Below are 57,671 nucleotides of genomic sequence, written 5' to 3'. Positions count from 1 at the left end.
ATGTTGCACATCCGCGAGGCAATGCCCGCCGACGTTTCCGCGTTGATCGCGCTCGACAGCGTTGCGGTCCACGATCCGCAACGCGCACGGCAGATCAGCGACTGGCAGGCCCGTGGTGGCATGCACGTGGCCGAATGGGCCGGTCAGCTGGCCGGTTACCTGGTCATCCACCATCACTTCTTCGGCGAAGCCTTCGTCGAGATGCTGATGGTGGCGCGCGAACAACGCAGCCAGGGCGTCGGCGCCGCCCTGCTGCGCCATGCCATCGCGCTGCACGGCCACGGCAGGCTGTTCACTTCGACCAATGCTTCCAATACCGGCATGCAACGCCTGCTCGCCGCTTCGGGTTTCATCGACAGCGGCATCGTGCACGGATTGGACGAAGGCGATCCGGAGCTGCTCTACCGCTTTGCCGGCAGCTGATCGAGATACGTGGCCACCTTGGCGTCCAGCAGGTCCATCAACAGCGGATCCATGCAGCGATAGTCGTCGGGGATATCCAGGCAATGCAGGCGCTTGTATTCCAGCAGGCGCGCATACGCGGCCTGCAGGCGATGCTGGTGCTTGGCCTCCATCACGAAAATGACATCGGCCCAGCGGATATCCGCCGGGCCGATGAGGCGTCGTGCATGCGGGCTGGTGCCGGCCGACAGCGCAGCGAAGCCGGGTCGCCGTCGCCACATGGCTTCGGCGGTCGGGCTGCGCAGCTGGTTGCGGCTGCAGACGAACAGCAGGTTGATCATTCCTGTTCCTGCAGTTGGCGGGCGCTGAGGACCGGATAGGTGAAGCCCAGCTGGCGTGCGCGCGCGAGCTTGGCATCGCGCGTATACAGCAGCTTCCAGTTCTTCTCGGGCTTGTAGCTGTAGGCGGTCGTGGCGCGGTCGCCACCACGGTTGCGAGCCTGGCTGCGACGCCAGGCACGGTTTCTTGCAGAATCCATGATGTGTTCTCGTGAGTACCGGGTTCAGCAGCCGCGGTAGTACGAGTGGCGCGCAGCATACACCGCACGCACAAAAAAGCCCACGCATCGCTGCGCGGGCTTCTTGATTCATCACAGTGGTCGGGACGGCCGGATTCGAACCGACGACCCTCTGCCCCCCAGGCAGATGCGCTACCAGGCTGCGCTACGCCCCGACTGATGCTGCGATGTGCCCGCCACTGCGGCGGGCCGTGAAGTATAGCGGATTACGATGGAAATGGGATCAGCGGCGCAGCAACTGCAGCACTTCTTCCAGCTCCATGCGCACCTGCTTGATGATCTGGTTGCTCAGCGCCGATTCCTCGCGGGCATCGGGGCCGTCCAGACGCAGGCGTGCACCACCGATCGTGTAGCCCTGTTCGTACAGCAGGCTGCGGATCTGCCGCACCATCAGCACGTCGTGGCGCTGGTAGTAGCGGCGGTTGCCTCGGCGCTTGGCCGGCTCAAGGCTGGGAAACTCGGTTTCCCAGTAGCGCAGGACATGCGGCTTGACGTCGCACAGCTCGCTGACTTCACCGATGGTGAAGTAGCGCTTGGCCGGGATCGGCGGTAGTTCGCGGTTACTGCCCGGATCCAGCATAAGCTTCCACCCTCTCCTTGAGCTTCTGGCCCGGACGGAAGGTGACCACCGTACGGGCGGAAATCGGAATTTCCTCGCCGGTCTTGGGGTTGCGACCCGGGCGCTGGTTCTTGCGCCGCAGATCGAAATTGCCGAAGCCCGACAGCTTCACCTGACGTCCCTGTTCCAATGCTTCACGCAGCACATCGAAAAACGCGTCGACGAATTCCTTGGCTTCCCGCTTGTTCAGACCGACTTCGTCGAACAGCTTTTCCGCCATCTCCGCCTTGGTCAATGCCATTGCCTGCTACCCCCGAGTGCTGCCCGCTCAGCCGCGGATCCGGGCGTGGTGTTCACGCTCGATGGCAGTGACCGCCTCGGCCACCACCGCATCCACGTCGCGGTCCGTCAGAGTGCGCGACTTGTCCTGCAAAATCAAGCCCATAGCGAGACTCTTGAATCCCGGCTCGACGCCCTGGCCGACGTAACGGTCGAACAGGTTCAGGTCGCGCAGCAGCGGGCCGGCGGCCTGGCGGACGGTGGCCGCCAGATCGGCCCAGGCCACCTGTTCAGGCACCAGGAATGCCAGGTCGCGACGCACCGCCGGGAAGCGCGACAGTTCGCCGGCGCGCGGCAGTCGGCGGGCGGTCAGCGGCTCCAGGTCCAGCTCGAAGGCGTAGACGTCGGCTTCGATATCCATCGCCCGGGTCAGGCGCGGGTGGATCTGGCCGATCCAGCCGATCGCCACGCCATCGCGGAACACCTCGGCCGAACGCGCCGGGTGGCCGTAGGCGCGGACGGACGGGCGGAACTCCAGTTGCGCGCCACTGGCGGCCGCCAGCGATTCCAGGTCGCCCTTCAGGTCATGGAAGTCGACCTTGCGGGTCGGCAGGCCCCACTGCACCGCCTGCGCCTCACCGCAGACCGCAGCGGCCACGCGCGGGGTTTCCAGCGGTGCCGGCTGGCCGTCTCCGGCCTGCTGGGCGAACACGCGGCCGAGCTCGAACAGACGCACGCGGCCCAACTGGCGGGCGGCGTTGCGGCCCAACGTGGCGACCAGGCCCGGCAGCAGCGACGGGCGCATCACCGCCAGTTCGGCCGACAGCGGGTTGGCCAGCGGCACCAGGCCGTCGCGCAGCTGCCACTGGGTCAGCAGCGCGTCGTCGACGAAGGCGAAATTGACGGTTTCCTGCTGGTCACGGGCGATCAGCTGGCGGCGCACGCTCAGCGCGTCCAGCTGGGTCTCGCTCGGCATCGCCACGCGCGAGGCACCGCCCGGCAGCGTGGTCGGGATCTGCTCGTAACCGTGGATGCGGGCCAGCTCTTCGATCAGGTCTTCTTCGATGGCGATGTCGAAGCGGCGGCTCGGCGCGACCACCTGCCAGCCGTCGGCGGCGGCGACCACGTCCATGCCCAGCGCGCGCAGGATGCGCTCGACTTCCGCATCGTCGATGGTGATGCCGAGCACGCGGGTGATGCGGGCGCGGCGCAGCACGATGGTCGCCGGGTGCGGCAGATCGGCTTCACGCACGGCCTCGGTGACCGGTGCCGGGGTACCGCCGGCCAGGTCCAGCACCAGGCGGGTGGCGTACTCGATCGCGGTGCGCGGCAGCGCCGGATCGACGCCGCGCTCGAAGCGATGACCGGCATCGGTGTGCAGGCCAAGCTTGCGGCCACGACCCATGATCGCGGCCGGCGCGAAGTGCGCGGCTTCCAGGAACACGGCGGTGGTCGCGTCGGTGACGCGGGTGTCGAAGCCGCCCATCAGGCCGGCCAGGCCGACCGCGCGGTCAGCGTCGGTGACCACCAGGAAGCTGTCGTCCAGCGCAGCATCGCGGCCGTCCAGCAGCTTCAGCGTCTCGCCCGCGCGCGAACGCCGCACGGCGATGCTGCCCTGCAGGGTGCCCAGGTCGTAGGCGTGCATCGGCTGGCCCAGCTCCAGCATCACATACTGGGTGATGTCGACCAGCAGCGAGACCGGACGCACGCCACTGCGGCGCAGGCGCTCGGCCATCCACAACGGGGTCCTGGCGGCAGCATTGACGCCTTCGATGACACGGCCCAGGTAACGCGGCGCTTCGGCGCCGGCGTCGAGCTGGATGCCCAGCTCACGGCTGCCGACTGCCGGAATGGCGTCGGCAGCGAAGTCCAGCACTTCACTGCGGGTGGCGGCGGCGACGTCGTAGGCGATGCCGCGCAGGCTGAAGCAGTCGGCGCGGTTCGGGGTCAGCTTGATCTCGATGCTGGCATCCGGCAGGCCCAGGTACGCGACCAGGGTCTGGCCGACCGGTGCGTCGTCGGGCAGTTCCAGCAGGCCGGAAGCATCGTTGTCCAGGCCCAGTTCCTTGGCCGAGCACAGCATGCCGTTGGACTCGACGCCACGCAGCTTGGCCGGCTTGATCTTCAGCTCGCCGATCTGCGCACCGACCATCGCCAGCGGCGCGACCAGGCCCGGGCGCGCGTTCGGGGCGCCGCACACGATCTGCAGCAGTTCGCCCTGCCCGGCATCAACCCTGCACACCTGCAGGCGATCTGCTTCCGGATGGCGCACCGCATCGACGATGCGTGCCACGACCACGTGGTCGAGGCCTTCGCCCAGCGCGGTCACGTCTTCCACTTCCAGGCCGATGGCGGTCAGCACTGCACTCAGTTCATCGCGCGAAGCGCTGGTCGGGACGTGGCTGCGCAGCCAGTTTTCGGAGAATTTCATGGTGTCATCCTGGTGGGCCCGGCGCATGCGCCTGGGCCTGCGAATTTGGGAGCAGCCGAGCATGGCTCGGCCCTACACGGTTGCGGCTTACGCGAACTGTTTCAGGAACCGCACATCGTTCTCGAAGAACGCACGCAGGTCGTTGACGCCGTAGCGCAGCATTGCAAAGCGCTCCACGCCCATGCCGAAGGCGAAGCCGGTGTAGCGCTCCGGATCGATGCCGACGTTGCGCAGCACGTTCGGATGGACCATGCCGCAGCCCAGCACTTCCAGCCAGCGGGTGCTGCCATCGGGCTGCTGCCAGGCGATGTCCACTTCCGCGCCCGGCTCAACGAACGGGAAATAGCTGGGGCGGAAGCGCATTTCGAAATCGCGCTCGAAGAAGGCGCGCACGAACTCCGCCAGCGTGCCCTTCAGGTCGGCGAAGGTCGAATGCTCGTCCACCAGCAGGCCTTCCACCTGATGGAACATCGGCGAATGGGTCTGGTCGCTGTCGCTGCGGTACACCTTGCCGGCGGCGATCATGCGCAGCGGCGGCGCGTGGTCACCCATGTAGCGCACCTGCACGCCGGAGGTGTGCGTGCGCAGCAGGCGGCCGTCGCCGAAGTAGAAGGTGTCGTGCATGGCGCGCGCCGGATGGTGCGGCGGGAAGTTCAGCGCCTCGAAGTTGTGCCAGTCGTCCTCGATCTCCGGCCCTTCCGACAGCTCGTAGCCCAGCCGGCCGAAGATGCCGGTGATGCGCTCCAGGGTGCGGGTGATCGGATGCAGGCCGGCGCGGTCGCCGTTGCGACCCGGCAGGGTGATGTCGATGGCTTCGGCGGCCAGGCGTGCATCCAGTGCCGCGTCCTCCAGCAGCGCCTTGCGCTCGCCGAGCGCGCGGGTCAGCGCGTCGCGGGCCTGGTTGATCGCTTCACCGGCGGCCTTGCGCTCGTCGGCCGGCAGGGCGCCGAGCTGCTTGAGCTGCGAGGTGATGCTGCCACTCTTGCCAAGCAGGGCCACGCGCAGCTGTTCCAGCACGTCGGGGCTCTGTGCGGCGGCCACATCGGCCAGCGCCTGGGTGGTGAGGGATTGGATGTCGCTCATGGGGGGCCGGAACTCCAGTCGATCTGCCATCGCGATGCGCGAAGGGCCGACCCCTGTCGCCACCGCCGTCCCCGCGCTGCCGCCATGGCCTCGCCGGGACCCAAAAAAGAATGGGGAAGGACTTGCGCCCTTCCCCATGCATTGCCTTGACCTGACACCGTTCCGGATGAACGGTTACGGCATCGGGAAGGACTTATGCCGCCAGCGCGCCCTTGGCCTTTTCGGCCAGCGCAGCAAAACCGGCTGCGTCGTGCACGGCGATGTCAGCCAGGACCTTGCGGTCCAGGGTGATGCCGGCCTTCAGCAGACCGTTCATGAAGCGGCTGTAGCTCAGGCCGTTGATGCGGGCAGCCGCATTGATACGGGTGATCCACAGCGAACGGAAGTTGCGCTTCTTCTGCTTACGGCCGATGTAGGCGTACTGCTGTGCCTTGATGACCGCCTGCTTGGCGACGCGGAAGACCTTGCGGCGGGCGTTGTAATAGCCCTTGGCGAGATCCAGAATCTTCTTGTGGCGGCGACGCGCCTGTACGCCACGCTTAACTCGTGCCATTTTTCAGTTCCTCAGAGGTAAGGGAGCATGCGGTCCAGACGGCCTGCGTCTTCTGCACGGACATGGCCCGTCTGACGCAGATTACGCTTACGCTTGGTCGCTTTCTTCGTGAGGATGTGGCTACGGTTGGCGTGGCCGCACTTGTACTTGCCCGAGGCGGTCTTGCGGAAACGCTTGGCCGCTGCCCGGTTGGTCTTGATCTTGGGCATTGCAATGTCCTTGATGGGATTTGACCCTGGTTTCTGACTGATCTGGCGGCGGCCTGGGCCGCTCTTTCCGTCCTGCCATGATCGGCGTACGACCCGTCCTGGGTGGGTCGAGCCGGGCATGATACAGGCAAAACCGCCCTGCCACCAGCCCCAGCCCCCCCTTGCGCCGGCATTTCACCGGCATCCTGCAAAAGCAAAGGGACGCCAGTGGCGTCCCCTTACCCTGAACCATTCAGCCAGGCGCCCCGGAAGGCGGCCCGTCAGGCCTCAGGTCTTCTTCTTCGGCGCGATCATCATGACCATCTGACGCCCTTCCAGGCGCGGACGGGATTCAATGACGATGTCCTCGCCCAGATCGGTCTCGATCCGGTTGGCCATTTCGCGACCCAGTTCCTGGTGGCTCATTTCACGGCCACGGAAACGGATGTTGACCTTGATCTTGTCGCCTTCTTCAAGGAACCCGCGCATCTTGCGCAGCTTGATCTGGTAGTCGCCCTCGTCCGTGACCGGACGGAACTTCACTTCCTTGATCTCGACCTGCTTGGTCTTCTTCTTGGCCTCGCTGGCCTTCTTCTGCGCTTCGAACTTGAACTTGCCGAAGTCCATGATCTTGCAGACCGGCGGATCGGCCTGCGGCTGGATTTCGACCAGGTCCAGGCCTTCATCTTCGGCCATGGACAGCGCTTCGTCGCGCGACAACACGCCGATCATTTCTCCGTCACTGCCGATCACGCGGACGCGCGGCACACGGATTTCCTGATTCTTGCGGTTCTGTTTGTTGTCAGGGGTGCTGATATTACGTTCTCCCAAGGGTATCGAACCGGTCCGGGTGCCTGTGCCCCCGGACCGGACCTTTGCTTACGCGCCCTCGGCCTGGAGCCGCTCGATGAAGGCCTGCAGGCTCATGCTGCCCAGGTCTTCGCCAGAACGCGTACGCACCGCCACAGCCCCATTTTCCTTCTCGCGGTCACCAATGACCAGCAGGTAGGGCACGCGCTGCAACGTATGCTCGCGGATTTTATAGCCGATCTTCTCGTTACGCAAATCCGAGCTGACGCGGAAGCCTTGCTCCGCAAGGGTTTTGGTCACGCCCGAGACGTAGTCGGCCTGGGCGTCGGTGATGTTGGCCACCACCACCTGGGTCGGCGCCAGCCAGGCCGGGAACTGGCCGGCATGGTGCTCGATCAGGATGCCCAGGAAGCGCTCCATCGAGCCGACGATGGCGCGGTGCAGCATGACCGGATGCTTCTTCTGGCTGTTCTCATCCACGTACTCGGCGCCCAGGCGGCCCGGCATCATGAAGTCGACCTGCATGGTGCCCAGCTGCCAGGTACGGCCGATGGCGTCCTTCAGGTGGTACTCGATCTTCGGGCCGTAGAAGGCGCCCTCGCCCGGCAGCTCCTGCCATTCCACGCCACAGGCGGACAGCGCCGAACGCAGTGCGCCCTCGGCCTTGTCCCAGGTCGCGTCGTCGCCCAGGCGCGATTCCGGACGCAGCGCGATCTTGATCTGGATCTCGTCGAAGCCGAAGTGCTGGTAGACCGCCAGCGCCTGCTGGTGGAACGCGGTCACTTCCGATTCGATCTGGCTCTCGGTGCAGAACACGTGGCCGTCGTCCTGGGTGAAACCACGCACGCGCAGGATGCCGTGCAGCGCGCCGGACGGCTCGTTGCGGTGGCAGGAACCGAACTCACCGTAGCGGATCGGCAGGTCGCGGTAGCTGTGCAGGCCCTGGTTGAACACCTGGATGTGGCCCGGGCAGTTCATCGGCTTGACCGCGTAGGTGCGCTTCTCCGACTCGGTGAAGAACATGTTGTCCTGGTAGTTGTCCCAGTGGCCGGACTTCTTCCACAGGCTCACGTCCAGGATCTGCGGGCAGCGCACTTCGCCGTAGCCGCTGCTGCGGTAGACCTTGCGCATGTACTGCTCGACCACCTGCCACAACGCCCAGCCCTTCGGGTGCCAGAACACCAGGCCCGGCGCCTCTTCCTGCAGGTGGAACAGGTCCTGCTGCTTGCCGATGCGGCGGTGGTCGCGCATCTCGGCTTCCTCGATGCGCTTGATGTACGCCTCGAGCTGCTTCTTGTCGGCCCAGGCGGTGCCGTAGATGCGCTGCAGCTGTTCGTTCTGCGCATCGCCGCGCCAGTAGGCGCCGGAGATGCGGGTCAGCTTGAAGGCCTTCAGGAAGCGCGTGTTCGGCACGTGCGGGCCGCGGCACATGTCCACGTATTCCTGGTGGTAGTACATGCCCATCGCCTGGATGTCGTCGGACATGTCCTCGATCAGGCGCAGCTTGTAGTCCTCGCCACGGGCCTTGAAGATCTCGATCACTTCGGCGCGCGGCGTCATCTTCTTGATGACGTCGTAATCCTGGGCGATCAGCTCACCCATGCGCTTCTCGATCGCGGCCATGTCGTCCGGGGTGAACGGGCGCTCGGAATAGATGTCGTAGTAGAAGCCCTCGGCGATCACCGGGCCGATCACCATCTTCACGTCCGGGTACAGCTGCTTGACGGCGTGGCCGACCAGATGGGCGCAGGAGTGGCGGATGATCTCCACGCCCTCCTCGTCCTTGGCGGTGATGATGCGCAGGCTGGCATCGTGGTCGATGACGTCACTGGCATCGACCAGCACGCCATCGACCGAGCCGGCGATGGTGGCCTTGGCCAGGCCGGCACCGATCGACTGGGCGACGTCCATGACGCTGACGGGGTTTTCGAACTCGCGGCGGCTGCCGTCGGGAAGGGTAATGTTGATCATCGCATTGGCTTCGTGCGGGGCCCGCTGGGCGGGCTGGAAAGCGTTCCCGGGCCATTGCCCGGGCAATAAAAAAGCGCCGCGAGGGCGCCTGGAACACAGGGCCTTCGGGGGCAGGTCAACAGTGGGCGGTGGTAGTGCTCATGTCGCACGCTCGGCCGGCGCTGGGCGCGGGCCACCTTGTTCCAGTCAGGGTTCTGCGACGATCTTAAACCAGCACACCGGAAAGCCCAAGGCCTACCGTACGGTCCGCTGAATGGTCCTCGCTGGCGGCGTGAAAACGCAATGATTACCATGTCCGCGCAGCCCGCCCCGTGCCAGCCTGCCCGCTTCCCCCCAGGACCTCGTGATGCGCCACCCGCTCCGACCGGCTCCCGCCGGCCCCGCCCGTGCCCCGCGTTCGCTGGCCCGCTGCCATGGCGGCCGCCCGCAATGATCACCGTCGGCCTTTCCACGCTGGGCTTCTGCAGCCTGGGCATGCTGGCAGCGATGTTCTCGGCACTGGCCTTCTATGCCGCCTCGCCGCACTGCCGCTGGCCCCGCCTGCGCCGCGCCGGCCGCCTCGGCCGCCAGATCGGCCTGGTCGCCGCGGCTGCCGCATTGTGGCTGTGGATGGCCGAACTCGGCTTTGCCGCTGGCCTGGTGGCGATGCTGTGCACCTGGATGCTGGCGGCGATGCTGCTGCCGGCACTGGCCGCCTGGCATCGCCCGGGCACGGAGTCGCCCTGATGTGGCCGCGCGCCTTCGCCGGCATCGTGGCCGGCTTCTTGCTGGCCGCGGCCGCGACCGGGCTGGTGACGTGGTTGCCGCCGGGCCCCTGGCAGAACGCGCTGGTGCCCAGCCTGATCACGTTCATCCCGCTGTGGATGCTGGCTGCCCTGTGGGCGTTCAGCTTCCGCAGCGCGCTGCGCGCCTGGGTGACACTGGCCGGCAGCGCTGCGGCCGGCTTCGCCGTGCTGACGCTGCTGCGCCTGACCGGCGCGGTGCAATGAGACTCCGCCCATGAAGTTCAGCTCGCAGACCCTGCGTACGTTCACCACCCTGCACACCTGGGTCGGCCTGGTTGCCGGCTTCGGCCTGTTCGTGGCCTTCTACGCGGGTGCGCTGACCCTGTTCCACCACGACCTGCCGCTGTGGCAGACGCCCGGTGCAGCCACCGCGTTGCCGGCGGGCCTGGACGATGCGCAGTACCTGCTGGAAGACGTGCTGGCGGCACACCCGGAAGCCCGCCGCCACGTCGGCATGACGTTCCCCGGCGCCGAACATCCGCAACCCCTGGCCTACTGGCAGGCCGACGACGGCAGCTGGCGCTATGCCTGGCCGGGCCAGATCGCCGGCAGCCCGACGCCGCCACAGACCGGGCTGGCCGAACTGGTCAACGAACTGCATTACAGCCTCGGACTGCCGGTGGCCGGCATCTACGTGATGGGCATCGTCAGCCTGCTGTATGGCATGGCGCTGCTGAGCGGCCTGGTGATCCACCTGCCGAAGCTGTTCGGCGACCTGTTCGCGCTGCGGCCGGGCCGCAACCTGAAGCAGCTGTGGCAGGACGCGCACAACGTGATCGGCGTGCTCAGCCTGCCCTTCCACCTGATGTTCGCGGTCACGGGCGCCCTGCTCTGCCTGGTGTTCGTGCAGATGGCCCTGCTCAATCCACTGATCTACGACGGCAAGGCCCTGCAGGCGGTACCGACTGCAATGGACACCGCGCCGGTGCGCGACGCCAGTGGCATCCCGGCACCGCCGGGCAGCCTGCGCCTGCTGCATGCGCGCGCGCTTGAAGTAGCACGCGCACAGGGCGTGGCCAACTTCGAGCCGGCCTACCTGAAGCTGGCCAACGCCGGCGATGCCAACGCCACGATCGAGATCACGGGCGAATCCACCGGCACACTCGGGCCGCTCGGTTCGGTGGCCCTGGACGTGGCCACCGGCAACGTCCTGGCCTCCCAGCTGCCGGGCCAGCGCGATGCCAACCACGCCACGCTCAGCGCCGCCTATGCCCTGCACTTCGGCGAGTTCGGCAACGGCGTGGTGGTCTGGCTGTACTTCCTGCTCGGCCTCGGCGGTGCGTTCCTGTTCTACTCCGGCAACCTGTTGTGGATCGAATCGCGGCGCAAGCGTCGCCAGCCGCAACAGCCGCGTGCCGGGGTGAACATGGCACGGGCCACGGTTGGCGTGTGCATCGGCCTGTGCGTGGCGATCTCGGTCGCTTTCATCACCGCGCTGGTGCTGGAGCGGTTGGCACCGTCGGCGGTCGACCACGGCATCCGCTGGGCCTGCTTCGGCAGCTGGGCAGCCTGTGCGCTGTGGGCTGCACTGCGCCGACCCGCGCAGGCGGCGCGCGAGCTGCTGTGGACCGCAGCGCTCAGCACTGCACTGGTGCCGGTCCTGCACGGCGCACTCAATGGTGACTGGCTGTGGCGCGCCGCCGCGCGTGGCCATTGGCCGCTGTTCTGGGTCGATGCCATCGCGCTGGCCATGGCCTTCGGCTTCGCTCGCCTGGCCGTCGCCAGCCAGCGCCGCGCCCGCAACGGCGACCCCAACAGCGTCTGGGCCAACTAAGCCTTCACCCGGCATGGCCCGGCGCTACCGCTGCGGGTGTTCTTCGCCCGGGTAACGACTCACTTCGATCAGGTTGCCATCCGGGTCGCGGAAGTACACCGATTCGATCGGTCCCAGCGCACCGGTACGTGTGGCCGGCCCCTCCTCCACCACGATGGCCTGCGCCTGCAGGTGCGCCAGCACATCGACCATTGCCGTATGCGTGACCAGGCACAGATCGGCACTGCCCGGCGTGGGTCGCAGCGCATGCGGCTGCAGTGGCGCGCTGGCCGGATGCAGGTTGATCTTCTGCTGGCCGAACTGCAGCGCGGTACGGCCAGCGCCGAAGCGCACGACCTGCATGCCGAGCACGCGCTGGTAGAAGTCACAGCTGCGTTCGATGTCGGCGACGGTGAGGACCAGGTGGTCCAGGCGTTCGAGATGGATCATGCCCAAAGCGTAGCGCCGCCGGCGTCGTCGCAATGTGCGGTGTCGGGCCGATGGCGTTGCCGCCTGGCGCCGGGCATGGCCCGGCGCCACCAGTGACTCAATCGCCGATGCGCGCCTTCTGCCACGGGCCGAGCATCGCGTTGAGCAGGCTGGCCTGCTCGTCGTCGCCGGTCAGCTCCCACATGAACACCCCGGCCAGGCCCTGCTCGCGGGCGAACCGGGCACGCAGGCCGATCGAGCGCGGGTCTTCATAGCTGATGAAGATCTTCTGCACGGCGTTGTACAGCCACGGGCTCTGCGCCTGCGGCTGCCAGTGCTTCACCCAACCCGGCTGGTCGAGATAGCGCGCCTTGATCACCCGCCAGTCGCCGGCGTCGGCCGGTGCGCTGTAGGGCTGATACAGGCCATCCGGCGCATCGCCGGTGACCTTGAAGCCGCGCCCATAGAACGGCACGCCCAGCACCAGCTTGTCGGCCGGCACACCGTGCTCGCGGTAGTACTGCACCGCGCCGGCCACGTTGTTCCAGCGCCGCAGCTCCGGCGCCAGCGGATCGGCCGGCACTTCATGCAGGGGCGCATTGAAGGTCGACACCGATGAGAAGCCGGTGCCCATGTCATAGCTCATCAGGTTGATGAAATCGAACACCTTGGCCAGCGCCGGCAGGTCGTAGCTCGCCGCCGGATCATAGGGGCCATCGGTCTGCAGGCGACCGGCGGCCAGCGCGGCGCTCAGCAGCATTGGCTGCCCCACCTTGCGCCCGTGCGCGTCGAGTGCCACGCGGAACGCCTGCGCGAGCCTGGTCAGGTTGGCGCGATCCTGCGGGCGATGCGCCAGCTCCTTCGGCCCGCCACTGACCGGGAACTCCCAGTCGATATCCACGCCATCGAAGCTGCCGGCATGGTGATCGAAGAACAGTGCCATGCATGAGTCCACCAGGCGCTTGCGGCTGGCCTCGGTCAACGCTGCATCGGAGAACCCACCCGCACCCCAGCCACCGATCGAAATCAGCGTGCGCAGGTGCGGATGCGCCTTCTTGAGCTCGGCCAGCGCGGCGAAGTTCTTCGGCGCTTCCGCGCCGACCGCGCAGCGGCCGTCCTCGATGGTGGAGAACGCATAGAACAGATGGGTCAGGCGCTCGGCGGGAATGCTCGACACCGGATAGCGCTCGGCCGAGCCGCCGGGGTAGTAGGCACCGAAGATCGGCGGCGGCGCCGGCGCGGCGCGCGCAGCGATGGGCACGGCACCGGCAATCAGCACGGCAAGGACGGCCACGGTCTGGCGGAACATGGGATCTCCCGGTTCGAAGGCGCCGCCACGTTAGCAAACCGATGTGGCTGCGGGACGGTTGTCGCGGCATGTCGTCCCGTGGACAGGCGTGATCCGCGCAACCGTGACAGAACGATGGCCACGTGGCGGCGCTCACGCACTGCAGCAGGACATGCAGCGACCTGGGTGCGCGGTTCTTCATAACAGCGAGGCAAAGAAAAAGCGGGCCGAAGCCCGCTTTTTCAATTCAGCGATTCCAGAAGCGTGTCAACCAAGGTTGACACCTACCGTAATCGACCGGAGGTCGATTACTCGGCGCTGACGGCGTCGCCTTCTTCCACGGCCTTCATCGACAGGCGGATACGGCCCTGCTTGTCGACTTCCAGCACCTTGACCTTGACCACATCGCCTTCCTTCAGCACGTCGCCGACCTTCTCGACGCGATCGCTGGAGATCTGCGACACGTGGACCAGACCGTCCTTGCCCGGCAGGATCGTGACGAACGCACCGAAGTCCATGATCTTGGCGACCTTGCCTTCGTAGATGCGGCCCGGCTCGACGTCCGAGGTGATCTGCTCGATGCGGGCCTTGGCGGCCTGGGCGGCGATGGCATTGACCGAAGCGATGACGATGGTGCCGTCATCCTGGATGTCGATCTGGGTGCCGGTTTCCTTGGTGATGGCCTGGATGGTCGAGCCACCCTTGCCGATCACTTCGCGGATCTTGTCCGGGTGGATCTTGATGGTCAGCAGGCGCGGCGCGTAGTCGGACAGCTCTTCACGCGGAGCGGTCAGGCCGTGGGCCATTTCGCCCAGGATGTGCAGACGACCAGCCTTGGCCTGCTGCAGAGCCTGCTTCATGATCTCTTCGGTGATGCCTTCGATCTTGATGTCCATCTGCAGGGCGGAAATGCCCTCAGCGGTACCGGCCACCTTGAAGTCCATGTCGCCCAGGTGATCTTCGTCACCCAGGATGTCGGACAGGACGACGAAGCGCTCGCCTTCCTTGACCAGGCCCATGGCGATACCGGCCACCGGCGCCTTCACCGGCACGCCGGCGTCCATCAGGGCCAGCGACGAGCCGCAGACCGATGCCATCGACGAGGAACCGTTCGACTCGGTGATTTCCGAGACGACGCGGATGGTGTACGGGAAGGATTCCAGCGACGGCATGACAGCCAGCACGCCGCGCTTGGCCAGGCGACCGTGGCCGATTTCGCGGCGCTTCGGGCCCATCATGCGGCCGCACTCACCCACCGAGAACGGAGGGAAGTTGTAGTGGAACAGGAAGTTTTCCTTGTACTCACCGGCAACGGCGTCAATGACCTGGCCGTCACGGGCGGTGCCCAGGGTGATGGTCACGATGGCCTGGGTTTCGCCACGGGTGAACAGCGAGGAACCGTGGGTACGCGGCAGCACGCCGGTCTTCACGGTGATCGGGCGGACGGTGTCCAGCGCACGGCCGTCGATACGGACCTTGGTGTCCAGCACCGAGTCACGCATGGTGCGGTATTCCAGCTCGCCGAATTCCTTCGACAGCTCGGCCGGGTTCCAGCCTTCAGCGGCCACGCGACCAGCCAGGGCTTCGAACACGTCCTTCTTGATCGCCGAGATGGCGTCGCGGCGCTGCAGCTTGTCACGCACCTGGAAGGCTTCGCCCAGGCGCGGGCCGATGGCTTCCTTCAGGGCGGAGATCAGCGCTTCGTTCTTGGCCGGGGCTTCCCAGGTCGACGGCTTGGTGCCGGCTTCGACGGTCAGCTCGTTGATCGCGTTGATGACCTTCTGCATTTCGCGGTGACCGAAGGTCACGGCGCCCAGCATCACTTCTTCGGACAGCAGCGCGGCTTCGGATTCAACCATCAGCACGGCGTTGGAGGTACCGGCGACGACCAGCTCCAGCTGCGAGTCAGCCAGTTCGCTGACGGTCGGGTTCAGGATGTACTCGCCGTTCTTGTAACCGACCTTGGCCGCGCCGATCGGACCCATGAACGGGGTGCCAGCCAGGGCCAGGGCAGCCGAAGCACCGATCAGGGCCGGGATGTCACCGTCCACGTCCGGGTTCAGCGACATCACCGTGGCGATGATCTGCACTTCGTTCTTGTAGTCTTCCGGGAACAGCGGGCGGATCGGACGGTCGATCAGACGCGAGATCAGGGTTTCCTTCTCGGTCGCACGGCCTTCGCGCTTGAAGAAACCACCCGGGATACGGCCGCCGGCGTAGAACTTTTCCTGATAATCGACGGTCAGCGGGAAGAAGTCCTGGCCTTCGCGCGCGCTCTTGGCGGCGACGGCGGTGACCAGCAGTACGGTGTCGTCCATCTTGACGATGACGGCGCCGCTGGCCTGACGGGCGACTTCGCCGGTCTCAAGCGTGACGGTGTGCTTGCCGTACTGGAAGGTTTTGGTGATTTTTGCCACGGAGGGTGTCCTTGGGGATGCTGTCTGCGAATTTGGACCGTCGGCGACCCTTGCCGCCAGCGGGTGGCCGGATCGTTCCGGCCTGAATCGGGGATTGCGGTACTACAAAACAAAACCGCGGCGCATCGCTGCGCCGCGGGGGATTCGTTGCTTAGCGACGCAGGCCAAGCTTCTCGATCAGGGCCTTGTAGCGCTCGACGTCCTTCTTCTTCAGGTAGTCGAGCAGGCTGCGACGGCGGTTGACCATCTGCAGCAGGCCGCGGCGGCTGTGGTGGTCCTTCTTGTGGGTCTTGAAGTGGCCGGTCAGCAGTTCGATGCGGGCGGTCAGCAGTGCAACCTGGACTTCCGGGGAGCCGGTGTCAGCCGCGCTGCGCTTGTTGTCTTCAATGACCTTCTGGGTGTCGATCGACATTTCTTTTTTCTCTGTGATGCGTGGCCGGCAGGAACGCGCTTCGCGCACCGCCAGGCTCGCCGTGGACTACGAGGATGAAACCTGCGCGAGGCAGGTTGCCGGAAAACGGCCGCGAAATTGTAACGGCCGGGGGCGTCCGGGACAAGGACCGGGGCTGAACCGGCAGGCCCCGGTCAGAGGTTGAAACGGCGCTGCGGGGCCAGCAGGCCACTCTCGTCGACCTGGCCCAGGCCCTGGACGGCATCGTCCGGACCGAACACGGCCACCAGGCCGCGCGGCCAGGACAGGTCGCGCTGGCGCTGGCCCACGCAGAACCGGTGGGCCTGGTCGGCGTCCAGGTCGACCCTCGGGTATTCAGCCAGGCCGGCCGCCAGCGGCAGCAGCAACGCGTCCATGCCAGCCTCGTCACCGGCCTCGACCATCGCCCGCAGCTGGTCCAGGGTGACCATGGCAGGCTCGCGGAACGGCTCGACCCAGAGCCGGCGCAGCGCGCTGATGTGGGCGCCACAGCCCAGGCGTTCGCCGAGGTCGCGGGCCAGGCTGCGGATATAGGTGCCGGAACCACAGGTCACGCGCAGCCGCAGCCGTTCCGGCTGCTGCTCCAGCACCTCGATGGCGTGTACCTGCACCTCGCGTTCGGGCGCTTCGATGACGTCACCGCGGCGGGCCTTCACATACAGCGGTTCACCGCCCTGCTTCAGCGCCGAATAGATCGGGGCACGCTGGCGGATGGTGCCGGTCAGCGGCGCCAGCGCAGCCTGCAGGGCCTGGGCACTGATCGCCGGCACCGGGCGCTGCAGCAGCACCTGGCCTTCGGCATCGTCGGTATCGGTGGTCTGGCCGAGCACGATCTCGGCGTCGTAGGCCTTGGCCGAACCCAGCAGCAGGCCAGCGATCTTGGTCGCCTCGCCGAAACACAGCGGCAGCAGGCCGGTGGCCAGCGGGTCGAGGCTGCCGGTATGCCCCCCCTTCTCGGCGCGGAACAGGCGGCGCGCCACCTGCAGGGCGGCGTTGGAGCTCATGCCGGTCGACTTGTCGAGCAGCAGGATGCCATCCAGGCGACGGAACTGAATTCGGGTCATGACAGGAAAGTGTTGGGACGGGCCATGCTCGGCTGCCGCAGCGCGGCCTGCATCAGACATCGCGCAGCCGGAATGCAGCAACGCCGGGCATGCCCGGCGTCGCGCGGTTATTCTTCGTCGCTCTCGCGACGCTTCTCGGCGGCCAGCGTATCGGGCAGGTCGCGCAGGATGTTGTCGATGTGCTCACCACGGTCGACCGAGTCGTCGTAGTGGAAATGCAGCTCCGGCACGTGGCGCAGCTTCATCGCGCGGGCCAGGTCCATGCGCAGGCGGTAGCCCAGTTCCTTCAGGCCGGCCACGGCTTCAGCCGAACGTTCCGGCATCAGCGCGGTGACGAACACCTTGGCATGGGCCATGTCGCGGGTGATTTCCACGTCGGACACGCTCACCGAGGGCAACCCGTGCTCGCGCACGGCGTTGTGCACCAGGGTGCCGAGTTCACGGCGCAGCTGGGCGGAGACACGGTCGGTTCGATGGAAAGTCTTGGGCACGAGGAGCTCTTGGTTCAGTTGTCGCCCGACCAACGGTCGGGCACTACCTTTGATTCGATTGTCGCCCGACCAACGGTCGGGCGCTACAGGTACATGGTGGGGCCCGACCGTTGGCCGGGCCACCTTGCAGCATTACAGGGTGCGCGGCACTTCGATACGTTCGAAGCACTCGATCTGGTCACCCGGCTTGACGTCGTTGTAGGCCTTCACCGCGATACCGCATTCGGTACCGTTGCGGACTTCCTCGACGTTCTCCTTGAAGCGACGCAGCGATTCCAGCTCGCCCTCGAAGATCACCACGCTGTCGCGCAGCACGCGGATCGGCTTGTTGCGCTTGACCACACCCTCGATGACCATGCAGCCGGCGACGGCACCCAGCTTCGAGCTGCGGAAGACGTCGCGGACCTCGGCGATACCGATGATCTCTTCGCGGATCTCCACGCCCAGCAGACCGGAGGCCACCTGCTTCACCTGGTCGATCACGTCATAGATGATCGAGAAGTAACGCAGGTCGACACCATTGGATTCGATGATGCGACGGGCCGAAGCGTCCGCACGCACGTTGAAGCCGATGACGGTGGCCTTCGAAGCGGCGGCCGAGTTGGCGTCCGACTCGGTGATGCCACCCACGCCGGAGTGGATCACGTTGATGCGGATGTCTTCGTTGGACAGCGCGACCAGTGCCTGGCTCAGCGCCTGCACCGAACCCTGCACGTCGGCCTTGATGACCAGGTTGAGGACCTGCTGGCCCTCGCCCTTGCCCAGGGTCGCCATGATGTCTTCCATGCGGCTGCCAGCGGTGGCCACCAGGCGCGATTCACGGCGCTTGGTCTCGCGCTGCTGGGCAACGTCCTTGGCCAGGCGCTCGTCCTCGACGACCACGAAGTCGTCACCAGCTTCCGGCACGCCGGACAGGCCCAGGACCTGCACCGGGATGGACGGGCCGGCGAACTCCGGCTGCTTGCCGGTTTCGTCGAACAGCGCACGCACGCGGCCGTACTGGATGCCGCACACCAGGTAGTCGCCCTTCTTCAGGCGGCCCTGCTGCACCAGCACCGTCGCGACCGGGCCGCGGCCCTTGTCCAGCGACGATTCGATCACCACGCCCGAGGCGCGGCCTTCATCGACCGCCTTCAGTTCCAGCAGTTCGGCCTGGATCGAGATGGCGTCCAGCAGGTCGTCGATGCCCAGGCCGGTCTTGGCCGAGATCTCCACCATCTGGGTGTCACCACCGAAGTCTTCGGCCACGACCTGCTCGGACAGCAGTTCGTTCTTGACCCGCATCGGATCCGCGTCGGACTTGTCGATCTTGTTGATCGCCACGATCAGCGGCACACCCGCCGAACGGGCGTGCTGGATCGCTTCCTTGGTCTGCGGCATGACACCGTCGTCGGCGGCCACGACCAGCACCACGATGTCGGTCAGCTTGGCGCCGCGCGCACGCATCGAGGTGAAGGCGGCGTGGCCCGGGGTGTCCAGGAAGCTGATCACGCCCTTCGGCGTATCGACGTGGTAAGCGCCGATGTGCTGGGTGATGCCACCCGCTTCGCCGGTGGCGACCTTGGTGCGGCGGATGTAATCCAGCAGCGAGGTCTTGCCGTGGTCGACGTGGCCCATGATGGTGACCACCGGCGGACGCTGGGTGGCTTCGCCCTGGTTTTCACCGGTCGAGGCCAGCAGTGCGTCTTCGGCGTCGTTGTCGTTGGCACGGATCGCCTTGTGGCCGAGTTCTTCGGTCACCAGTGCGGCGGTGTCGTGGTCGATGGACTGGGTGATGGTCGCCATCACGCCCATCTTGAACAGCGCCTTGACCACCTCGCCGCCCTTCAGCGCCAGCTTCTGCGCCAGGTCGGCCACGGTGATGGTGTCGCCGATCGCCACTTCACGCACCACCGGTGCGGTCGGACGCTCGAAGGCGTGCGGGCCGGCATTGTTGCCACCGCGCGACATGTCGCGACGGCCACCGGCCTGGTTGCGCCCGCCCGGACGACCCCGGGTGTTGCTGTTGTTGCTGTTGCCACGACGCGCACGGTCGGCGGCCGACAGGTGCATCTGGCCGGCGAAACGGTCACCCGGGCCACGCTCGTTGCGCGGCGCGCTGCGGTTGTTGCGGTCGTCGTTGCGCGGCGGCGGCGGTGCACCACGCGGCGCAGCCGGGGCTGCGGCCGGGGTGCGCGGCGGGCGCGGCGCGGTTTCGTCGATCGGAGCACGCTTGGGCTTGCTGGCAGCCAGCGTCTCGGCCGCCTTGGCGGCAGCCGCAGCTTCCTCGGCGGCCTTCTTTTCGGCCTCGGCGCGTTCCTTGGCGGCGGCCTCTTCCTCACGGGCACGGACGATGGCTTCGTCGCGCAGACGATCCTTCTCGGCCAGGGCCTGCTGTTCGGCAAGGTTGCGGGCACGCGACTCTTCCAGCTTGCGCAGGATGTCGGCGCGCTCTTCGTCCGGGGTCATGGCGCGAGCACCATCCTTGACGTAGGTACGCTTCTGGCGCACCTCGACATTCACGGTCGTCTTGTTGCGACCGGAATTGACCGTCACTTCCTGCTGCTTCCGGCGGTTGAGCGTGATCTTCTTCGCAGACTGATCGGTCTCTTCCGGGGCCTGCTCGGGCTTGCCGTGCGAACGACGAAGGAAGCCCAGGAGCTTCACCTTCTCGGAGCTGGTCACGACCTGGTCGGGACCGCTGAACTTCATGCCGGCACCGGCCAGCTGTTCCAGCAGTTTTTCGACCGGCGTGTTGACCAGTTCGGCAAGCTTGCGGATGGTGGTTTGCTGCGACATTCGGATCCTATGATCTTGTGGGCGCCCCCCCGCATGTGGAGGTGGCGCGGATTCTACGCCCTGAGCGGCTCAGGGCCCTGTTCATTGCCGGCTCATTCGCCGCGTTCCAGTCGGGCGATCTCCTCGGCACGGGCGGCCAGGATCAGCGCAGCGGCGCGCGCCTGATCCAGTCCTTCGATGCCGAAGTCCATGACCTCGTCGGCGGCCAGGTCGGACAGATCCTCGCTGGTACGCACGCCGTGGCCGGCCAGCGCGTATGCGGTGGCTTCGTCCATGCCCTTCAGGGACAGCAGGTCCTGCGCCGGCTGGCCGTCTTCAAGGCCTTCCTCGACTGCCAGGGCCTCATTGAGCAGCGCATCGCGGGCACGAGCGCGCAGCTCTTCGACGATGTCCTCGTCGAAACCTTCCACGGCCAGCAGTTCGCCGACCGGGACATATGCGATTTCCTCGACGGTGCCGAAGCCTTCGCTGACCAGGATGCCGGCGATTTCCTCGTCCACTTCCAGCTTGTCCATGAACAGCTGGCGGGCCGCAGCCTGCTCGGCTTCCGACTTGGCGGTGACCTGGTCCTGGGTCATCACGTTGAGCTGCCAGCCGGTCAGGCGGCTGGCCAGGCGCACGTTCTGGCCGCCCTTGCCGATCGCCTGGGCCAGGCGGTCTTCGGCAACGGCCAGGTCCATCGAGTGCTTGTCTTCATCGACGATGATCGACTGCACTTCGGCCGGCGCCATCGCGTTGATGACGAAGTTGGCGGGGTTGTCGTTCCACAGCACGATGTCCACGCGCTCGCCATTGAGCTCGTTGGACACGGCCTGCACGCGCGAACCGCGCATGCCGATGCAGGCGCCGATCGGATCGGTGCGCTGGTCGTGGGCCAGCACGGCGATCTTGGCGCGGTCGCCCGGGTCACGTGCACAGGCCTTGATTTCCACCAGGCCCTGGCCGACTTCCGGCACTTCCAGCTTGAACAGCTCGATCATGAATTCCGGGGCGGCACGGCTGATGAACAGCTGCGGGCCACGCGGCTCCGAGCGCACTTCGGCCAGGTAGCCGCGCACGCGGTCACCGGCGCGCAGCACGTCGCGCGGGATGCCCTTGTCCTTCGGGATGAAGCCTTCGGCGTTGCCACCGAGGTCGACATAGATGTTGCCGCGCTCGGCGCGCTTGACCACGCCGGTGATCAGCTCACCCACGCGATCCTTCCACGCATCCACGACCTGCTGGCGCTCGGCTTCGCGCACGCGCTGGACGATGACCTGCTTGGCGGCCTGGGCAGCGATGCGGCCGAAATCCGGGTTCTCGATCTGCTCTTCGATGTAGTCGCCGACCTCGACGCCTTCGGCTTCATCGACGGCATCCATCAGGCGGATCTGGCGGTCCGGCGATTCCATGACCACGTCATCGGCCACCACTTCCCAGCGGCGGAAGGTTTCGTAGCTGCCGTCCTTGTGGTCGATGACCACGCGGGTCAGCACTTCCTCGTCGGGATAGCGCTTCTTCGCTGCCGAGGCCAGGGCGGCCTCGATGGCATCGAAGATCACTTCACGCGGCACGCCCTTCTCGTTGGCGACTGCGTCGACTACCAGCAACAGTTCCTTGCTCATTGGCTCACTCCGCGCGCGGCTTCTTTGCCGCCGGCTCGTTGGAAGAAGAATTCGTGTTCGGCTTCGGACGCTTCGGTGCCGGACCGGTCGGCTTGCTCGGGGCCAGCCCCAGCGCCACCCAGTCGGGCATGATCCGTGCCTTGTCGATGTTGTCGGCCGACACGACCACTTCGGCCTTGTCGACGATGAAAGTGATGGTCCCCGCCGCCTCGTCGGTCGCCTCGATACGACCCTGCAGGCGACGACGGTTGTCCTGCGGCAGCTTCAGCGTGACCTTGGCCGATTCGCCGAGGTGACGGCCGAACTGCTCCAGGCTGAACAGAGGACGGTCGACGCCCGGCGAGGACACTTCCAGCGTGTAATTGCCGCTGATCGGGTCCTCGACGTCCAGCTGCGCCGACACTTCGCGGCTGACCCGCTCGCAGTCGTCGACATTGATGATGCGCTCGGGCTGTTCAGCCAGCGGCACGTCGATGTAAAGGCGCAGGGTCGCACCGCCGGGGGCCGGCAGATACTCAACGCCCAGCAGCTCCAGGCCCAGCGACACAACGGTCGGGGCGAGCAGATTCGCGATGTCGGTTGCCTTGTCGCTCACAGCCTGCCTTGATCTCTATGGTTGGGTGCCGGCCTTGGCCGGCGTGGAAACGTGACGCCCCGGAAACGACAAAGGGCCCGTTGGGCCCCTTTTCCGGAAAGACTCCGGTGACTGGATTCCGGTTGCAACCTGCATTGCCTGCCGGTTGCGGCCCTCCTTCCGGGTCCGGACTCCCGCTGGGAGGCCGCCTTCAGGGGTACTGCTAGGCCGCTGATGATAGCGACTGCACCGCGCTGGTGCAAGGTGCGGACCCGGGTCAGATCCCTTTTCCCGTGGATAAGGGATCTGACCCCGATCACGCAGAAACAACGCAGACCCCAAAGAAAAACGCCCTCGAAGCAGGACTTCGAAGGCGATCTCTTTACTTGGTAGCGGGGGCAGGATTTGAACCTGCGACCTTCGGGTTATGAGCCCGACGAGCTGCCAGACTGCTCCACCCCGCATCAGAAGCGGAATCATGAGGCATTGCTGCGAAAAATGCAAGCTTTCCCTCATTCATCGAACCGGTTGGCGCCGGTCCGACGTTGGTAGCGGGGGCAGGATTTGAACCTGCGACCTTCGGGTTATGAGCCCGACGAGCTGCCAGACTGCTCCACCCCGCACCGGAAGTGTTTGAACTGCTGCCCTGCTCTTTCGAGGAAGGCTACCGCAACGATGTTCTGGCTGAACCGCTGCAGTGACAACTCAGGCTGCGCATATTACACGAATCGCGCAGCTTTGTGTCAACTTTTATGCAAGATGCGCAAATGCCTGCTGGCACCAGACCATGATCGGGTTCCAGGCCAGGCCCAGCGCGAGCAGCGCCAGGGCATTCACGCCCAGCACCACGCCCAGCACGCGGTCGTTGCTGCGCGGCATGGCCTCGCCCACCGGCTCATCGAAGTACATGACCTTGATGAGGCGCAGGTAGTAGAAGCAGCCGACCACGGCGCACAGCACGCCGAGGATGGCCAGCCACAGCAGGCCGCCGTTGACGGCCGCGCCCAGCACCGCCAGCTTGGTCCAGAAGCCCAGGAACGGCGGGATGCCGGCCAGCGACGCCATGATGCACAGCACCAGGCCGGCCATCCACGGGTTGCGGGCGTTCAGGCCCTTGAAGTCCTCGATGTTCTCGGCTTCAAAGCCGGCACGCGACAGCGCGATGATCGCGCCGAAGGCGGCGGTGGACATGATCGCGTAGGCCAGTGCGTAGAACAGCGCGGCGGCGTAGCCCTGCGAACCGCCACCGGCGATGCCCATCAGCAGGAAGCCGATGTGCGAGACGGTGGAGAACGCCAGCATGCGCTTGAGGTTGCTCTGCGCGATGGCCATCAGGTTGCCGATGACCAGCGATACCGCGGCCAGGCCGGCAATCAGCAGCTGCAGTTCGGTCGACAGCGGGCCCACGCCCATTTCCAGCAGGCGGTAGGCCATGCCGAACGCGGCCAGCTTCGGCGCCGAGCTGATGAACAGTGCGATCGGTGCCGGGGCACCCTGGTACACGTCCGGCAGCCACATGTGGAACGGCGCGGCGCCCAGCTTGAAGGCGACGCCGGCGATCATGAACACCGCACCGGTGATCAGCAGCACGCGCTCTTCCGAGTGCGGGATGGCCTCGCGGATCACATCCAGGTGCAGGCTGCCGGTGGCGCCGTAGATCAGCGACATGCCGTAGAGCAGCAGGCCCGAGGCCAGCGAACCCAGCACGATGTACTTCATCGCCGCTTCCGACGCCAGGCCGCTTTCGCGGTTGCTGGCGACCAGGGCGTAGGAGCACAGCGCCAGCAGTTCCAGGCCCAGGTAGACCATCAGCAGGCTGCCGGCCGAGACCAGGATCATCATGCCGGCGGTGCCGAACAGGATCAGCACCGGGATCTCGCCCTGGAACAGGTCGCGATCACGCAGGTAGCGCCAGCCGTAGACCAGGGTCAGGCCGCTGAGCAGCACGATCCCGGTCTTCATCACGTCCGCGGCGGTATCGCGCACGAACATGCCATGGAAGACCTCCCCCTGCCCGCCCACGCCGGTGGCCAGCATGAACAGCACCACGGCCAGCGCAGCGAGCGAGAACAGGTGGGTGACGATCTTGTTCCGGTTGCTGACGAACAGGTCGAGGATCATCAGGGCGAAGGCGCTGCCGATCAGCACCAGCTCGGGAGCGAGCGGTGGCAGGTCAGCGGCGGTCAATGGCAGCAGCGGCGAGGTGGTCATCATCAAATCCTGGAATTACAGCAGCTTGCTGGATGCGATCTGCATCGCCAGCTTCGCGATCGAGGGCTCCATCAGGTCGGTCAGCGGCTTGGGGTAGATGCCCAGGGCCAGCACGCCGATGGCGAACACGCCCAGCACCAGCCATTCGCGGCCGTTGATGTCCTTCAGTTCGGCAACATGGCTGTTGGCCACTTCACCGAAGAAGATGCGCTTGTACAGCCACAGGGTGTAGGCGGCGCCGATGATCAGGGTGGTGGCCGCGCCCAGGGCGATCCACGGATTACGCTGGAAGGCCGAGAGGATGACCATGAACTCGCCAACGAAACCGCTGGTACCCGGCAGGCCCGCGTTGGCCATGAAGAACAGCATCGCGAAGGTGGCGAACCACGGCATCACGTTGACCACGCCGCCGTAATCGGCGATGCGGCGGCTGTGCATGCGGTCGTACAGCACGCCGACGCAGGAGAACATCGCGCCGGACACGAAGCCGTGCGAGATCATCTGCACCATGGCGCCCTGCAGGCCCAGGCGCGCGGCGTCGGCGTTGCCGGCTTCGCGCACCAGCCACAGGGCGATGAAGGTGCCCAGGGTGACAAAGCCCATGTGCGCGATCGACGAATAGGCGATCAGCTTCTTCATGTCGTCCTGCACCAGGGCGACCAGGCCGACGTAGATCACCGCGATCAGCGACAGCGCGATCACCAGCCAGGCCCATTCCTGCGATGCGTCCGGGACGATCGGCAGGTTGAAGCGCAGGAAGCCGTAGCCACCGATCTTCAGGGCGATCGCGGCCAGGATCACCGAACCGGCGGTCGGCGCTTCCACGTGGGCGTCCGGCAGCCAGGTGTGGACCGGGAACATCGGCACCTTGACCGCGAAGGCGATCAGGAAGGCGAAGAAGATCCAGGTCTGCTCCTTGGCCGACAGCGGCAGCGCGTACAGGTCGGCCAACTGGAAGCTGCCGCCCTTCATGTACAGGTAGATCAGCGCCACCAGCATCAGCACCGAGCCGAGGAAGGTGTACAGGAAGAACTTCAGCGCGGCGTAGATGCGGCGCGGACCGCCCCAGACACCGATGATCAGGAACATCGGGATCAGCATCGCTTCGAAGAACACGTAGAACAGCATCGCGTCCGTCGCGGCGAAGATGCCGACGGTGACACCTTCCAGGATCAGGAAGGCCGCCACGTACTGGTTCACGCGCTTGTCGATGGCGCTCCAGGCGCCGATCAGGGCAAGCACGCTGACCAGGGTGGTCAGCAGGATCAGCGCCACGGCAATGCCGTCCACGCCCAGGTTGTAGCCGATCTTGTACGCCGGGATCCAGGCATGGGTCTCGACGAACTGCAGACCATCGACGCCTGCGTTGTAGCCGCTCAGCAGCGAGAGGCTCGCCACGAAGGTCAGCACCGCTACGCCCAGCGACGCCCAGCGGGCGGTCTGCGCATCACGGATCGCAAGGATCAGGGCACCACCGATGATCGGCAGCCAGATGAGGACACTGAGTAGAGGCCAGTTCGACACGTCTTCTTATTCCGTACAGGTCATCAACGCAGGTAATGCATCAGCACGCCCAGCAGGGCAATCAGGCCGATGATCATCGCGAAGGCGTAGTGATAGAGGAAACCGGATTGGGTACGACGCAGCACGCCGGCTGCGACGTCCACAACACGTGCCGAGAGATTGACCACGCCGTCGACGATGTTGCTGTCGATCCAGCGCGAGACCTTGCCCAGCTTGACGCTGCCACCGGCAAAGCCATCGATCCACAGCTTGTCGAAGCCGTACTTGTTTTCAAGCACCGACACCAGCGGAGCAAAGGTCTTGCGGGCCTTGCCCGACAGGTCCGGCTTCCACAGGTAGAACAGTGCGGCCAGCAGGAAGCCCGCAACGGTCAGCATGAACGCCGGAGCCATCATGCCATGCAGCGCGAAGGCGACCGGGCCATGGAACTCCTCACCCAGGAAGCCGATGGTGTTCTTGGCCGGATCGTAGAAGTCGACGATGCCGGTGAAGAACGTGTGCGCCTGGCCCTTGATGGCATCGTGCGCGTGGTTGCCGGCCCAGTCGGTGCCGTACAGCATCGGGCCGATGCTGAAGAAACCGATGGCGATCGACGGGATGGCCAGCAGGATCAGCGGCAGGGTCACCACCCACGGGGTTTCGTGCGGCTCGTGCGGACCGTGGCCATGGCCGTGGTCGTCGTGGCCATCACCATGGTGTGCATCGCCGTGGTGGGCGTCGGCGGCGTGGTGATCGTCATGGCCATGGCCGTGATCGTCATGCGCGTCGCGGAAACGCTCCTTGCCGTGGAAGGTCAGGAACAGCAGGCGGAAGCTGTAGAAGCTGGTGACGATCACGCCACCCAGCACCGCCCAGTAGCCATAGGTGGCCACCCAGCTGTTGGACAGGTGCGCGTGCAGCTCGGCCGCCTCGATGATGGTGTCCTTCGAGTAGAAGCCGGAGAAGAACGGCGTGCCGACCAGCGCCAGGGTACCGATCCACATGGTGATGAAGGTGATCGGCATGTACTTGCGCAGGCCGCCCATCTTGCGCATGTCCTGCTCGTGGTGCATCGCGATGATGACCGAGCCGGCGCCCAGGAACAGCAGGGCCTTGAAGAAGGCGTGGGTCATCAGGTGGAACACGGCAGCCGAATAGGCCGACACGCCCAGTGCAACCGTCATGTAGCCCAGCTGCGACAGGGTCGAGTACGCGACCACGCGCTTGATGTCGTTCTGCACGATGCCGATCAGGCCAGTGAAGAACGCGGTGGTGGCACCGATGAACAGCACGAAGTTCAGCGCGGTCTGCGACAGCTCGAACAGCGGCGACATGCGGGTGACCATGAAGATACCGGCGGTCACCATCGTCGCGGCGTGGATCAGTGCCGAGATCGGGGTCGGGCCTTCCATCGAGTCCGGCAGCCACACGTGCAGCGGGACCTGGGCCGACTTGCCCATGGCACCGATGAATAGGCAGATGCAGATGACGGTGGCGATCGACCAGATCACCGGCTCGTTCAGCAGCTGCATGCCCAGCAGCGTGCCGTCCCAGATCTGCAGCTGGGCGCGCGGGTCGGCCAGCATGCCGGCCTGCGAGAACACCTGCGAGTAGTCCAGGGTGCCGAACACCCACAGCACGCCGGCGATGCCCAGCAGGAAGCCGAAGTCACCGACGCGGTTGACCAGGAACGCCTTCATGTTGGCGAAGATCGCGGTCGGGCGCTTGAACCAGAAGCCGATCAGCAGGTACGACACCAGGCCCACCGCTTCCCAGCCGAAGAACAGCTGCAGGAAGTTGTTGCTCATCACCAGGGTGAGCATCGAGAAGGTGAACAGCGAGATGTAGCTGAAGAACCGCTGGTAGCCCGGATCGTCCTGCATGTAGCCGATCGTGTAGATGTGGACCAGCAGCGACACGAAGGTCACCACCACCATCATCATCGCGGTCAGCTTGTCGACCATGAAACCGACGTGGGCCGAGTACTGGCCGACTTCGAAGAACGTGTAGATGTTCTGGTTGAACGGCTGCGCCCCGCCCCACAGCAGCTGGTAGAGCGTGTACATCGACAGGCCGCAGGCCACCGCGACGCCGAGGATGGTGATGGTCTGCGCGCCAAAGCGCTTGACCTGGCGACCGAACAGGCCGGCGATGATGCTGCCGAACAGCGGTGCGAGCACCACTGCGATCAACAGACTCTTGGAGAGAGTGATTTCCATCTGTGGATCAGCCCTTCAACGAATCGACTTCGCCGACATTGATCGTGCGGCGTGTACGGAACAGGGTCACCAGGATCGCCAGGCCGATGGCGGCTTCCGCGGCGGCGACGGTCAGGATGAAGAACACGAACAGCTGGCCGGACGGATCGCCCAGCTGACGCGAGAAGCCGACGAAATTGATGTTCACCGACAGCAGCATCAGCTCGATCGACATCAGCAGGACGATGACGTTCTTCCGGTTGAGGAAGATACCGGCCAGGCTGATGGCGAACAGCACCGCGCCCAGCGCGAGGATATGGCCAAGGGTGATCACGGCTGGGTCTCCTCGCCGGCGACCGGCTTGCTGTTGCTGTGCACGACCGGTGCTTCGGCACCCATCTTGACCATGCGCAGGCGCTGGCCGGCCTTGACCATGGTCTGCTGGCCCGGGTTCTGGCTCTTCACGCCGGTACGGCGACGCAGGGTCAGCATCACGGCGGCAACCACGGCCACGGTCAGGATGACGGCGGCGAACTCGAACGGCAGCAGGTACTCGGTGAACAGCGTGCGTGCCAGCCAGGTGATGTTGGAGCTGTCGGCGGCGACCGCAGCGGCGTTGTCGGCCGGGAACGGCGTGACCGAACGCGCCTTGACCCCGATCAGGATCAGCATCTGCGCCAGCATCGCGACCGCGACAATCAGGCCGACCGGCAGGTAGCGCACCCAGCCCTCACGCAGCTTGGTGGGGTCGATGTCCAGCATCATCACCACGAACAGGAACAGCACCATCACCGCACCGACGTAGACCAGCACCAGCGCCACACCGAGGAACTCGGCGCCCACCAGCAGCCACACGCAGGCGATGGAGAAGAAGGTCAGCACCAGGCAGAGCACGGCGTGAACCGGGTTGCGCACGCTGATCACCGCACCGGCCGAAACCGTTGCCGCGATGGCGAACACCCAGAAAGCGATATTTACCCAATCCATCTCTCGACCTCAGCGGTAAGCGGCATCGGCGGCGCGACGCTCGGCGATCTCGTTTTCGAGACGGTCGCCCAGGGCCAGCAGCTGCGGCTTGGTAACGATGTTTTCGCCACGATTCTCGAAGTGGTACTCGAGGATGTGGGTTTCGACGATCGAGTCCACCGGGCAGCTTTCCTCACAGAAGCCACAGAAGATGCACTTGAACAGGTCGATGTCATAACGCGTGGTGCGGCGGGTGCCGTCCTCGCGCTTGGCCGAGTCGATGGTGATGGCCAGCGCCGGGCACACCGCTTCGCACAGCTTGCAGGCGATGCAGCGCTCTTCGCCGTTGGGATAACGGCGCAGCGCATGCAGGCCACGGAAGCGCGGCGACTGCGGGAACTTCTCCATCGGGTACATCATCGTGTACTTCGGCTTGAAGCTGTACTTCAGCGTCAGCCAGAGGCCCGCCAGCAGTTCGAGCAGCAGCAGGCTCTTGAAGTAATGGGTAATCCTGTTCATCACTTTAGACGCCCTTTTGAATCACGCCGAAGAACACCATGACGGCGGTAACCGCGATCCACAGAATGGCCAGCGGGATGAAGACCTTCCAGCCCAGGCGCATGATCTGGTCGTAGCGGAAGCGCGGGAAGCTGGCACGGAACCAGATGTAGGCACTGGCGAAGAAGAACACCTTGACGAACAGCCACGGCGCGCCCCCCTTCCAGATCCAGTCGACCAGCGGCGAGACATCGCCGAAGTTGACCCAGCCCTGGACCGGGCTCAGCCAGCCGCCGAGGAAGAAGATCGAGATCAGGAAGCTGATCAGGATCATGTTCGCGTATTCGGCCAGGAAGAACAGGGCGAAGGCACCGCCGGAGTATTCGACCATGTGGCCGGCGACGATTTCCGATTCGCCTTCCACCACGTCGAACGGCGCGCGGTTGGTTTCAGCCACGCCCGAGACCCAGTAGATGACGAACAGCGGGAACAGCGGCAGCAGGAACCAGTCGAAGAAGCCGGAACTGCCGGCCTGCGCCATCACGATGTTGCTCAGGTTCAGGCTGCCCGAGGCGATCATCACGCCGACCAGGGCGAAGCCCATGGCGATTTCGTAGCTGATCATCTGCGCCGAGGCGCGCATCGCACCCAGGAACGCATACTTCGAGTTGGACGCCCAACCGGCCAGGATGATGCCGTAGATGCCCAGCGAGGTCATCGCCAGCAGGTACAGCAGGCCGGCATTGGCATTGGACAGCACGATCTGCGAATCGAAGGGCACCACCGACCAGGCCGCGAAGGCCGGGGCCAGGGTGATCAGCGGGGCCAGCAGGTAGATCGCCTTGTTGGCGCTGCTCGGCTGGACCACTTCCTTGAACAGCAGCTTGAAGACGTCGGCGAAGGCCTGGAAGATGCCCATGCCCACGTACATCGGGCCGTGGCGGACATGCATCCAACCGATCAGCTTGCGTTCCCAGACCACGTAGAAGGCCACCGAGATGATCACCGGAACGGTGATCACCAGGATCTTCAGGATGATCCAGATCAGCGCGCCGATGTCACCGAGGCCAAGCAGCCACTGGTGCAGCGGGTCGACCGCGTTCAACAGCAATTCGTTCATGCAGCCACCACCGTTACGCGAGCGGCACCCAGCGGCGCGGTCGCGCCGTGGCCCGATTCAATCCAGACCGAACCCGCAGCGACGCGGGCGTCGACCACCACTGGCAGGGTGGCCTTGCCGGCATCGGTGCCGACCTTGGCCATCTGCCCTTCCTGCAGCTGCAGGCGAGCGGCATCTTCAGCGTTCAGCACGATGCGCGGGGCGTTGTTGAGCGGATGCGACTGCAGTGCCGGCGCGCGACGGACCACCGCATCGGTGCGGTAGATCGCGGCGGTCAAAGCCACTTCCAGGCCTTCGCCAGCAACCGCCGGCTGTGCCGAGGCGGCAACGGTGACCGGTACCGGGGCCAGGCTGGCGCGCAGGCCGGCCAGGTCGATGAACTCGAATCCGGCCAAGGCCAGGTCGCCGCCCAGGGCGCGCAGCACGCGCCAGCCCTCACGGGCCTCGCCCGGAAGCTTGCCGCCGGCACGTGCCGACTGCTCGCGACCATCAAGGTTGGTCAGGGTGGCGTCGATTTCCGGCAGCGCACCGATCGGCAGGATCACGTCGGCGACGTCGCGGGTCGAGGCACAGGCGAACTGGCTGAAAGCCACCACCTGGGCACCGGCCAGCGCCTTGCGCGCGGCAGGTGCATCGGCGAAGTCCAGGCCCGGCTCAAGGCCGTACACCACATAGGCCTGGCGCGGCTGCGCCAGCATCGCGGCGACGTCCTTGCCAGCCGGCAGCACACCGGCGCGGGTCAGGCCAACGGCGTTGGCGCCCTGCGGGATGCGGCACAGCTTGGCACCGGTGGCGGCGGCGAACTCACGCGCAGCAGCGCGGATCGCGGCAGCCTGCGGGTGGTTTTCGGCGATGCCACCGACGATCAGCACGGTGTTGTTGCCGCCCTGCACTGCCGAACGCAGCTCGGCGTTGGCCAGCGCGTCGACGAACTTCGACGGTGCGACGATCTGCTTGCCGGCGATGCTGAAGGCGAAGTCGAAGTCCACCGGGTTGACGACATGGATCTTCGCGCCCTTGGTGGTCTGCGCCTTGCGCAGGCGGGCGTGCAGCAGCGGCAGTTCGTGGCGGATGTTGCTGCCCAGAACGACGATGCGGTCAGCGCCTTCGATTTCGGCCAGCGGCAGGCCGAACACTTCGGCGGTTGCGGCGTCGGAGAAATCGCGGTTGTTGATGCGGTGGTCGATGTTGCCCGTGCCCAGGCCCTTGGCCAGGCGGGCCAGCAACGCGCCTTCCTCGTTCGAGGTGGACGGGTGCACCAGCACGCCCAGGTTGTCGCCCTGGTTGGCCTTGAGGATCTCGGCGGCCGCGGCCAGGCCTTCAGCCCAGCTCACTTCCTTCCACTCGCCATTGACCTTGCGCAGCGGCTTGACCGCACGGTCTTCGCTGTACAGGCCCTGGTGCGAGTAGCGGTCACGGTCGGACAGCCAGCACTCGTTCACCGCTTCGTTGTCGCGCGGCACGGTGCGCAGCACTTCACCGCGACGCACGTGCAGGAACAGGTTCGAACCCATCGCGTCGTGGTAGCCCAGCGATTCGCGCGCGGTCAGTTCCCACGGACGGGCGCGGAACTGGAACACCTTGTTGGTCAGCGCGCCGACCGGGCAGACGTCGACGACGTTGCCGGACAGCTCGGTGGTCAGCGGCTTGCCGTCGAAGGTGCCGATCTGCAGGTTCTCACCGCGGTACATGCCACCCAGTTCGTAGGTACCGGCAACGTCGGCGGTGAAGCGGACGCAGCGGGTGCACTGGATGCAGCGGGTCATCTCGGTGGCGACCAGCGGGCCCATGTCCTCGTCCGGCACCACGCGCTTGCGCTCGTTGAAGCGGCTGACCGAACGGCCATAGCCCAACGACACGTCCTGCAGCTCGCACTCGCCGCCCTGATCGCAGATCGGGCAGTCCAGCGGGTGGTTGATGAGCAGGAACTCCATCACCGAGCGCTGGAACTTCAGTGCCTTTTCGCTACGGGTGGCGACCTTCATGCCGTCCATCACCGGGGTGGCGCAGGCCGGCGCCGGCTTCGGCGACTTCTCCACGTCCACCAGGCACATGCGGCAGTTGGCGGCGATCGGCAGCTTCTCGTGGTAGCAGAAGCGCGGAATCGGAATACCGGCCTTGTCGGCCGCCTGGATGATCATCGAACCCTTGGGCACGACCAGCGACTTGCCATCGATCTCGATGGTCACGTGATCCGGTGGCACGTTCGGGTTTACGGGTTGCGCGCTCATGCGGCGGCTGCCTCCACCTTCTTGCCGTCAACCATCGAATGACCGTTGACGATGTAGTACTCGAATTCGTCCCAGAACTGGCGCAGGAAGCCCTGGATGGGCCATGCAGCCGCTTCACCGAACGCACAGATGGTGTGGCCTTCGATCTGCCCGGCCACCGCCTTCAGCTGGTGCAGGTCTTCCATCGTGGCCTTGCCGGCGACGATGCGCTCCAGCACGCGGTGCATCCAGCCGGTACCTTCACGGCACGGGGTGCACTGGCCGCAGGATTCCTTGTGGAAGAACTGGCTGATGCGGCAGGCGAACTTGACGCAGCAGACGCTGTCGTCGAGCACCACGATCGCGCCCGAACCCAGGCCGGAGCCCAGTGCACGGATGGTGTCGTAGTCCATCGGCAGGTCCTCCAGCTCGGCCGCGGTCAGCACCGGCATCGACACGCCGCCCGGGATCGCGCCCTTCAGCGTGCGGCCCGGACGCAGGCCACCGGCCATTTCCAGCAGGTCGTGGAATTTGGTGCCGAGCGGCACTTCGAAGTTGCCGCCGTTCTGCACGCAGCCGGACACCGAGAAGCACTTCGGACCGCCGTTGGCGGTCAGGCTCAGGCCCTTGAACCACTCCGGACCGTTGCGGATGATCGCCGGCACCGAACCGTAGGTTTCGGTGTTGTTGATCGTCGACGGCTTGCCATACAGGCCGAAATTGGCCGGGAACGGCGGCTTGTAGCGCGGCTGGCCCTTCTTGCCCTCCAGCGACTCCATCAGCGCGGTTTCTTCGCCGCAGATGTAGGCGCCGGCGCCCAGCGCGCCGTAGATGTCGATGTCTACGCCGCTGCCGAGGATGTTCTTGCCCAGCCAGCCGTTCGCATAGGCGTCGGCCAGGGCCTGCTCGAAGTGCTCGAACGGCTCGTGGTGGAACTCACCGCGCAGGTAGTTGTAACCCACGGTCGAACCGGTGGCGTAGCAAGCAATCGCCATGCCTTCCACCACCGAATGCGGGTTGTAACGCAGGATGTCGCGGTCCTTGCAGGTGCCCGGCTCGGATTCGTCCGAGTTGCAGAGGATGTACTTCTGCATGTTGCCCTTGGGCATGAAGGACCACTTCAGGCCGGTCGGGAAGCCTGCGCCACCGCGGCCGCGCAGGCCCGAGGCCTTGACCATCTCGATGACCTGCTCCGGCGGGATCTTCTCTTCGAGGATCTTGCGCAGGGCGGCGTAGCCACCGGTCTTCAGGTAGCTTTCGTACGACCACGGGGTGTCGTAATGCAGGGTGGTGTAGACCACCTGGTGCGGCAGCGGCGCGGGGCCGACCGGACCCTTGGATTCGTGGTGATGTGCCATGCCCTTACTCCAGCCCGTCCAGCAGCTCGTCGACCTTTTCCAGGGTCAGACGCTCATGGTAGTGACCGTTGATGACCATCATCGGCGCGCCGCCACAACCGGCCAGGCACTCTTCCTCGCGCTTGAGGTAGACGCGGCCGTCCGGGGTCGATTCACCGTGCTTGATGCCCAGCTTCTTCTCGCAATGGCGGACGATGTCCTCGGCGCCATTGAGCCAGCAGCTGATGTTGGTGCAGATGGCCACGTTGTTGCGGCCCACCTTCTCGGTCTCGAACATCGAGTAGAAGCTGGCGACCTCGTAGGCCCACACCGGCGGCAGGTCGAGGTACTTGGCGACGGCGGCGATCAGCTCGTCGGTCAGCCAGCCCTGGTTCTGCTCCTGGGCCGCATGCAGGCCCTGCAGCACGGCAGAGCGCTTGCGGTCCGGCGGGAACTTGGACAGCCAGTGATCGATGTGAGCGCGGGTCTTGTCGCTCAGCACCACCATCGGGTCGACGTCGCGCGCCGCCTCGAAATTACCTGTCGCCTTCATCGGCCGACCTCAGCGAAATGCATAACGTGAAATTCCAGAAACTGCGGCGCCGGCTTGCGCCGGCTGCCTGCAGCGGGCGTTGGCGTGGCGGACGGCATTACCGGTCAACCTCGCCGAACACCAGGTCATAGGTACCGATCATCGCCACCACGTCGGCCAGCATGTGGCCGCGCACGATCGAATCGATCGAGGACAGGTGGGCGAAGCCCGGTGCGCGCAGGTGCACGCGGAAGGGCTTGTTGGCGCCATCGGAGACCAGGTAGCAGCCGAATTCGCCCTTGGGCGCTTCCACGGCCGCATAGGTTTCACCCGCCGGTACGCAATAGCCTTCGCTGAACAGCTTGAAGTGGTGGATCAGCGCTTCCATGTCGTCCTTCATGTCCTCGCGCTTGGGCGGAGCGACCTTGAAGTTCTTGACCATGACCGGGCCGGGGTTGGCCTTCAGCCACGCCACGCACTGCTTGATGATGCGGTTGGATTCGCGCATTTCGGCGACGCGGACCAGGTAGCGGTCGTAGCAGTCGCCTTCCTTGCCCAGCGGGATGTCGAAATCGACGGCATCGTACTTGGCGTACGGGCGCTTCTTGCGCAGGTCCCAGGCCACGCCCGAGCCACGCAGCATCACGCCGGTCATGCCCCACTGGTGCGCCAGTTCCGGAGTGACCACGCCGATGCCGACGGTACGCTGCTTCCAGATGCGGTTGTCGGTCAGCAGGGTTTCGTATTCGTCGATGCGCTTGGGGAACTCGACGGTGAAGTTCTCCAGGAAGTCCAGCAGCGAGCCTTCGCGCGAAGCATTGAGCTGCTTCAGCGCCTTGCCCTTGTGCCAGCGCGATTCCTTGTACTTCGGCATGTGGTCCGGCAGGTCGCGGTAGACACCGCCCGGGCGGTAGTACGCCGCGTGCATGCGCGCGCCGGAGACCGCTTCATAGCAGTCCATCAGCTCTTCGCGCTCGCGGAAGGCATACAGCATCACGGCCATCGCACCCAGGTCGAGCGCGTTGGAGCCCAGCCACATCAGGTGATTGAGGATGCGGGTGATCTCGTCGTACATGGTGCGGATGTACTGCGCACGCTCCGGCGCCTCGATGCCCATCAGGGTCTCGATCGCGCGCACGTAGGCGTGCTCGTTGCACATCATCGACACGTAGTCGAGGCGATCCATGTAGCCGATCGACTGGTTGAACGGCTTGGACTCGGCCAGCTTCTCGGTGCCACGGTGCAGCAGACCCACGTGCGGGTCGGCACGCATGATGGTTTCGCCGTCCATTTCCAGGATCAGGCGCAGCACACCGTGAGCGGCCGGATGCTGCGGGCCGAAGTTCATGGTGTAGTTGCGGATTTCCTGCCGGCTTTCGGCGGCGTTGCTGGCGAACGCTTCGCCGGCCTGGTGTACGTGGCTCACTTCACTGCCTCCTGCGCGCGCTCACCGGCTGCGGTCTGCAGACGGGCGTCGTCACGGATCACGCGCGGCACGCCGACACGCGGCTCCACCGAGGTGACCGGTTCGTAGATCACGCGCTTCTTTTCTTCGTCGTAGCGGACTTCGACATTGCCGATCAGCGGGAAGTCCTTGCGGAACGGATGGCCGACGAAACCGTAGTCGGTCAGGATCCGGCGCAGGTCCGGGTGGCCTTCGAAGATCACGCCGTACAGGTCGAACGCTTCGCGCTCGAACCAGTTCAGGCCCGGCCACACGCTGGTCAGCGAGGACACCACCGGCAGCGCTTCGTCAGGGGCGAAGCAGCGCAGGTGCATCATCAGGTTGTGCTGGTACGAGCGCAGCTGGGCGACCACGGCGAAACGCTGGGTCGGCATGTGCTGCGGGCGGGCACCGTCGGCACCGTTTTCCTCGGTGGGGAACTCGCCCCACGCGAAGCGGCCCTGGGCCTTGCCTTCGACGCCACGGCTGAAGCCCTGCGAGGACACGTCGGCGGTGTCCCATTCGTCGGAGCCATAACCGAGGTAGTCGACGCCGCACAGATCCACGGCCTGCTCAAAACCAAACTCGTCACGCAGCGCCAGGGCGGTGGCGTGCCACTCGGCGGCAGGCACTTCCAGCGTCACTTCGCCGCGGGGTTCGACCACGATGACCTTCGCACCAGCGAAACGTGCGGAGAGTCGGTCGATGAAGGATGCTTGCTCTGCCATGGGGGCTTGGCGCGCTCTTGTCAGGTGAAGGGGTCAGCGGGCGATGGTCTGTGTACGCCAGATCTTCTTCTGCAGCTGCAGGATCCCGTACACCAGCGCCTCGGCGGTCGGCGGGCAGCCCGGGACGTAGACGTCCACCGGCACCACGCGATCACAGCCGCGCACGACAGAATAGGAGTAGTGGTAATAGCCACCACCGTTGGCACAGCTACCCATCGAGATGACCCACTTCGGGTCCGGCATCTGGTCGTAGACCTTGCGCAGCGCCGGGGCCATCTTGTTGACCAGGGTGCCGGCCACGATCATCACGTCGGACTGACGCGGCGACGGGCGGAACACCACGCCGTAACGGTCAAGGTCCAGGCGCGCGGCGCCGGCGTGCATCATCTCGACCGCGCAGCAGGCCAGGCCGAAGGTCATCGGCCACATCGAGCCGGTGCGCGCCCAGTTCAGCAGTGCGTCGACGCTGGTGGTGACGAAGCCCTTTTCCAGCAGCGGGTTGTCGCCTTCCGGCCGCAGGATGTCATCAACCCGGCCTTCCGGCGACGGGTTGTTCATGAGGCCATCGAGAGTCTGAATCACTCCCATTCCAGCGCTCCCTTCTTCCAGACGTAAATGAAACCGAGGAACAGCATGCCGACGAACAGCCCCATGGTGATGAGCGAACGGGCGCCCAGCTCCATGAAGACCTGGGTCCACGGCACGATGAAGATGATTTCCAGGTCGAAGACGATGAACTGGATCGCGATCAGGTAGTAGCGCACGTCGAACTTCATGCGCGCGTCTTCGAAGGCCTCGAAGCCGCACTCGTACGGCGACAGCTTTTCCAGATCGGGGCGGCGGGGACCGAGGAATCGACCAACCAGCATCAGCGTAATGCCGATACCGGTGGCAACGATCAGAAACAGCAGAGAAGGCAAATATTCGGCCAGCACAGCGATTCTCTCTTGCCTCTGCCGCCGCGCCTGCAGGCGCTTTGGCATGGGGGAGTGGACGGGAACCTGCCCGGCGCCTTGCGCGCCAGACGAACCCGCTTTACTTACAAATGGTGCCCAAGAGGGGACTCGAACCCCTACGACTTGCGTCGCTACCACCTCAAGGTAGTGCGTCTACCAATTCCGCCACCTGGGCAAACGATCACATCAGACTATCTTCCCGATGCGCCGCGTATTGTAACCGGCTTCAGTGTTTCTGGGAGCCTTCCGAAGGCTTTTCTTCACCAGAAACCGAAGATTCCGCCTGAGCCGGCACATTCGCCGCCGGAACCGGGGCGGCCGGGACCGGATCGGCCTTCGGAACGGCCGGCAGTTCGCCCGCCGGAGCCGCCGGCGCGCTGGCCGCCGGGGCGGACATCAGGCCCAGGTCCTGGTCGGCCGCCGGACGGGTGCCGTGACCGGCATACCAGGCCATGAAGAGACTGATGCCGAAGAACACGACGGCCAGCCACTTGGTCGACTTGGACAGGAAGTTCGAGGCGCCACGCGCACCGAACACCGTGCCCGAGGCGCCGGCACCAAAGCCCGAACCCGCCGCCGCACCCGAGCCACGCTGCATCAGGATCAGCGCGATCATGGCCACAGCGACCAGCACGTAGACGACATTGAGGATCAACATCAGCATTGGAAACCGCCCTCGGACAATACTTCTAGGATTAGTTCGCGGCCGCCGCCCGTGCGATGGCCAGGAAGTCCGCGGCCACCAGGGAGGCGCCGCCGACCAGCCCACCATCGACATCCGGCTGCGCGAACAGTTCCCCGGCATTGTCGGGCTTCACGCTACCGCCGTAAACAATGGGCAGTGAATCAGCAATTCTAGCATCGAAGCGCGCAACTTCGCCACGGATGAACGCGTGCACCTGCTGTGCCTGCTCCTTTGTAGCGGTACGGCCGGTACCGATGGCCCAGACCGGCTCGTAGGCGACCACGGCCTTGGCAAAGCCGGCCGCGCCGACCAGTTCAAGCACCGGCGCCAGCTGGCTGGCGATGACCGCTTCGGTCTGCCCGGCCTCGCGCTGCTCCAGGGTCTCGCCCACGCACAGCACCGGCACCAGGCCGGCATGCTGGGCGGCGGCGAACTTGCGCGCGACCAGCTCGCTGCTTTCATGGTGATACTGGCGGCGCTCGGAATGGCCGACCAGGCCATAGCGGGCCCCGACCTCGACCAGCATGGCCGCGCAGACCTCGCCGGTATAGGCGCCCTTCTCGTTGCTGCTCACGTCCTGCGCGCCGAAGGCCAGGCTGGTCTCGCCGAAGTCCTCGACCAGCTCGCCCAGGTACGGCAGCGGCGGCAGGATCACCACGTCCACCCCCTCCAGCGGCAGCCCGGCGGCCACCTGCCCCAGCAGTTCATTGGCGAATTGACGGCTGCCATGCAGCTTCCAGTTTCCGGCGACGATCTTGCGGCGCATGAGCGGGTGGCTCCTGTGTGAAGTCAGCCGGTCATGATACCCGTTGCGGCAAAAATCCGTTTCCTTGTAAGCGGTTACATGGATTTTCAGCCAACGGCGCAGCCCCTCGTGGCGGGAGTTTGTTTGGGTTGGTCGCGGAAAGCCCGGTTGGATTGGTGGGCTTGGCCGGGCGGGTGGGGATGGCGGGGGACGCCGTAAACCCGTCCGTGGGGGCTTGGCCGCGGCATCCATGCCGCGGACACCCCCGTCATCCCCACCCGCCCGGCCTCCGACACATTCCGGCGGTTCCGCCCGCCACGGAAAGAAAAAAGAAGAGCAAGAGCAAAAGCGGCATACCACGTGCCCTGCCCCACTTCGATCTGACAGATCTCATCCACGCATGGCGTGGATCTACCGTGTCGAGCAAGGTCGACACCCACCAACCGTCACCGGGAAACTGTCGGAGGCGGGGAGGTGTCGGATGGCGGGGTGTCCGCGGCATGGATGCCGCGGCCAAGCCCCCAGGGATGGGTTTACGGCGTCCCCGCCATCCGACACCTCCCCGCCTCCCCAAGGAACACCCCAGAGCCGCTTTGGCTTTGGACTTGCCGGCCAGCGGCCGGCACTACCGCGGGTGCAGGGTGCAACCCTGCAAAGAAAAAGGCCGCCTTTCGGCGGCCTCACTTTTCCTTACTTCAGCTTGATCTCGCGCAGGCGTTCCTCGAGGAAGCCGTGGGCGGTGATCGCCTCCGGATACCGGCTCGGGTTCTCCGGGGTGATGCACGAGGGCAGCACGTCGATCAGGTAGTCGGGGTTCGGGTGCAGGAAGAACGGCACCGAATAGCGCGGCTGGCGCGCCAGGTCACCCGGGGGGTTGACCACGCGGTGGATGGTCGACGGATACACGTGGTTGGTCAGGCGCTGCAGCATGTCGCCGATGTTGACCACGATCGTGTCCGCATCTGACGTAAATGGCACCCACTCGCCGTCATGCGACTGCACTTCCAGGCCTGCGGCACTGGCGCCGACCAGCAGGGTGATGAAGTTGATGTCGCCATGGGCACCGGCACGCACGTTCGGGATGTCGTCAGTGGTGATCGGCGGGTAGTGGATCGGGCGCAGGATCGAGTTGCCGAAGTTGGTCTTGTCGGCGAAGAAGTCTTCCGGCAGGCCAATGTGCAGGGCCAACGCGGACAACACGCGCGACCCCAGGTTGTCCAGCGCCTGATACAGGCCGTAACCGCGCTCACGGAAACCTTCGACCTCGGCCGGCCACAGGTTCGGCGCCATCACGTCCCGGTACTTGGAATCGTCGGCGATCTCGCGGCCGATGTGCCAGAACTCCTTCAGGTCGAAATGCTTGGAGCCCTTGGCGGTTTCCACGCCGAACGGGGTGTAGCCGCGGGCGCCGCCGCTGCCGGCCACGTGGTACTTGCGCTTGACCTCTTCCGGCAGGGCGAAGAAAGCCTTGAAGGCATCGTAGGCCGCGTCGATGTCGGCCTGCGGGATGCCGTGGTTACGGATGCCCGCGAATCCCCATTGGCGGTAGGCCGCGCCCAGCTCGGCCACGAAGGCCTCGCGGTCGCTGTCGAAACGGGTGATGTCGAGGGTGGGGATCTGGCTCACAGCGGTTCCTGGCTTGTCGTTGGGTCTGAGGGGGCCAACGCATTCATGGCCCGCCTGAACATTGTGACAGATCGCCCGGGGGACGCCACTCGATACACGGAAACAAACCGATACAATGCGCGACCCGCGCGCGGAGCAACGCTTCCGTCACGTTGGCCCCGCCCCTCCCCTGCCCCCCCTGAACCTGCCCCACCATGCCCGCAGCTGCCCCTGCCGCCCCTGCCATTGAAGGTTCCGCCCGGCGCTGGCGGCGGCTGGCCTGGTGGTCGCTGTTCATCGCCGGCAATGCGGTACTGGCCGCGGCGATTGCGCTGGGCAATGTACCGCTGCGTGACAATCCGGGCGGCGGCGCCGGCCTGGCCTATCTGGCGGTCGCCCTGCCCGGCCACCTGCTCGCGTTCGGTGCGCTGGCCGGCCTGCTGCCGCTGCTGCTGGGCCTGTGGCCACGCAGCGCGCGTACGCTGAGCATCAGCGCGGCCGTGCTGCAGGGCCTGTGGCTGTGCCTGCTGCTGGTCGACGCCAAGGTCTTCACCCTGTACCGGTTCCACCTCAATGCCATGGTCGTGAACATGGTGTTCGGCGGCGCCCTGCAGGACCAGGTTGCCCTGTCCTGGAAGACCTGGCTGCAGGTCGGCCTGCTGGTTGCCGCGGTCTTCACCGCCGAGGGCCTGCTGGCCTGGGCGTGCTGGAAACTGCTGCCGGCCGCGCCGCGCCGTCGACGGGTGCTGCAGGCCTGGGCGGTGGTCGCGCTGCTGATGGCCGGCGGCCAGGTCGCCACGGCCTACTACGACGCCCGCGGCGACCGTGATGTGATCGCGCAGTGGAACTACCTGCCGTGGGCGCAGCCGATCACGGCCAAGAGCTTCATGCGGCGCCTGGGCGTGGTCAGCCAACAGCACGCCGGCCTGCCCGACCCGCGCCATGCGCAGCTGCTGTACCCGCTGCATCCGCTGCGCTGCCAGAGCCCACATCGTCCCAACGTACTGATGGTGGTACTGGAGTCGCTGCGCCACGATGTGCTGACACCGCAGCTGATGCCCAACACGTCGACGCTGGCGCAGGATGCGCGCGTCTTCGACCACCATTTCAGCACCGGCAATGCCACCCGCTACGGCCTGTTCGGACTGCTCTACGGCCTGCCCGGCGGCTATTGGCCGGGCATGCTTGACGAGCAGCGTGGCTCGCAGCTGTTCCAGGTGCTGGGCCAGCAGGGCTACGACCTGCACCTGTACGGCAGTGCGCCGTTGTACAGCCCGGAGTTCGATCGCACGGTGTTCGCCGATGTACGCGACCAGCTGCACCAGGGGCCTTCAGCGCTGAAGTCCGACGGCCGCGACCGCGCGATCATCACTGCGCTGCAGCAGGACATCCGCGCCAGCCAGGCCGCGCAGCGCCCGTGGTTCGGCTTCGTGTTCCTCGACTCCACCCATGCGCCCTACCACATGCCCGAGGGCTATCCGGCGGTGGCCACACCGATGGCCGCCGATATCGATTTCCTCAAGTTCGGCCCGGAGCATGACCCGACGCCGGAACTCAACCGCTACCGCACCGCCGTGCACTATGCCGACAGCCTGATCGGCTCACTGCTGGACGACCTGCGCGCACAGGGCCTGGCCGAGGACACCATCGTGCTGGTCACCGGTGACCATGCCGAAGAGTTCAACGACCTCAAGCTGAACTACTGGGGCCACAACGGCAACTTCTCCGACTATCAGCTGCAGGTCCCGTTCGTGCTGCATTGGCCGGGCAAGGCCGCTGGCCACGACGCACGCACCAGCTCGCACGAAGACTGGGTGCCGACACTGATGCGCCACGCACTGGGTTGCGAGAACGCACCGGCCGATTACAGCACCGGCCAGGACCTGCTGGCCGAGCCGCAGGGCACGCGTGCGCTGGTGGTCGAAAGCTGGTCGCAGCGCGCGGTGCGCCATGGCGATGCCATCTATGTGTTCGACAAGTTCGGCAACGCCACCGCCCTGGACCTGCGCTACCGGCCGCTGCCACAGCAGGCGCCCGATGCGGCCGCCGTACGCACTGCATGGGAAGCGCTGACCCGCTTCCGCAACCGCTGACCCTCAAGGATCGATCCTGCATGAACCGTCCGCTGCGCATCCTGCACACTGAAGCCGCCAAGGGAATGGGCGGGCAGGAGATCTACATCTTCCGCCACATGCAGGTGATGCGCGCGCGTGGCCACGAGGTGGCGCTGCTGTGCCAGCCCGAAGCGCGACTGGCCCAGCTGGCACGCGATGATGGTTTCACCGTGCATACCCTGCGCATGGGTGGCCTGCTGCGCCTGCTGCGCGGCATCTGGTCGGTCTCGCGCCTGGTGCGCCGCGAACGCTATGACGTGGTCAACACCACCAGCCGCCGTGACGCACTGATCGCCGCCGCCGGTGCACGCCTGGGCGGCACGCCGCTGGTGGTGCGCTCGCGCCACCTGATGAGCCCGGTCAACTCGCTGCTGACCTATACCGGCCTGCCGCACCGGGTGCTGACCGTCAGCAGCTTCGTCAAGCAGTTGCTGGCCGCGCGCGGCATTCCGGCCGAACACATCGGTATCGTGCCGCCCATCGCGGTCCCGCCGCGCTGGAGCGAAATCCGCAAGGACGACCCCTGGCAATGCCTGCAGGAGGTACGCGCGGACGTGCGCGCCGAACTCGGCTTCGGCGAACAGGACATCGTGGTCGGTTGCGTGGCGGTGCTGCGCGAACCCAAGGGTCATGCCGACCTGCTGCAGGCGATGGTGCCGCTGTGCAAGACGCACCCGAACCTGCACCTGGTGGTGGTCGGCGATGGCCAGCCGGTCATGGACCAGCTGCAGGCGCTGCGCGACGAGCACGGGCTGCAGCAGCAGGTCCATCTGCTCGGCTATCGCGACGGCGCATGCCGGCTGATGGCTGGCTTCGACATCTTCGCGCTGGCATCGCACAAGGAAGCGGCCGGTACCGTCTTCCTGGAGGCCGCCTATGTCGGGGTGCCGATCGTGGCCACGCGGGTGGGTGGCGTGCCGGAGATGGTGATGGATGGCAGCAATGCGATCCTCACCCGGCTGGGCGACAATGCAGCCCTGACAGGCGCCCTGCGCCTGCTGGTGGACGATCCGGAACGGCGGCGGCAGATGGGCCGCGCCGGGTGGGACTGGATGCGCAGCGCGCACCGGTTCACTCCCGACGGCCACGGTGAGACCACCGAACACTATTACCACCAGTGGCTGAAGGAGCTGGGACATGGCTGATGCCCGAACCGTACCGGTGCTGATGCACCACCACGTCAGTCCGTCGCCGGGCATGATCACCGTGTCACCGGAGAATTTCGAAAGCCAGATCGCGTGGCTGGCCGGCAACGGCTGGACGTCGCTGACACTGGACCAGTACGCCGGCTTCCTGGCCGGCAAGCCGGTGCCGCGCAAGTCGATCGTGATCACCTTCGACGATGGCTACCTGGACAACTGGGTGTATGCGCACCCGATCCTGCAGAAGTACGGCATGCACGCGGTGGTGTTCGTGGTCACCGGCTGGATGGGCGAAGGCCCGGAGCGGCCCCACGCCGGGCTTGCCGGGGCAACGTTGCCTGCCACGCCGGACCATCGCGGCTGCGAAGCGGCGATCTACGAGCAGAACCGCAGCGACGACGTGATGATGCGCTGGAGCGAAGCGCGCGCGGCCATCGCCGCCGGCACCTTCGAAGTGCATTGCCACACCCATACCCACACCCGCTGGCTGCGCCGCGACGACCTGGACCGCGCACAGCGCCGTGCCGGCCTGAGCCACGACCTGGCAGTCTCGCGCGACGTCCTGCAGGACAAGCTTGGCGAGGTGTCCGATACGCTGTGCTGGCCCTACGGCGATTTCGACCAGGACCACATCGAGGTGGCGCGCGAGCACGGCTTCCGCTACCTGCATACCACCCACCCGTTCGGACGCAATGTGGTGGGCGGCGACCCGGAGCGCATCTATCGTTTCGCGATCCGCAACCGCCCGGCCAGCTGGCTGCGAAAACGCATCGCACAGAGCTACAACCCGCTGATCGCACCGCTGTTCAATGGCTTCAAGGCACGCCAGAAGAAGATGGTGCCGGGGCCGTAGGCAACCCACCGCCCTGCCCCTTCAACGAAAACGCCCCGGCATTCCGGGGCGTTTTCGTTGGGCGGATGTGCAGCGGCCTCAGGCGGCGGCTTCACGTACCGCCGCGGACAGTCGATCCAGCGTGTCCTGCATCAGCGTCGCATCATCGGCCTCGACCGTGACCCGCACCACCGGCTCGGTACCGGACGGGCGCAGGAACGCACGGCCACGACCGGCCACCGACTGCTGCGCGACAGCCAGCGCGGCCTGCACGCTGCCGGCCTGCACCGTGGCCTTGGCCGAGACATTGCCCAGCCGCACGTTGACCGTCTTCTGCGGCACCCGCACCAGTCCTTCCAGCGCCTGGCGCAGGGTCTGCCCGCTGTTGCGCAATGCCACCAGCACCTGCAGCGCGCTGACGATGCCGTCGCCGGTGGTGGCCCGATCCAGGCACAGCAGGTGGCCGGAGGCTTCACCGCCGAGCACGCCGCCGCCTTCCATCAGCGCCTGGTGCACGTAGCGATCGCCGACATTGCTGCGCACGAACGGAATCTGCAGGTCGGCAAATGCCTTCTCGACGCCGTAGTTGCTCATCAGCGTGCCGACCACCGGGCCGCGCAGGCGGCCTTCGGCTTTCCATGCACGGGCCAGGATATACAGCAGGTCATCGCCGTCGACCGGGTTGCCCTGGTCGTCGGCCATCAGCACGCGGTCGCCATCCCCATCGAAGGCGATGCCGAGATCGGCGCGGGTTTCGCGGACCTTGGCCGCCAGGTTGTCGATGTGGGTGGAACCCACGCCGGCGTTGATGTTGACGCCGTTGGGCTCGGCACCAATGCCGATCACCTCGGCGCCCAGTTCACGGAACAGCAGCGGCGCGATCTGGTAGGTGGCGCCGTGCGCGCAGTCCAGCACCAGGCGCACGCCACGCAGGTCGAACGCGCGCGGCACGCTGGCCTTGCAGAACTCGATGTAGCGGCCGACCGCTTCGCGCGCACGCGACGCCTTGCCCAGCTTTTCCGATTCGGCGGTGGTGAACGGGATGTCCAGCGCCGCTTCCAGGGCCAGCTCGGTCGCATCGTCGAGCTTCTCGCCCTGGGCGGAGAAGAACTTGATGCCGTTGTCGTAGTGCGGGTTGTGCGAGGCGCTGATGACGATGCCAGCGTCCACGCCAAGCGTACGGGTCAGGAACGCCACCGCCGGGGTCGGCATCGGCCCCAGCAGCTGCACGTCCGCACCGGCGGCGACCAGGCCGGCTTCCAGTGCCGCTTCGAACATGTAACCGGAGATGCGGGTGTCCTTGCCGATCACCACGATCGGCCGGCGCCCATCCTGGCCGCGCTGGTCGACCAGGACACGGCCCAGGGCGTTGCCCAGGCGCAGCACGAAGTCGGCCGAGATCACGCCCTGGCCGACCCGTCCACGGATGCCATCAGTACCGAAGTACTTGCGGCCTCCCATCAAGCCACCTCCGGCGCCGGCTGACGGCCCAGCATTGCCAGCAGATCGGACAGGCGGTCGCGCATTTCGCGACGGTCGCAGATCTGGTCGATGGCGCCGTGCTCCAGCAGGAATTCCGAGCGCTGGAAGCCTTCCGGCAGCTTCTCGCGCACGGTCTGCTCGATCACGCGCGGGCCGGCGAAGCCGATCAGCGCCTGCGGCTCGGCGATGTTGATGTCACCCAGCATCGCGAAGGAGGCCGACACGCCGCCGGTGGTCGGGTGGGTCAGCACCGAGATGTACGGCAGGCCGGCTTCACGCAGCTTGCCCAGCGCGGCCGAGGTCTTGGCCATCTGCATCAGCGAGAACAGGCCTTCCTGCATGCGGGCGCCACCGCTCTGCGAGAAGCACACGTAGGGCGCACCGATCTCGACCGCGGTTTCCGCGGCCAGTGCGAAACGCTCGCCGACCACCGAGCCCATCGAGCCGCCCATGAAGGCGAAGTCGAACGACGATGCCACCAGCGCACGGCCCTTGAGCAGGCCGCGCATGGCGATCAGCGCGTCGTACTCGCCGGTGTTCTTCTGCGCGATCTTGATGCGCTCGCTGTACTTCTTCTGGTCCTTGAACTTGAGCAGGTCGGTCGGCCCCAGGCGCGCACCGATCTCGGTGGTGCTGTCGGCATCGAACAGGGCAGCCAGGCGCGCACGCGCACGGATCGCCATGTGATGGCCGCACTTCGGGCAGACTTCCAGGTTCTCTTCCAGTTCCGGACGGTACAACGCGCTGCCGCAGTTGCTGCACTTTTCCCACAGGCCCTCGGGGACACTGCGCTTCTTGCTGGGGGTGTTGTCGGTGCGGATGCCGGACGGCATCAACTTGCTGAGCCAACTCATGCGGGAGGACACTTCCGTTCAGGGCGGCCCGGGGGCCGCAAAGGCGGACAGTCTAGCTCCGCTTTCCCCGCCCGTGCACCCCCTTGCCAGCCACGGGGCAGCCGGAAAAAACCATGCTGGGACGTACGTTTAGGTGCTGGGGCGGTGCCCGCCGCTGGCCGGCAGCCCTTGCGTGCAGACCGATGGGTAGTGCCGGCCGCTGGCCGGCAGCCCTTGCACGCGAGCCCTCAGGAGGATGCCGGCCAGCGGCCGGCACTACCGTTACGCGTCCAGCGCCTGCCGCAGCGGGGCGAGGAAGGTCCGGGCGTGCTGCGCGGCCTCTTCCGCCGAGCCCGCTTCGGCCAGCGCCGCCACCAGCGCGCTGCCCACCACCACGCCGTCGGCCTGGCGGGCCATGGCCGCGGCACTGGCGGCATCCTTGATGCCGAAGCCCGCCACCACCGGCACCGACGCACGCGCGCGCAACGCCTGCAGGCGGGCACTGGCGGCATCGCTGTCCAGGCGCTCGGACGCGCCGGTGACACCGGCAAAGCTGACGTAGTAGAGATAGCCACGGGCCAGCGCCAGCAGCTTGTCGGCTCGCGCCTCGCTGGTGGTCGGCGACGCCAGCAGTACCAGCGCAAGGCCGGCTGCGTCGAACGCCTGCTGGGCGTCGCCCGCTTCTTCCGGCGGCAGGTCGACCAGCAGCACGCCGTCCACGCCGGCGTCGACGGCGGCCTTGGCGAAGGCCGCGTAACCGTGGATCTCCACCGGGTTCAGGTAGCCCATCAGCACCACCGGGGTCTGCGCATCGCGCTCGCGGAACTGCGCCACGGCCTGCAGGACGTAGCGGCTGCCGGCGCCGCGCGCCAGCGCGCGCTCGGAGCTGCGCTGGATGGTCGGGCCATCGGCCATCGGGTCGGAGAACGGCACGCCCAGTTCAATCACGTCGGCGCCGGCGTCGACCAGTGCGTGCATGACCGGCACGGTGGCCTCCAGCGAGGGATCACCGGCCGTGACGAAGGGGATCAGCGCCTTGCGCTGCTGTTCGCGCAGACGCTGGAAACAGGCATCGAGTCGGGATACGGACATTTCAGGCACATCCTTCAATCAGTTCAATCGCATCGCTGGTTCCCCAGTACATCTGGGTGACCCGCCCTTCAAACAGTTCCACGCGGATACCCAGGTCCGAACCCGGGTCCTGCCAGGTGAGGTACTCGCCCTGGTCACCATCGTAGGCATGCGGGCTGGATACCGGCGGCTTCGGGAACTGGGCCATGGCCTGGGCGCGGGTCATGCCGACACGCAGGCCGAACGGACCGGGCTGCTGGGTCGGCGCCCCGCTGTCCGGATCCAGGCCGAGATCGAAACGGACGACGCGATCTTCATCGGTCATCATCGACACGCCGGGCGGCAGCCCCTTGCCGTCGTAGTACTCGCAACTGCCGCCGATGGCTTCGACCGCCCCTTGCGCGGTCCACGGCCCGAGTGCCTTCAGATCGCCCATGTGCTGGCCGATCAGCACCTCGCCGGCATGGTCCAGCGCCACCGAGACCACCGCAGGCGCGCCATCGCTGTCCATATCTTCCGTGGACGGCGGATCGACGATCGGCGCACGTGCCATCGGGTCGAGGTCATCATTCGCGGCCGCCTGCTGTGCCGGCTGCGTGGTGGCCTTGGCGGCCGGTGCCAGCAGCGGCGGCTCCGGCGGCTGGCACGCGGCCAACCCCAGCGCCAGCAGCAGCACGCCACTGTTGCGCAGCAGCGCGCTCACAGCACCAGCCCTTCGCGCGCGGCGATGGTATGCACATCCTTGTCGCCACGGCCGGACAGATTGCACAGCACGATCTGGTCACGCGGACGCTCACGCGCCAGCTTGATCGCCTGCGCCAGCGCATGGCTGGACTCCAGCGCCGGCAGGATGCCCTCGGTATGCGCCAGCAGGTGGAAGGCCTGCAGTGCTTCGTCATCGGTGATGCCGAGGTAGCGCGCGCGGCCGGTATCGGCTAGGAATGCGTGTTCGGGGCCGACGCCCGGATAGTCCAGGCCGGCCGACACCGAATGGGTCTCGATGATCTGGCCGTCGTCGTCGCACAGTACATAGGTGCGGTTGCCATGCAGCACGCCCGGGCGACCGGCGGCGATCGATGCAGCATGGCGACCGGTGCTGATGCCATCACCTGCGGCCTCGGCGCCGACGATCTCGACCTGGCGGTCGTTGAGGAAGGCATGGAACAGGCCGATGGCATTGCTGCCGCCGCCGACGCAGGCAGTGATCGCATCGGGCAGGCGGCCGTACTCGGCCAGCATCTGCTCGCGTGCCTCGCGGCCGACGATGGCGTTGAAGTCGCGCACCATGCGCGGATAGGGATCCGGACCGGCGACCGTACCGATGATGTAGAAGGTGTCCTGCACATTGGTCACCCAGTCGCGCATCGCTTCGTTGAGCGCGTCCTTCAAGGTGGCCGAACCGGAGGTGACCGGCACCACCGTCGCGCCGAGCAGCTTCATGCGGTAGACGTTGATCTTCTGCCGCTCGATGTCGGTGGCGCCCATGTACACCACGCATTCCAGGCCCAACCGCGCGGCAACCGTGGCGCTGGCCACGCCGTGCTGGCCGGCACCGGTCTCGGCGATGATGCGCTTCTTGCCCATCCGCGCCGCCAGCAGCGCCTGGCCGATGGTGTTGTTGATCTTGTGCGCGCCGGTGTGGTTCAGGTCTTCGCGCTTGAGCAGGATCTGCGCGCCGCCGACATGGTCGCTCAGCCGCTGGGCGTGGTAGATCGGGCTCGGCCGGCCCACGTAGTGGGCCAGGTCGCGGTCGTAGGCGGCCTGGAATGCCGGATCCTGGCGGGCCTGGTCATAGGCCTGGGCGAGTTCCTGCAGCGGGCCGACCAGGGTTTCGGCAACGAAGCTGCCACCGTAGCGGCCGAAATGGCCCTGGGCATCCGGGAAGGCGTGGTAGTCGGCAATGGGGGAGGCAGACATGGAAGCGACCGCTGGTTCGAGACAGGTGGATACTCTAGCGCACGGGTCGTGACCGGAAAATGGATATTATCTGGCATATACCGTCAGGAAATCTCACATGAGCCGTTCGCTGTTGCCACCGCTCAATGCGCTGCGCGCGTTCGAGGCCACCGCCCGCCTGGGCGGGGTTGGCCGCGCCGCGCAGGACCTGCACGTGACCCACGGCGCGGTCAGCCGCCAGCTGAAGCTGCTGGAAGACCACCTCGGCCTGGCGCTGTTCCAGCGGGCCGGTCGTGGCCTGCGCCTGACCGCTGCGGGCACGCGCCTGCAGGCAGCGTGCAGCGAGGCCTTCAGCGGCATCGAAGACTGCGTGCGCGAACTGCGCCGGCCGACCGCGGCCCCGGCGCTGGTGCTGGGCTGCAGCGGCAGCGTGCTGGCGCGCTGGATGATTCCGCGCCTGCCCGCACTGCAGGCCGCCCTGCCCGGCGTACGCCTGCAGTGGTCGGCGCTGGATGGCAGCTTCACCGAGGCGCAGGCCGCACTGGACGCGGTGCTGCTGCTGGCGCAGGGGCCGTGGCCCCGGGGCTGGCAGGTGCGTGAGCTGGCGCCGGAACGGGTCGGCGTGGTGGTGGCCCCCTCGCATCCGGCCGCGCAGCGACTGCGGCATGTGCCGCCCTCGGCGCTGCTGCAGGAGACGCTGCTGCACACCAGCTCACGGCCGCAGGCATGGCCGGCGTGGGCGCAAGCGCACGATCTGGACACCTCGAAGCTGCAGCTGGGTACTGCCTTCGAACACCTGTACTACCTGCTGGAGGCAGCGGTGGCCGGGCTGGGCCCGGCGATCGCACCCGAGCCACTGGTGGCCGAGGACCTGGCCGCCGGGCGACTGGTCGCGCCGTGGGGATTTGCCGCCACCGGTGGCTTCTGGGTGCTGGCGCGACCGGATGGACCGGCAGATGGGCGCGTGGATGCGCTGGCCGACTGGCTGGGCCAGCAACTGCGCTGACAACAAAAAGGGGACGGAGGGGATTAAGTCGCAAGTGGCACAAACGACTTAATCCCCTCCGTCCCCTTTTTTCAGCTGGCAGTCGGGGTGGCCAGTCGCTGCTGCAGGTCTTCGCGCAGGCGCGACAGCTCGACTTCGGCCTGCTGCCGCTGCTGCATTCCTTCGCGATGGATGCTGCGCACTTCCTCGACCGTGGCGATCAACTGGTCGTGCACGTGGCGCAGCGTCGCCACGTCGATCACGCCGCGCTGGTTCCTGCGCGCGGTATCCACCGAGGCCTGGCGCAGCAGGTCGGCGTTGCGGCGCATCAGCTCGTTGGTGGCATCGTCGATGGCGGTGGACAGCTCGACCGCGGCCTTCTGCTCACCCAGCGAAAGCTGGATGGCGAACTGGCGCTTCCACGACGGGATGATGATCTCGCGAACCGTGTTGAACTTCTCGATCAGCTGCAGCGCGTTGGCCTGGATCAGGCGGATCATCGGCAGCGACTGGTCGGCCGCATGCTGCATCAGCTGCAGGTCGGACACGCGCTTTTCGAGCAGGCGGATCGCGTTGTCGACTTCGCTCTGGCGGATGCGCTGCTGCGGATCCTCACTGCCCTGCCTGGCCTGCTGCTCGGCCTGCAGTTCGGCCAGGCGCTGCTTGCCGGCCGCAGCATACAGGCCCAGCGCATGGCGTTCTTCGCGGACGATGTCATGCATGCGGTCGAACTCGCCCACGCGCTTGCCCATCAACGCCTGCTGCACACCGACATCACCCAGCAGCTGCTCGATCTGCGCATTGGTGTCGCTGAACTTCTGCACCAGCTCGCCCTTGGATACGCGCAGGCGGTCGATCAGGCCACCGATCACCGGCACCTTCGACCGCTGCGCGAAGCCGTCCAGCTTCAGGCTGCGTGCGATGCGCACCACTTCGCCCAGTTTCTCGCCGCTGGCATCGAGGTCACGATTGCGCACCTGGTCCAGCAACTGGCTGGAAAACGCTGCGGTGCGCGTGGCCGCTTCGCGACCGAAGACCTGCAGGTTGCCCGGGCGCAGGTCATCCAGCTCCAGACGGATCTCGGCGATGCGCGGCAGATCCTCGCGGACCAGGCCAAGCGCCTGCAATGCGCCTTCATCGAGCGGAACGGCGGTAGTCGTGCCGGGCACGAGGGCACCGGGGGTCTGGCTGTCCTGGGTCATCGGGCAGTCTCCTTGCAGTTGGGTAAGCGGCAGCGGCGGCCGGCTCAAGGCAGTCTAGCCTGAGCCGCCGCGACCTCGTCATCGATCTGTGCGTGCAGCGTGGCGGCCTTCGCCGCCAATGTGGCGCCGGCCGCGGCCTGGCCGGCCGCGGCGGCCTGCCGCCAGGCTGGCAACAGGACGTCATGGATGCGCGCGAAGCGTTGCAGCAGCACGTTGTCCTGGTCCTGCAGGAGCTGCCACTGGCCGGCCTCGAGACGGCGCAGCGTGGCCAGCCGGCGCAGGTGATCGAGCCGTTGCGACAGCGCGGCCTGGCCGGCGGTATCCAGCGACGCCAGCCGCACCGCTGCCAGCTCGACCCAGGCGTCCAGCGCTGCGGCCGCCGCTGAATGTCCGGCGATGGCCATGGCCCGCAGCTGCAGCTGCTGCTGCAGCTGCTGGGCCTGCTCGCGCGCCTGCAGGGCCAGCACGCCCAGCTGCGACTGCAGCGCACGTCCTTCCGCCTCGCGATCGACATCGCGCCCCAGCAGGCGGCCCCACCAGCCCGCCTGCTGCCGGATCTGCGCCGGGTTATCGGCCTGCAGGGCCAGCGCGATGCGTGCCAGTGCGGCCACCAGCCCTGCGCCCGCGCCCGGCGGCAACGGTGTTTCGCGCCGCGCCAGCGCCTGCAGCAACGGCGCACCATAGTCGGCCAGCGCGGCGACATCGGCCGTGTCCGGCAAGCTCGGTGGCGGCAGTGGCGCCTGCATGGTCACGGCAGCGGCGGCGGCTTCGGTGTCGTCGCTGGAATCTCCTCACCGTCGTCCGGCGGCAACGACTCGCCGTAGAAGTGACGCATCAGCGCCTCATCCAGCGCGCGCTCCTCCGGCGTCGTGGCACGGCGCACACGCGCACGCTGCGCCACCGCACTGTTCGGCACCCCACGCTCGACCTGCTGCCGCGCCCAGCCGGCGAACGCGGCCAGGGTCTGCGACACCTGTGCCTGCTGCGCCTGCGATTCCGCCAACAGTTCCACCAACGGTGCCAGGCCAGCCTGCAGGTCGTCGGCCAGGACCGTCGTCGGCACACTGGCGGCTGCCGCGACCGGCACCGGCGCGGCGGCCGGACGTGTTTCAGAAAGACGATGCAGGGCCTCCAGCAACGCCGGCCACGGTGCCGGGTCGGCAACGGCAATCGCTTCCGGCGCCGGCGGCGGAAGCTGCAGGGCGGTGGCGATGTCGGCCAGCTGCGCGACCACGCGCCCGCCGACATCGCTGTCGTCGGCCCCCATGGCCTTGTTGCGCAGGAAGTCGCGCTTGATCTGCGTCCAGCGTTGCGCCTGCGTGTCGTCCAGCACGCCGCGCAGCTCGGCCAGCTTCAACAGGTTTTCTTCGGCGCCGGTGGTCAGCAGCTGTGCCTCGCCCAGGTAGTGGTCGGAGATCAACTGCTGCAGCTCGTCCTCGTTCATCACCGGCGAGATCTTCTCGGCCAGCTTGTTCATGTTGCGGTAGCTACCCTGCAGCCGGAACGGCGGCTCGGTGCGGTAGCGATCGTCCTGCGCGGCACTGGCGATGTACTGCTGGTTGACGCGGTAGACCACGTCGCGCACGCGCAGCATGCGCTGCAGGGTGGCGGTGATTTCGTTGATCTCCGCGCTGCTGTAGGCGTGGCTGAGGCCGTTGGTCGAGACCTCCTTGCCCATCGCCCGGTCGACCAGCGTGTACAGGTCAGCCATGTCGCGCGTAGCCAGCGGCGCCAGCACCGGGTTGGAAGTCAGGCTGTTCTCGATGTAGCTGAGGGTAAAGGCCGCCTCCATGCCACCGAGCACATCACCCAGGTTGTAGATGTCGGCACGGTTGGCCAGCATGTCCGGAATCTTGAACACCTCGCCGGACTCGGTATACGGGTTGCCGGCCATCACCACGCAGAATTTCTTGCCGCGCATGTCGTAGGTGCGGGTGCGACCGCGCCACACACCTTCGATACGGCGGGTGCCATCGCACAGCGAGATGAACTTCTGCAGGAACTCCGGATGGGTGTGCTGGATGTCGTCCACATACAGCATGGTGTTGTTGCCCATTTCCAGCGCCAGGTTGAGCTTCTCCAGCTCCTGCCGCGAGGTCGCGTCCGGTGCCTGGGCCGGGTCCAGCGACCGCACCTCGTGACCCAGCGCCGGGCCGTTGATCTTCATGAAGACCAGGCCCAGGCGGTGCGCCACGTATTCCATCAGCGTGGTCTTGCCGTAGCCGGGCGGCGAAATCATCATCAGCAGGCCCATCAGGTCGCTGCGCTTGTTCTCGCCGACCGTGCCCATCTGCTTGGCCAGGTTGTCACCGATCACGCCCAGGTAGACATCATTGATCAGCTTGTTGCGTACGAACGAGGACAGCGGCCGCGCCTTGAACTCGGAAAGCCGCAGGGTCTCGCGCTCGCGGCCGATGATGCCCTGGCGCAGCGCCTGGTAGGCATGGAACGCTGGCACGAAATGACGCAGGTGCTGCTTCAGGCGCACCAGGAAGTCATCCAGCGATACCACCAGCGTGCCGTTGCTGATGCGTGCGTGTTCACCCAGCAGGCCACTGACCTCCGCCTGCAGCGCGGCGTCGCTGGCACGGGTACGCAACTGGCGCTGCACCAGCAGCAGTGCTGCAGCCTCGTCGACGTAGCCGGCATGCGGGGCATGCGCCGGCATCCGCGCCAGCGCCCGCAGCCACTGACCGGCCAGCGCCCAGCGCGTGGCCAGCGGATCCTGGCTGCGCTGCAGGGCGCGTTCGACCGCCTCGCGTTGCCCGGCCTGTTCCAGCTGCCGAGCCAGTGCCTCCAGCAGCGCTACGGCATGGCGGCTGCTGCTGAACACCGGTTCGCCGGCCGTTAGTTCCTCGCCCAGATAAGCGGCCGCGGCCTCTGCGGCATCGGCATCGAACGGCAACGCGTGGGATTGCGCATACGCCAGCAGTGCCTCGGCCATTTCCGCACGCAACGCCAGGCGCCCTTCATCGGACCCCAGCAGGCGTGCCAGCGCTTCAGCACCCATCTGGCGGGCCGGCCATTGCGCCACCGCTTCGCGCCGCTGCTCGGCAGCCCAGAACAGCACCGCCAGCGCACGCACCCGCGGTGCATGCCGCAGGCTGCCGGCCGCCTGCTGCAAGGGCAGCAACGCACGCAGGATCAGCGCGGCATCATGGTCATGGATGCCGCGCTCGTAGCCTTCGCGGTAGCGCGGTGCGGCAAACGCACGCACGCGCTGGTCCAGTGCTTCGGGCGTGGCGACGTCGTGCTGCAGCGTGGCCAGGTCAAGCCCGTCGCTCCCCTCCTGCGCGGCCATCAACAGGCTGCCGGCCAGATACTCGCCGCGATACAGCACAGGTGATTCGGAGTCCAGGGTGACCGGCCAGAACGGCTTCAGCGCATCCAGCTCCGGATCGTGCAGGGTCTCCAGGAAGTCGGTGCCGGTCAGATGGATCGCCAGCGTGTCACCACGCGGCAGCAGGGTCAGGTCCAGTGCCTGGGTGTTGACGCTGAAGCGATGGCGCGGCCCCAGCCGCACCACGTTGCCGCCCGCTTCGTACAGATCACTGCGGTCACGCAGCTGGCGCACCGCCTGGTCACGCACGCCCTTCAGGCGCGCTTCGATGTCGTCGGCCTTGACGTTGTCATGCAACGCGCGCAGGCGTTCGGCCAGCTCACGCAGCTTGAGGATCAGCGGATCGCCGGCAAAGAACGCATTGAGCTCATCGGCGGTGGCGAAGCGCTCGGTGCGCTTGGCCAGGCCATCGAGGATGCGGCTGGCCGCATCCAGCACCGAACGTGCCTTGCGCTGGCGGTCATCCAGCAGCGCCTGCTTGTGCGTTTCGAAGGCTTCAACCAGCTCTTCGCGCTTGCTCAGGATGTCGCCGAGGAACTGCTCGTGTTCGCCGAACTGGCTCTCCAGCTCCTCCAGCTGCACCAGCAGGCGCGACAGCTGCTCGTCGGCACGCTCCGGGTCCGTGGCCAGCGCCAGCGCGCTGGTGATCGACTGCGAGAACAGCGCGAACTGCGCGGCGAACTGCGCCACGGCCTCGGCTGAGCCGAGCGACCTGCGGCGCTGATCGGCACGCGCGCGGGCCTGGTTGAGGCGGCCGTACAGCACCGAAATGGACTCGACCACGCGGGTGCGGGCGGTGGCATCGTCCACCTTCAGGCCGGCCATCAGTTCAGACAGCATATCCAGATCGGCCGCCATCCCGCGCAGCCCCTCCAGCTGCTCATCCAGCTGGCGGGCACTCTGCGCCTGCTGCGCAGCCTCATCCAGCGCCTGCAGGCGCGTGGTCAGCGGCACCAGCGCGGCATCGCCGGCGAGGAAGTCACCCGTGGCGGCGCCGACACGATCCTGCGCCTCCACCAGCTCGGCCGTCATCGTCTCGATGCGCGCGGTGTCGATGTAACGCAGCTCGCGGATGGTCAGCAGCCGTCCACGCAATGCGGTGATCGCATTGAGGGCCTCGACGAAGGCCTGCACCTCGTTCCAGTTCTGCGGCTGCAGCCGGCCCAGCAGCGCCTTGTGCGCGGCCTCTGCCTCGACCATCGCCTGCGCCGACTGCTGACGGATCGACTGCACCTTCTCGTACTCGTCCAGCACCGATTCGCCGGTGGCGCTGATCTGCCGCAGCAGCGCCTCGGCGCCATCGCAGGCCGCGTCACCCAACCAGTGGTGGGCATCGAACAGGCGCCGGGTGTCGGCCACCAGGCGCTGGTAGCGCTGCACCGACACGTCCTGACCATCGATCTCGCGCGCCAGGTTGAACAGGTTGGAGATGCCCCGCACCAGTTCGGCGTTGCCGATGCGTCCCATGAAGGTGTTGCCGGGTGGCCGGCTTGCAGCAAACTCGTCACTGCTGAACGGGGTCTGCCAGACCTGCATCGGATGGATGCGGGTCGGTTCGCTGCCTTCGGCA

At 66.4% G+C, this 57,671-nt stretch carries 52 protein-coding genes and 4 tRNA genes (2 of these 56 running past the window's edge); 8 read left to right on the top strand and 48 right to left on the bottom strand.

From position 1 onward, the window contains the following. Positions 1–423, top strand: partial view of a GNAT family N-acetyltransferase gene (locus tag VG556_RS08135; RefSeq protein ID WP_032957620.1) — the 3' portion only. Its footprint begins 27 nt before the window's first position; 423 of the gene's 450 nt are visible here — the last part of the coding sequence; its start codon lies beyond the left edge, outside the window; it ends in the stop codon at positions 421–423. Here the strand turns inward: VG556_RS08135 and VG556_RS08130 are convergent. From VG556_RS08130 to thrS, 11 genes are all read right to left on the bottom strand, one after another. After that, entirely contained in the window at positions 402–743 is a 342-nt protein-coding gene (locus VG556_RS08130; protein ID WP_049405016.1) for a low molecular weight protein tyrosine phosphatase family protein, read from the bottom strand. The two genes, VG556_RS08135 and VG556_RS08130, sit on opposite strands and share 22 nt — an antisense overlap. Continuing rightward, the gene (locus VG556_RS08125) at positions 740–940 is read right to left on the bottom strand and encodes a hypothetical protein (RefSeq protein ID WP_014647847.1); all 201 of its coding nucleotides are present in this window, start codon (positions 938–940) and stop codon (positions 740–742) included. The genes VG556_RS08130 and VG556_RS08125 overlap by 4 nt, the downstream gene beginning before the upstream one ends. A gap of 117 nt (positions 941–1,057) precedes the next feature. Next, positions 1,058–1,134, bottom strand: a tRNA-Pro gene (locus VG556_RS08120). 68 nt (positions 1,135–1,202) lie between these two features. Then, a complete protein-coding gene (locus VG556_RS08115) occupies positions 1,203–1,559 on the bottom strand; it encodes a MerR family transcriptional regulator (protein WP_005410431.1) in 357 nt (118 codons plus the stop codon). Next, positions 1,540–1,839 (bottom strand): integration host factor subunit alpha, encoded by a 300-nt coding sequence (locus tag VG556_RS08110; protein ID WP_005410432.1) that lies wholly within the window; start codon positions 1,837–1,839, stop codon positions 1,540–1,542. The genes VG556_RS08115 and VG556_RS08110 overlap by 20 nt, the downstream gene beginning before the upstream one ends. A gap of 27 nt (positions 1,840–1,866) precedes the next feature. Beyond that, positions 1,867–4,248, bottom strand: coding sequence for a phenylalanine--tRNA ligase subunit beta (gene pheT / locus VG556_RS08105; protein ID WP_100450407.1), 2,382 nt, complete (start codon positions 4,246–4,248; stop codon positions 1,867–1,869). Positions 4,249–4,335: 87 nt separating this feature from the next. Next, a complete protein-coding gene (locus tag VG556_RS08100; protein WP_005417865.1) occupies positions 4,336–5,331 on the bottom strand; it encodes a phenylalanine--tRNA ligase subunit alpha in 996 nt (331 codons plus the stop codon). Between the two features lie 193 nt (positions 5,332–5,524). Next, entirely contained in the window at positions 5,525–5,884 is a 360-nt protein-coding gene (gene rplT, locus VG556_RS08095) for a 50S ribosomal protein L20 (protein ID WP_005410435.1), read from the bottom strand. Between the two features lie 11 nt (positions 5,885–5,895). Next, the gene (gene rpmI, locus VG556_RS08090; RefSeq protein WP_005410436.1) at positions 5,896–6,093 is read right to left on the bottom strand and encodes a 50S ribosomal protein L35; all 198 of its coding nucleotides are present in this window, start codon (positions 6,091–6,093) and stop codon (positions 5,896–5,898) included. Between the two features lie 267 nt (positions 6,094–6,360). Then, a complete protein-coding gene (infC, locus tag VG556_RS08085) occupies positions 6,361–6,903 on the bottom strand; it encodes a translation initiation factor IF-3 (RefSeq protein ID WP_079222586.1) in 543 nt (180 codons plus the stop codon). A gap of 48 nt (positions 6,904–6,951) precedes the next feature. Beyond that, entirely contained in the window at positions 6,952–8,853 is a 1,902-nt protein-coding gene (gene thrS, locus VG556_RS08080; protein WP_032957627.1) for a threonine--tRNA ligase, read from the bottom strand. 429 nt (positions 8,854–9,282) lie between these two features. On the opposite strand from thrS, the gene VG556_RS08075 reads away from it, so the two are divergent. From VG556_RS08075 to VG556_RS08065, 3 genes are read left to right on the top strand one after another with little or no spacing between them, the layout of a single operon-like run. After that, complete coding sequence (locus VG556_RS08075) at positions 9,283–9,579, top strand: hypothetical protein (RefSeq protein ID WP_005410439.1); 297 nt, start codon at positions 9,283–9,285, stop codon at positions 9,577–9,579. Further along, positions 9,579–9,842, top strand: a complete 264-nt coding sequence (locus tag VG556_RS08070) for a hypothetical protein (RefSeq protein WP_032957460.1) — start codon at positions 9,579–9,581, stop codon at positions 9,840–9,842. Before VG556_RS08075 ends, VG556_RS08070 begins: the two co-directional genes overlap by 1 nt. A gap of 10 nt (positions 9,843–9,852) precedes the next feature. Next, complete coding sequence (locus VG556_RS08065) at positions 9,853–11,412, top strand: PepSY-associated TM helix domain-containing protein (RefSeq protein WP_032957459.1); 1,560 nt, start codon at positions 9,853–9,855, stop codon at positions 11,410–11,412. 24 nt (positions 11,413–11,436) lie between these two features. Here VG556_RS08065 and VG556_RS08060 read toward each other — a convergent pair whose 3' ends face one another. The 29 genes from VG556_RS08060 to VG556_RS07920 form a co-directional block, all read right to left on the bottom strand. Next, the gene (locus tag VG556_RS08060; protein WP_032957457.1) at positions 11,437–11,841 is read right to left on the bottom strand and encodes a VOC family protein; all 405 of its coding nucleotides are present in this window, start codon (positions 11,839–11,841) and stop codon (positions 11,437–11,439) included. A 97-nt stretch (positions 11,842–11,938) separates the two neighbouring features. Further along, a complete protein-coding gene (locus tag VG556_RS08055; RefSeq protein ID WP_049405013.1) occupies positions 11,939–13,129 on the bottom strand; it encodes a glycoside hydrolase family 18 protein in 1,191 nt (396 codons plus the stop codon). Positions 13,130–13,416: 287 nt separating this feature from the next. Next, entirely contained in the window at positions 13,417–15,525 is a 2,109-nt protein-coding gene (pnp, locus tag VG556_RS08050) for a polyribonucleotide nucleotidyltransferase (RefSeq protein WP_046431803.1), read from the bottom strand. Positions 15,526–15,676: 151 nt separating this feature from the next. Then, a complete protein-coding gene (rpsO, locus tag VG556_RS08045) occupies positions 15,677–15,937 on the bottom strand; it encodes a 30S ribosomal protein S15 (protein WP_005417886.1) in 261 nt (86 codons plus the stop codon). Between the two features lie 173 nt (positions 15,938–16,110). Then, on the bottom strand, positions 16,111–17,019 hold the full coding sequence (gene truB, locus VG556_RS08040) for a tRNA pseudouridine(55) synthase TruB (RefSeq protein WP_014647857.1): 909 nt from the start codon (positions 17,017–17,019) through the stop codon (positions 16,111–16,113). A 107-nt stretch (positions 17,020–17,126) separates the two neighbouring features. Further along, positions 17,127–17,510, bottom strand: coding sequence for a 30S ribosome-binding factor RbfA (rbfA, locus tag VG556_RS08035; protein ID WP_005410447.1), 384 nt, complete (start codon positions 17,508–17,510; stop codon positions 17,127–17,129). Positions 17,511–17,642: 132 nt separating this feature from the next. Continuing rightward, the gene (gene infB / locus VG556_RS08030) at positions 17,643–20,288 is read right to left on the bottom strand and encodes a translation initiation factor IF-2 (protein WP_100450408.1); all 2,646 of its coding nucleotides are present in this window, start codon (positions 20,286–20,288) and stop codon (positions 17,643–17,645) included. A gap of 92 nt (positions 20,289–20,380) precedes the next feature. Continuing rightward, positions 20,381–21,892, bottom strand: coding sequence for a transcription termination factor NusA (gene nusA / locus VG556_RS08025; protein WP_014647859.1), 1,512 nt, complete (start codon positions 21,890–21,892; stop codon positions 20,381–20,383). 4 nt (positions 21,893–21,896) lie between these two features. Then, the gene (gene rimP, locus VG556_RS08020) at positions 21,897–22,487 is read right to left on the bottom strand and encodes a ribosome maturation factor RimP (protein ID WP_014647860.1); all 591 of its coding nucleotides are present in this window, start codon (positions 22,485–22,487) and stop codon (positions 21,897–21,899) included. A 366-nt stretch (positions 22,488–22,853) separates the two neighbouring features. Next, positions 22,854–22,930, bottom strand: a tRNA-Met gene (locus VG556_RS08015). A gap of 82 nt (positions 22,931–23,012) precedes the next feature. Continuing rightward, positions 23,013–23,089: transfer RNA gene (locus VG556_RS08010), tRNA-Met, on the bottom strand. Between the two features lie 127 nt (positions 23,090–23,216). Then, on the bottom strand, positions 23,217–24,677 hold the full coding sequence (gene nuoN / locus VG556_RS08005; RefSeq protein WP_049404613.1) for an NADH-quinone oxidoreductase subunit NuoN: 1,461 nt from the start codon (positions 24,675–24,677) through the stop codon (positions 23,217–23,219). 15 nt (positions 24,678–24,692) lie between these two features. After that, positions 24,693–26,201, bottom strand: a complete 1,509-nt coding sequence (locus VG556_RS08000) for an NADH-quinone oxidoreductase subunit M (RefSeq protein WP_019660580.1) — start codon at positions 26,199–26,201, stop codon at positions 24,693–24,695. 23 nt (positions 26,202–26,224) lie between these two features. Next, positions 26,225–28,399: an NADH-quinone oxidoreductase subunit L gene (nuoL, locus tag VG556_RS07995; RefSeq protein WP_046431809.1), complete on the bottom strand. Its 2,175-nt coding sequence runs from the start codon at positions 28,397–28,399 to the stop codon at positions 26,225–26,227. 7 nt (positions 28,400–28,406) lie between these two features. Further along, on the bottom strand, positions 28,407–28,712 hold the full coding sequence (nuoK, locus tag VG556_RS07990; RefSeq protein ID WP_005417921.1) for an NADH-quinone oxidoreductase subunit NuoK: 306 nt from the start codon (positions 28,710–28,712) through the stop codon (positions 28,407–28,409). Then, positions 28,709–29,365: an NADH-quinone oxidoreductase subunit J gene (locus tag VG556_RS07985; protein WP_014647864.1), complete on the bottom strand. Its 657-nt coding sequence runs from the start codon at positions 29,363–29,365 to the stop codon at positions 28,709–28,711. Before VG556_RS07985 ends, nuoK begins: the two co-directional genes overlap by 4 nt. Before the next feature lie 9 nt (positions 29,366–29,374). After that, positions 29,375–29,863 carry an NADH-quinone oxidoreductase subunit NuoI gene (nuoI, locus tag VG556_RS07980; protein WP_005410456.1) on the bottom strand — a complete coding sequence of 163 codons (489 nt, stop codon included), beginning with the start codon at positions 29,861–29,863 and terminating at the stop codon, positions 29,375–29,377. Positions 29,864–29,867: 4 nt separating this feature from the next. After that, the gene (gene nuoH, locus VG556_RS07975) at positions 29,868–30,962 is read right to left on the bottom strand and encodes an NADH-quinone oxidoreductase subunit NuoH (RefSeq protein ID WP_006458641.1); all 1,095 of its coding nucleotides are present in this window, start codon (positions 30,960–30,962) and stop codon (positions 29,868–29,870) included. After that, entirely contained in the window at positions 30,959–33,193 is a 2,235-nt protein-coding gene (gene nuoG, locus VG556_RS07970) for an NADH-quinone oxidoreductase subunit NuoG (protein ID WP_049404608.1), read from the bottom strand. Before nuoG ends, nuoH begins: the two co-directional genes overlap by 4 nt. Further along, entirely contained in the window at positions 33,190–34,530 is a 1,341-nt protein-coding gene (gene nuoF / locus VG556_RS07965; RefSeq protein WP_014647866.1) for an NADH-quinone oxidoreductase subunit NuoF, read from the bottom strand. The genes nuoG and nuoF overlap by 4 nt, the downstream gene beginning before the upstream one ends. A gap of 4 nt (positions 34,531–34,534) precedes the next feature. Further along, positions 34,535–35,062 (bottom strand): NADH-quinone oxidoreductase subunit NuoE, encoded by a 528-nt coding sequence (nuoE, locus tag VG556_RS07960; protein WP_014647867.1) that lies wholly within the window; start codon positions 35,060–35,062, stop codon positions 34,535–34,537. 97 nt (positions 35,063–35,159) lie between these two features. Continuing rightward, positions 35,160–36,467 (bottom strand): NADH-quinone oxidoreductase subunit D, encoded by a 1,308-nt coding sequence (locus tag VG556_RS07955; protein ID WP_032957439.1) that lies wholly within the window; start codon positions 36,465–36,467, stop codon positions 35,160–35,162. Further along, complete coding sequence (locus VG556_RS07950) at positions 36,464–37,213, bottom strand: NADH-quinone oxidoreductase subunit C (RefSeq protein ID WP_014647869.1); 750 nt, start codon at positions 37,211–37,213, stop codon at positions 36,464–36,466. The genes VG556_RS07955 and VG556_RS07950 overlap by 4 nt, the downstream gene beginning before the upstream one ends. A 33-nt stretch (positions 37,214–37,246) precedes the next feature. After that, positions 37,247–37,801 carry a NuoB/complex I 20 kDa subunit family protein gene (locus VG556_RS07945; RefSeq protein ID WP_005417936.1) on the bottom strand — a complete coding sequence of 185 codons (555 nt, stop codon included), beginning with the start codon at positions 37,799–37,801 and terminating at the stop codon, positions 37,247–37,249. Next, a complete protein-coding gene (locus tag VG556_RS07940) occupies positions 37,792–38,148 on the bottom strand; it encodes an NADH-quinone oxidoreductase subunit A (RefSeq protein ID WP_008265012.1) in 357 nt (118 codons plus the stop codon). Before VG556_RS07940 ends, VG556_RS07945 begins: the two co-directional genes overlap by 10 nt. A gap of 111 nt (positions 38,149–38,259) precedes the next feature. Continuing rightward, positions 38,260–38,344 (bottom strand) — tRNA-Leu (locus tag VG556_RS07935). Positions 38,345–38,395: 51 nt separating this feature from the next. After that, complete coding sequence (secG, locus tag VG556_RS07930; protein WP_014647871.1) at positions 38,396–38,833, bottom strand: preprotein translocase subunit SecG; 438 nt, start codon at positions 38,831–38,833, stop codon at positions 38,396–38,398. Between the two features lie 31 nt (positions 38,834–38,864). Further along, the gene (gene tpiA, locus VG556_RS07925) at positions 38,865–39,620 is read right to left on the bottom strand and encodes a triose-phosphate isomerase (RefSeq protein WP_014647872.1); all 756 of its coding nucleotides are present in this window, start codon (positions 39,618–39,620) and stop codon (positions 38,865–38,867) included. Positions 39,621–40,289: 669 nt separating this feature from the next. Continuing rightward, positions 40,290–41,225 carry an isopenicillin N synthase family dioxygenase gene (locus tag VG556_RS07920; protein ID WP_014647873.1) on the bottom strand — a complete coding sequence of 312 codons (936 nt, stop codon included), beginning with the start codon at positions 41,223–41,225 and terminating at the stop codon, positions 40,290–40,292. 194 nt (positions 41,226–41,419) lie between these two features. Between VG556_RS07920 and VG556_RS07915 the strand changes: the two genes are divergently transcribed. From VG556_RS07915 to VG556_RS07905, 3 genes are read left to right on the top strand one after another with little or no spacing between them, the layout of a single operon-like run. Further along, positions 41,420–43,297 carry a DUF3413 domain-containing protein gene (locus VG556_RS07915; RefSeq protein WP_100450409.1) on the top strand — a complete coding sequence of 626 codons (1,878 nt, stop codon included), beginning with the start codon at positions 41,420–41,422 and terminating at the stop codon, positions 43,295–43,297. Positions 43,298–43,317: 20 nt separating this feature from the next. Continuing rightward, the gene (locus VG556_RS07910; protein WP_049407818.1) at positions 43,318–44,463 is read left to right on the top strand and encodes a glycosyltransferase family 4 protein; all 1,146 of its coding nucleotides are present in this window, start codon (positions 43,318–43,320) and stop codon (positions 44,461–44,463) included. After that, entirely contained in the window at positions 44,456–45,313 is an 858-nt protein-coding gene (locus VG556_RS07905; protein WP_049407821.1) for a polysaccharide deacetylase family protein, read from the top strand. Before VG556_RS07910 ends, VG556_RS07905 begins: the two co-directional genes overlap by 8 nt. Positions 45,314–45,391: 78 nt before the next feature. Here VG556_RS07905 and glmM read toward each other — a convergent pair whose 3' ends face one another. From glmM to trpB, 5 genes are all read right to left on the bottom strand, one after another. Further along, complete coding sequence (gene glmM, locus VG556_RS07900; protein WP_014647877.1) at positions 45,392–46,753, bottom strand: phosphoglucosamine mutase; 1,362 nt, start codon at positions 46,751–46,753, stop codon at positions 45,392–45,394. Further along, positions 46,753–47,628 carry an acetyl-CoA carboxylase, carboxyltransferase subunit beta gene (gene accD, locus VG556_RS07895; RefSeq protein WP_005410473.1) on the bottom strand — a complete coding sequence of 292 codons (876 nt, stop codon included), beginning with the start codon at positions 47,626–47,628 and terminating at the stop codon, positions 46,753–46,755. Before accD ends, glmM begins: the two co-directional genes overlap by 1 nt. Before the next feature lie 261 nt (positions 47,629–47,889). Next, a complete protein-coding gene (gene trpA / locus VG556_RS07890; RefSeq protein ID WP_046431828.1) occupies positions 47,890–48,699 on the bottom strand; it encodes a tryptophan synthase subunit alpha in 810 nt (269 codons plus the stop codon). Position 48,700: 1 nt separating this feature from the next. Beyond that, positions 48,701–49,381, bottom strand: coding sequence for a hypothetical protein (locus tag VG556_RS07885; RefSeq protein ID WP_049407824.1), 681 nt, complete (start codon positions 49,379–49,381; stop codon positions 48,701–48,703). After that, positions 49,378–50,595: a tryptophan synthase subunit beta gene (gene trpB, locus VG556_RS07880; RefSeq protein WP_032957499.1), complete on the bottom strand. Its 1,218-nt coding sequence runs from the start codon at positions 50,593–50,595 to the stop codon at positions 49,378–49,380. The genes VG556_RS07885 and trpB overlap by 4 nt, the downstream gene beginning before the upstream one ends. A 97-nt stretch (positions 50,596–50,692) precedes the next feature. Between trpB and VG556_RS07875 the strand changes: the two genes are divergently transcribed. Then, positions 50,693–51,580, top strand: coding sequence for a LysR family transcriptional regulator (locus VG556_RS07875; protein WP_032957497.1), 888 nt, complete (start codon positions 50,693–50,695; stop codon positions 51,578–51,580). 71 nt (positions 51,581–51,651) lie between these two features. On the opposite strand, the gene VG556_RS07870 is transcribed toward VG556_RS07875, so the two are convergent. The 3 genes in view from VG556_RS07870 to VG556_RS07860 are tightly spaced (at most 44 nt apart) and all read right to left on the bottom strand, a layout consistent with a single transcriptional unit that may run on beyond the window. Beyond that, the gene (locus VG556_RS07870; protein ID WP_049407827.1) at positions 51,652–52,761 is read right to left on the bottom strand and encodes a toxic anion resistance protein; all 1,110 of its coding nucleotides are present in this window, start codon (positions 52,759–52,761) and stop codon (positions 51,652–51,654) included. A gap of 44 nt (positions 52,762–52,805) precedes the next feature. Continuing rightward, complete coding sequence (locus VG556_RS07865) at positions 52,806–53,507, bottom strand: hypothetical protein (protein WP_014647883.1); 702 nt, start codon at positions 53,505–53,507, stop codon at positions 52,806–52,808. Between the two features lie 2 nt (positions 53,508–53,509). Then, positions 53,510–57,671, bottom strand: the 3' portion of a protein-coding gene (locus tag VG556_RS07860; RefSeq protein WP_100450410.1) for a DNA repair ATPase. The gene runs 1,226 nt beyond the window's last position; 4,162 of the gene's 5,388 nt are visible here — the last part of the coding sequence; its start codon lies off the right edge, out of view; the stop codon is at positions 53,510–53,512.

It is taken from the genome of Stenotrophomonas sp. CASM106 (assembly GCF_049384825.1).
Lineage (GTDB): Bacteria > Pseudomonadota > Gammaproteobacteria > Xanthomonadales > Xanthomonadaceae > Stenotrophomonas > Stenotrophomonas muris.
The sequence above is the reverse complement of the archived record's forward strand: the minus strand, read 5'-3'. Positions and strand labels throughout refer to the sequence as shown.

Bases quoted from the DNA above. Each gene is read 5' to 3' on its own strand.
- VG556_RS08130 (WP_049405016.1), bottom strand. From the start codon at position 743: ATGATCAACCTGCTGTTCGTCTGCAGCCGCAACCAGCTGCGCAGCCCG.
- VG556_RS08125 (WP_014647847.1), bottom strand. From the start codon at position 940: ATGGATTCTGCAAGAAACCGTGCCTGGCGTCGCAGCCAGGCTCGCAAC.
- VG556_RS08115 (WP_005410431.1), bottom strand. From the start codon at position 1,559: ATGCTGGATCCGGGCAGTAACCGCGAACTACCGCCGATCCCGGCCAAG.
- VG556_RS08110 (WP_005410432.1), bottom strand. From the start codon at position 1,839: ATGGCATTGACCAAGGCGGAGATGGCGGAAAAGCTGTTCGACGAAGTC.
- pheT (WP_100450407.1), bottom strand. From the start codon at position 4,248: ATGAAATTCTCCGAAAACTGGCTGCGCAGCCACGTCCCGACCAGCGCT.
- VG556_RS08100 (WP_005417865.1), bottom strand. From the start codon at position 5,331: ATGAGCGACATCCAATCCCTCACCACCCAGGCGCTGGCCGATGTGGCC.
- rplT (WP_005410435.1), bottom strand. From the start codon at position 5,884: ATGGCACGAGTTAAGCGTGGCGTACAGGCGCGTCGCCGCCACAAGAAG.
- rpmI (WP_005410436.1), bottom strand. From the start codon at position 6,093: ATGCCCAAGATCAAGACCAACCGGGCAGCGGCCAAGCGTTTCCGCAAG.
- thrS (WP_032957627.1), bottom strand. From the start codon at position 8,853: ATGATCAACATTACCCTTCCCGACGGCAGCCGCCGCGAGTTCGAAAAC.
- VG556_RS08075 (WP_005410439.1), top strand. From the start codon at position 9,283: ATGATCACCGTCGGCCTTTCCACGCTGGGCTTCTGCAGCCTGGGCATG.
- VG556_RS08070 (WP_032957460.1), top strand. From the start codon at position 9,579: ATGTGGCCGCGCGCCTTCGCCGGCATCGTGGCCGGCTTCTTGCTGGCC.
- VG556_RS08065 (WP_032957459.1), top strand. From the start codon at position 9,853: ATGAAGTTCAGCTCGCAGACCCTGCGTACGTTCACCACCCTGCACACC.
- VG556_RS08060 (WP_032957457.1), bottom strand. From the start codon at position 11,841: ATGATCCATCTCGAACGCCTGGACCACCTGGTCCTCACCGTCGCCGAC.
- VG556_RS08055 (WP_049405013.1), bottom strand. From the start codon at position 13,129: ATGTTCCGCCAGACCGTGGCCGTCCTTGCCGTGCTGATTGCCGGTGCC.
- rpsO (WP_005417886.1), bottom strand. From the start codon at position 15,937: ATGTCGATCGACACCCAGAAGGTCATTGAAGACAACAAGCGCAGCGCG.
- truB (WP_014647857.1), bottom strand. From the start codon at position 17,019: ATGACCCGAATTCAGTTCCGTCGCCTGGATGGCATCCTGCTGCTCGAC.
- infB (WP_100450408.1), bottom strand. From the start codon at position 20,288: ATGTCGCAGCAAACCACCATCCGCAAGCTTGCCGAACTGGTCAACACG.
- nusA (WP_014647859.1), bottom strand. From the start codon at position 21,892: ATGAGCAAGGAACTGTTGCTGGTAGTCGACGCAGTCGCCAACGAGAAG.
- nuoN (WP_049404613.1), bottom strand. From the start codon at position 24,677: ATGACCACCTCGCCGCTGCTGCCATTGACCGCCGCTGACCTGCCACCG.
- nuoL (WP_046431809.1), bottom strand. From the start codon at position 28,399: ATGGAAATCACTCTCTCCAAGAGTCTGTTGATCGCAGTGGTGCTCGCA.
- VG556_RS07985 (WP_014647864.1), bottom strand. From the start codon at position 29,365: ATGGATTGGGTAAATATCGCTTTCTGGGTGTTCGCCATCGCGGCAACG.
- nuoI (WP_005410456.1), bottom strand. From the start codon at position 29,863: ATGAACAGGATTACCCATTACTTCAAGAGCCTGCTGCTGCTCGAACTG.
- nuoH (WP_006458641.1), bottom strand. From the start codon at position 30,962: ATGAACGAATTGCTGTTGAACGCGGTCGACCCGCTGCACCAGTGGCTG.
- nuoG (WP_049404608.1), bottom strand. From the start codon at position 33,193: ATGAGCGCGCAACCCGTAAACCCGAACGTGCCACCGGATCACGTGACC.
- nuoF (WP_014647866.1), bottom strand. From the start codon at position 34,530: ATGGCACATCACCACGAATCCAAGGGTCCGGTCGGCCCCGCGCCGCTG.
- nuoE (WP_014647867.1), bottom strand. From the start codon at position 35,062: ATGAAGGCGACAGGTAATTTCGAGGCGGCGCGCGACGTCGACCCGATG.
- VG556_RS07950 (WP_014647869.1), bottom strand. From the start codon at position 37,213: ATGGCAGAGCAAGCATCCTTCATCGACCGACTCTCCGCACGTTTCGCT.
- VG556_RS07945 (WP_005417936.1), bottom strand. From the start codon at position 37,801: ATGGGAGTGATTCAGACTCTCGATGGCCTCATGAACAACCCGTCGCCG.
- secG (WP_014647871.1), bottom strand. From the start codon at position 38,833: ATGCTGATGTTGATCCTCAATGTCGTCTACGTGCTGGTCGCTGTGGCC.
- tpiA (WP_014647872.1), bottom strand. From the start codon at position 39,620: ATGCGCCGCAAGATCGTCGCCGGAAACTGGAAGCTGCATGGCAGCCGT.
- VG556_RS07915 (WP_100450409.1), top strand. From the start codon at position 41,420: ATGCCCGCAGCTGCCCCTGCCGCCCCTGCCATTGAAGGTTCCGCCCGG.
- VG556_RS07910 (WP_049407818.1), top strand. From the start codon at position 43,318: ATGAACCGTCCGCTGCGCATCCTGCACACTGAAGCCGCCAAGGGAATG.
- VG556_RS07905 (WP_049407821.1), top strand. From the start codon at position 44,456: ATGGCTGATGCCCGAACCGTACCGGTGCTGATGCACCACCACGTCAGT.
- glmM (WP_014647877.1), bottom strand. From the start codon at position 46,753: ATGGGAGGCCGCAAGTACTTCGGTACTGATGGCATCCGTGGACGGGTC.
- accD (WP_005410473.1), bottom strand. From the start codon at position 47,628: ATGAGTTGGCTCAGCAAGTTGATGCCGTCCGGCATCCGCACCGACAAC.
- trpA (WP_046431828.1), bottom strand. From the start codon at position 48,699: ATGTCCGTATCCCGACTCGATGCCTGTTTCCAGCGTCTGCGCGAACAG.
- trpB (WP_032957499.1), bottom strand. From the start codon at position 50,595: ATGTCTGCCTCCCCCATTGCCGACTACCACGCCTTCCCGGATGCCCAG.
- VG556_RS07875 (WP_032957497.1), top strand. From the start codon at position 50,693: ATGAGCCGTTCGCTGTTGCCACCGCTCAATGCGCTGCGCGCGTTCGAG.
- VG556_RS07870 (WP_049407827.1), bottom strand. From the start codon at position 52,761: ATGACCCAGGACAGCCAGACCCCCGGTGCCCTCGTGCCCGGCACGACT.
- VG556_RS07865 (WP_014647883.1), bottom strand. From the start codon at position 53,507: ATGCAGGCGCCACTGCCGCCACCGAGCTTGCCGGACACGGCCGATGTC.